Origin of the sequence: Streptomyces griseoflavus, from assembly GCF_014649995.1 — a bacterium.
Classification (GTDB): domain Bacteria; phylum Actinomycetota; class Actinomycetes; order Streptomycetales; family Streptomycetaceae; genus Streptomyces; species Streptomyces griseoflavus.
Genome location: NZ_BMUC01000021.1, coordinates 71,382 through 121,269, shown reverse-complemented (window position 1 = coordinate 121,269; position 49,888 = coordinate 71,382). Strand labels below are relative to the sequence as shown.

Sequence of the window (49,888 nt, the reverse complement as noted above, 5' to 3'; positions counted from 1 at the left end):
CCTTGCCACGCCCGCGCGGAGTGCGGATCGCGTCGTACACATACGCTTCGGTGCTCACGAGGAGGCCTTTCGCTGAGAGGGTGGGAAGCGCGGGGGACGATCAGCCGAGGACCGAGCGGCCGATGATCTCCTTCATGATCTCCGTGGTGCCGCCGTAGATCGTCTGGATGCGGCCGTCGAGGAAGGCCCGGGCGACCCGGTACTCCGTCATGTAGCCGTACCCGCCGTGCAGTTGCAGGCAGCGGTCGACGACCCGCTTCTGGAGTTCGGTGGCCCACCACTTGGCCATCGAGGCGTGCGCGGCGTCCAGCCGTCCGGCACTGTGCTCGGTGATGCAGCGGTCGACGAAGCTGCGGGTGACGGCGCACTCGGTGGCCATCTCGGCGATCTCGAACCGGATGTGCTGGAGCCGGGCGAGTGGGCGGCCGAAGGCCTCGCGCTCCTTCACGTACGCCACGGTGAGTTCGAGGATGTGCTCGGCGGCCGCGGCGGCGCCCACCGCGATGGCCAGCCGCTCCTGCGCGAGATTGGCCATCAGCGCGGCGAATGCCTGGTTCTCCCCGCCGAGCAGGTTCTCCTTGGGCACCCGCACGTCGTCGAAGAACAACTCGGCGGTGTCCTGCGCCTTCTGGCCGATCTTGTCGAGGTTGCGGCCCCGCTCGAAGCCGTCCATGCCGCGTTCGACGACGAGCAGGCTCTGCCCGGAGCTGCCGCCCTCGGGGGTGGTGCGGGCCACGACGACGACCAGGTCCGCCAGGATGCCGTTGGAGATGAACGTCTTGGCGCCGTTGAGCAGGTAGTGGTCGCCCCGGTCGGTCGCGGTGGTCCGGATGCCCTGGAGGTCGGAGCCGGCCCCGGGTTCGGTCATGGCGATGGCCGTGACGGTCTCCCCGGAGGTGAAGCCGGGCAGCCAGCGCCGCTTCTGCTCGTCCGTGGCCAGCCGGGTCAGGTAGGGGCCGACGATGTCGTTGTGCAGGCTGAGCGCCAGGCCGGACGCGCCGGCCCGGGCGAACTCCTCGATGAGGACGGCGCTGTGACGGAAGTCGTCAGTGCCTCCGCCGCCGTACTCCGGGTCGACCGCGAGCCCCAGCAGGCCCTGCCGGCCGGCCGCGCGCCACACGTCGCGGCTCACCACGCCTTCCCGTTCCCAGCGTTCGTGATGGGGCAGCACCTCCTTGTCCAGGAAGGTGCGCACGGTGTCGCGGAACGCCTCGTGGTCCGCGGTGTAGATGTCTCGCTGCATGTTCGTCTCCGCGTCGGTGGATGTGCTGGGCAACGGGCCGGCGGTCAGAGCCAGTCGCGGACCCGTCCGACGAGCCGGGCCGGGTCCGGGCCGACGGGCGTGACGTTGAGCATGGTCACGCCCGCCTCGCGGAACACCTCGACGCGGTCGCGTACGTAGCCCTCCGGGCCCGCCAGGCAGAGGAGTTCGCAGAGTTCGGCCGGGACGGCGGCCTCGGCCTCCCGTTTGCGGCCGGCCAGGTAGTGCTCCTGGACGGCGGCGGCCTCGGCCCCGTAGCCGTACTGGCAGACCAGGTCGTAATAGAAGTTGCGGCCGGGGGCTCCCATGCCGCCCACGTACAGCGCGACCGTCGGCCGCATCAGGTCGCGGACCGCCTCCGCGCCGTCCCCGATGGCGAGCAGCCCGCCCGCCACGACGGACAGCGGGCCGAGCGACGCGTCGCGGCGGGCGGTGCCCTCGGCGAGCGGGCCGCCCCAGACCTTGGCCGCGTGTTCGGGGGCGTACAGGAACGGCAGCCAGCCATCGGCGAGTTCGGCGGTCATCCGCACGTTCGCCGGGCCGAGGGCCGCGACGTACACGGGGATGGTGTCGCGGACGGGGCGGGTGAGCAGCTTGAGCGGTTTGCTGAGCGTGCCGCCCTTGTCCGCGGGGAGCGGCATGTCGGTGATGCCGTGGTGCTCGACGACCTCGCGGCGCCAGATGCGCCGGGCGATGCCGATGGTCTCGCGGGTGCGGCCGAGGGGTTTGTCGTAGCGGCGGCCGTGCCATCCCTCGACGACCTGCGGGCCGGAGGCGCCGATGCCGAGGAGGGCACGTCCGCCGGTGAGGGCGTCGAGGCCGGCGGCGGTCTGCGCGATCAGGGCCGGCGTGCGGGAGTAGACGTTGAGGATGGCGGAGCCGATGCGCAGCCGTTCGGTGCGGGCCGCGAGATATCCCATGACCGTGGGCGAGTCGAAGCCGTAGGCCTCGGCGACCCAGATCGCGTCGAGTCCCGCGGACTCCAGTGCGGCGGCCTCGTCGGCGGCCCTGCGCGGATCACCCGCGTACTGCAGGGGCGTGGACAGTTCCATCAGTGTCCGTCCTCGGGGTGGTTTCCGGTGGGCTGCCAGCCGTCGGCGACCAGGGTGGGGATCCGCCAGTCCTCGGCCACCTCCCGCTGGTGGGCGCCGGGCCGGGCGGGCGGCAGGCGCAGGGCGCCGGGGGTCTCGGAGAAGCGGGGGGCGACGCCGGGCTGGACGATGCCGTGGTCCTCGGTGAAGGTGCGGCGGTGGCCGAGGTGGGGGTGGCGGGCGGCCTCCCGCAGGGAGAGGACGGGGGCGACACAGGCGTCGGTGCCTTCGAAGACGGCGGTCCAGGCGTCGCGGTCCTCCGATTTGAAGCGCGCGGCGAGCCGGGCGCGCAGCTCCGGCCAGCCGCGCGGGTCGGATCGGTCGGGCAGCTCGTCGGCGTCGAGGCCGAGCAGCTTCACGAACTCGGTGTAGAACTGCGGTTCCAGTGCGCCGACCGCCATCCAGCCGCCGTCCCGTGTCTCGTAGACGGCGTAGTAGGGGCATCCGCCGTCGAGGAGGTTGCGGCCGCGGCCGTCCTGCCAGGCACCGGCGGCGCGCATGCCCTGGATCATCGCGGTGAGGTGGGCCGTGCCGTCGACGATCGCCGCGTCGACCACCTGCCCCCGGCCGGTGGCGCGCGCGGTGAGCAGGGCGGAGAGCACGCCGACGACGAGGTAGAGGGAGCCGCCCGCGTAGTCGCCGAGCAGGTTGGCCGGGATCGCGGGCGGTCCGTCCGGGGCACCGATCATGCCGAGGGCGCCCGCGGTGGCGATGTATCCGATGTCGTGTCCGGCGCGGGGGGCGAGCGGGCCGTCCTGGCCCCAGCCCGTCATCCGCCCGTACACCAGGGCCGGGTTGGCCTCCAGGCACTCCGCGGGGCCGATCCCGAGCCGCTCGGCGACGCCCGGCCGGTAGCCCTCGATGAGGATGTCGGCGCGGGCGGCGAGGTCGCGCACGGCCGCGGGTCCGTCCGCCGACTTGAGGTCGACGAGGACGGACCGCTTGTTGCGGTTGGTGACGTCGCGGGCGGGCTCGATGCCGAGGACCGGCACCCCGGGGCGGTCGACGCGTACGACGTCCGCCCCCAGGTCGCCCAGGAGCATCGCGGCGAAGGGGGCCGGGCCGATGCCGGCGAGCTCCACCACCCGCACCCCGGTCAACGGTCCCGCGCGCCGGGGCGGCGGGGTGGTCCGGTGGCCGGTCGCCGCGTCGTGGTGGCCGGCGGTGTCGCTGGTCGAGCTCATGGGTCCCTCTCTCACGGCAGAGGCGGACAGCCGCTCTCCGAACGGGGCTCTACTTAGCGCTCGCTAAGAAGGTAGAGGGGGGCGGGAGAGCGGTCAATGACCTCGGCGCAACATCTCGCACCGGACGGGGAAAGCGCCTCTGATCACGCCCTTCAGCACCGCATGGCCGTCAGCGCTCGAGGAACGCACCCCACAGCCGCCCGAAACCACTGATCGGTCGCTAAGCAGGATTGCGGGGGATACATCGGCGGTCGGGGGACGTACCATGGCGCTCGCCGCCATCGCATCGGAGGAGCACCGTTGAGCGCGCAGTCACGCCAGGAGACCACGGCCCCGCCCCACTGGAGCACCTACGGCCCGCTCGATCTGCACCCCATCCTCGTGCACGCCATGGAAGCCTTCAACGAGCACGGCTACCACGGCACTTCGGTGCGCGACATCGCCGGCCGGGTGGGCGTCACCGTCCCCGCCCTCTACTACCACTACGAGAACAAGCAGGCCCTGCTCGCCACCCTGCTGGAGACGTCCATGAAGGACGTCCTCGACCGCTGCCGGGCCGCCGCGGCCGAAGCGGGCGACGAACCCCTCCCCCGCTTCTGCGCCATGATCGAGTCCATCGTGCTCTACATGGCCAACCGCAAGGGCCTGGCGTTCCTGGACACCGAGATCCGCAGCCTGGAACCGGACAACCGTGCCCGGTACGTGGCCCTGCGGGACTACCTCGAGCACATGCTGCTCGACACGGTCGAGGCCGGCATCGAACGGGGCGTCTTCACCACTCCCATCCCGGCCGACGCGGTCCGCGGCGTGCTCATCATGTGCCAGGGCGTCGCCAACTGGTACCGGGCCGACGGTCCGCTCGGCGCGGCGGAGATCGCCGAGCGGCACGTGCTGCTCAGCCTTGGCACGGTGGGGCATCCGGGTGCGGTGGACGGCCTCGCGGGGCTCTCCCCGGGCCGGAGGACGCCGGCGCCGCCCAGATCACGGACCGATCCGAAGGGCCGCCGCTGAACAGGGCGGGCGGGGCGGCCCGGCGGAGGACGCAGCGGATCGGACGTGTCCCCCGGTCCGCCCGTGCCCCCGGGCCCCGTGCTCCTTCGCCTCGTGACCTCGTGACCCGAACGGCCCAGCCGACCGGTCTCCCAGGGCGCTGAGCCCCGCGGCAGGCGCAACGATCGGACGAGGGAGACCACCGGGAAAGGACACACCCTCATGCACCGCACACCGCGCCGTCCGCCGAGACTCCCGGTCATCGGGCACCGTCCCCGGCACTGACGTCCCTCCGGGCACCCCTCCCGGGCCGGTGCGCCCGCGAACGCGCCGCGCCCCACCGGAAGGACCCGTGCCCCACCGAGGCAACGCCGGCGGGCCAGCGAGGGGACCCTGTGACGCGTACGAACAACGACCGGACCCCGCAGACACGGGCGGGGAGGCAATCGCTGGCCGCCCAGCTCTCCGACCGGGTGCGCACCTACCTGTCCACGGAAGCGGGCAGCGCGGGACTGCTCCTGGCCGCTGTCGTGGTGGCCCTGGCGTGGGCCAACTCGCCGTGGTCCGCGGGGTACGAGTCGCTCTGGTCGACCGAGGCGTCCCTGTCGCTCGGCACCGCGGAACTCTCCATGGACCTGGGGCACTGGGTCAGCGACGGCCTGATGGCCCTGTTCTTCTTCGTCATCGGCCTGGAGGTCCGCTACGAGATCTCCGTCGGGGCGCTCGCCGGCCGCCGGCGCATCATGATCCCGGCCATCGCGGGGATCGGCGGGATGGTCGTTCCCACGGGGATCTATCTGGCCATGGCTCCCGGCGCCGCGCGAGGCGGCTGGGGGACGGTCATCGGCACCGACACGGCCTTCATGCTGGGGGCGCTCGCCGTGGTGGGACCCCGGTTCGTCACCCAGCTGCGTGTCTTCCTGCTGGCCATCACCGTCATCGACGACATCGTGGCGGTCAGCGTGATCGGCCTGGTCTACTCGGACACCGTCCACCTGCCGCCCCTGCTGGCGGCGTTCGCCCTCGGGGTGGTCCTGACCGCGCTGACCCGGCTGGGCGCCTGGCGGACGGCACCGTACCTGCTGGTCGCCCTCGCGCTGTGGCTCGCCACCCTCGGAGCCGGACTGCACGCCTCCATCGCCGGCATGCTCGGCGGGCTGCTCATTCCCGCCCATCCCCCCGCACCCGAGGCCGTGGACCGCGCGACCCGCCTCGCCCGTGCCTTCCGCCAGTCGCCCCGCGCCGACGTGGGCGCGTCGGCGCGCATGGGGCTGCAACGCGCGGTCTCGGTCAACGAGCGGCTGCAACTGATGCTGCACCCCTGGGCGAGCTACGTGGTCGTCCCGCTGTTCGCCCTGGCCAGTGCCGGTATCGATCTGCGCGGCGGGGTCCTGGAGCGGGCCCTGACCTCACGGCTGACCTGGGCCGTCGTCGTCGGCCTCGTGGTCGGCAAGCTGCTGGGCGTCTGGGGCGGAGCCCTCCTCGGCACCCGGCTCGGCCTCGGACGGCTCCCCCAGGGGGTGGGTCCCGGGCACGTGATGGGCGGGGCCGTACTCTCCGGGATCGGCTTCACCGTCTCCCTGCTGATCATCGGTCTCGCCTTCGAGGACCCGGTCATGCACGCCCAGGCGACCGTCGGTGTCCTGCTGGCGGCCGTGCTGGCGACCGCGCTGGGCTGGCTCGCGTTCCATCTCGCCGCGGTCCTGCGCGGCGAGACGTCGGCCGACCTGCCCCGCCGCCTCGACCGGCCGGTCGACCCGGAGAGGGACCACGTCCTCGGCCCCGCGGACGCGCCCCTGACCCTGGTGGAGTACGGGGACTTCGAATGCCCGTACTGCGCCCGGGCCACCGGCGTCACCGAGGAACTGCGGCAGCGCTTCGGCGACCGGCTGAGGTACGTCTTCCGGCACCTGCCGCTGCCCGACGTCCACCCCCACGCCGTACTCGCCGCCCGCGCGGCCGTCGCCGCCGGGGCCCAGGGCCGCTTCTGGGACATGCACGAGCTGCTCTTCGCCCACCAGGACCGGCTGGAGTTCGAGGACATCGCGGGGTACGCCATCGAGATCGGACTGGACATGGTGCGGTTCCTGGAGGACATCGACGCCGAGGAGACCGCGGAACGGGTACGGGCCGACGCGGCCGGCGCCGAGGCCGGCGGGGCCCGCGGCACACCGACGTTCTTCGTCGGCGACCGACGGCACACCGGACCGTACGATGCCCAGACGCTCGCCGTCGAGCTCGAACGGCTCGCCTCCCCCGGCCCGGCCTGAACCGTCCGTCGCCGCCCCGGCCGGCGCTCGTCCGCCGTGCCCGCTCACGCGCGGGGCGGACGCGCGCCGGGGCTCGGCGGGGTATGCACAGGAGTGTGAGCTCCCAGCCCGCGGCGCTGTTCGCCCTCGATCTGACCGGCACGTTCGCCTTCGGGCTGAACGGTGCGCTGACCGCGGTGCGTGCCGCACGCCTGGACGTGGTGGGGGTGGTCGTCCTCGGCATGATCACCGCGTTGGGGGGCGGTTTCCTCCGTGACGTCCTCATCGGCTCGCTGCCGCCCGCGACGCTCCTCGACTGGCGTTACTACACGCTCGCCGCCGTCGGCGGCCTGATCGCCTTCGCCCTCAGCAGGCACCTGCGCCGGATCGAAACACCGATCGACGTGCTCGACGCGGTCGGGTTGAGCACGTTCGCGGTCATCGGCGCGACCACGGCCCTGGACGCCGGGCTCGACGTCGCGCCCTCGGTCCTGCTGGGCGTGATCACCGCGGTGGGCGGGGGCACGATCCGCGACACGCTCGTCGGCCGGATCCCGTCCGTGCTGAGCACCGGCCTGTACGCCGTCCCCGCCCTGGTGGGCGCGGCGCTGACCGTGGCCACCGTGGAGGCGGGGGTGTACGGCCTGCCGGCCGCGCTCGGAGCGGCGGCGGCCTGCTTCCTGATCCGCGTGCTCGGTCTGCGCTACGGCCTCAACGCACCCGAGCCGCCCGAGACCAGGACCCGCGGCGGCTCACGCGACGCCGGTGCGTAGGCCGCCCCGGCAACGGTGCCGCGACCCGGGGGCCGGCCGGTGCCGGCTCACCCGTCCGGCCGCAGGCCGCGCCCCGGCCTCGTCCCGGCTGCCGTGGCCGCGGGCCGGGGATAGGCTCGATCACGGTCATGGACCCCGCCCGTGGTTCCCCCGTGACGGGCGACGGAAGGCAGCGCCACCCCGCTGAGGAGCCCCGATGACCCACTCCGCCCGGACCGTACTGGCCGGCCTCGCCACCATCCGCCCCGAGGTGGAACACCTGTACCGGGACCTGCACCGGCACCCCGAACTCGGCCTGCGCGAGCACCGTACGGCCAAGAAGGCGGCGGACGCCCTGCGGGACTGCGGCTACGACGTCACGGAAGGCGTCGGCGGCACGGGCGTGATCGGTGTCCTCGGCAACGGGGACGGCCCGGTCGTCATGGCCCGGGCCGACATGGACGCCCTCCCGGTACGTGAGGAGACCGGTCTCCCGTACGCCTCCACCGTGACGGTGAGCGGTGAGGAGGGCGTCGAGCAGCCGGTGATGCACGCCTGCGGTCACGACGTGCACGTGACCAGCCTGATCGGCTGCGCCCGGCTGATGGCCGGGGAGCTGGACGCGTGGCGGGGGACCTTCGTGGCCCTCTTCCAGCCCTCGGAGGAAGGCGGGAACGGCGCCCGGGCCATGATCGACGACGGTCTCACCTCGAAGTCGCCCCGGCCCGACGTCGTGCTCGCCCAGCACGTCCTGCCCTATCCCGCCGGCTATGTCGGCACCCGTACGGGCTCCTTCCTGTCGGCCGCGGACAGTCTGCGCATCACCGTCCACGGTCGCGGAGCACACGGCTCGATGCCCCAGGCCGCGGTTGATCCGGTGGTGGCGGCCGCCATGATCGTCGTACGGCTGCAGACGGTGGTCAGCCGGGAAGTGGCCGCCGCCACTCCCGCCGTCCTCACGGTGGGCAGCATCCACGCCGGCAGCGGCCCCAACGTCATCCCGGACCGGGCCGTCATCGAACTCAACATCCGTACCTACGACGACGCCACGCGCACGCACGTGCTGGAGGCGATCGAGCGGATCGTCAGGGCCGAGTGCGAGGCGTCCCGCTGCCCCAGGCCGCCCGAGATCGAGCGGATCTCCTCCTTCCCGCCCACCGTCAACGACGAGGAGCCCACCCGGCGGGTCGCGGACGCCTTCGGCGCGTACTTCGGCGACGACGCGCACACCGTCGAACGGCAGGCCGCCAGCGAGGACATGAGCGAGATCCCGCGGGCCTTCGGCGCGCCGTTCACCTACTGGGCGATCGGCGGCACCGACCCCCGGCGCTACGCCGAGGCCGCCCGGAACGGCACCGTCTCCCAGGACATCCCGGTCAACCACAGTGCCGCCTTCGCCCCCGTCGTCCAGCCCACCCTGAACACCGGCATCTCCGCCCTCACGGTGGCGGCCCTGGCCTGGCTCGGCCGCTGAAGCACGGCCGCCCGACGACGCGGGGCGGGGATCGGGCCCGCGGGGCTCAGACCGCGGACTCCGCCAGCTTCTGGAACTCGCCCAGGTCGTAGTTGGCGAGCGCGGAGTCCAGGTTCGTCAGCGCGCCCAGGTGCTCCACGAACCCCTTGGGGTCGTACTCGATCTGCAGCGTCACCCGGCTCGACGTGTCGCTGAGGCGGTGGAAAGTGACGACGCCCGCGTGCTGGACCCCCTCCGTCGTCCGCCAGGCGATCCGGTTCTCGGGCACCACCTCGGTCAGTTCGGCGACGAAGTTCTTGTCCGCGCCCGGCAGCGACAGCTGCCAGGCGAAGCGGCGTTCGTCGAGCGGCTCCACGATGCGTACGTGACTGAGGAAGGACGGCCACTTGGTGACGTCACTCCACAGCGCCCACGTCACGGACACGGGGGCCTCGATGTCCACGGTTTCGACCAGGGAGGCTGACACGCCGTACCTCTTTCGCTCGGGTCGGTTGGGTCTGCGGCCACCCGCGGCCCGCCTGGGCGTACGGGTGGGGGGCGGCGCGTCCGCGCCGCGGGGCGCGCCGCCGTCGGCTCACGCGGCCAGGGTCTCGTCCTCCACGGAGACGGCGGAGCGTCCGGCGTACCGGTCGAGCAGGGCGTCCGCCGTGCGCAGCGCCTGCTCGGCGGTGCGGGCCCCGGTCATCACGCACAGCGTGTACGTAGTGTCCTCGAGGAGCCTGCTCGTGTAGCCGGTGGGACGCACGTCGTGGTCCAGGCGCGCCTGGGCGAACCGGGCCAGCACCGCGCGCAGTTCCTTCTCCGCCGGAAGGATCATCGAACTTCCCTCTCCCCTCACGAGCCCTCCCCCGCCGGCGCGCCTGATCGCTCCGCGAGGACGTGGCTGTCTCCCTGACGCCTGACGACCACGGCCCGCGGGCGGGCCGCGTCAGGCAGAACACCGTGTGCCCCGCATCCGCGCCTCCACGCCACCCACCTCACGGGCACCGTCCGCTCCACGGAGCCGACGGGCCCTTGCAAGGCGTTGCAGCAAGCTTCCCGACGCGTGACACTCCCGCGGCCGCCGCAGCCCCGCCCGACCGCGGTCCACCACGAACCGACCCGTCCGTCACCTGACCGACGGCCCGTCAGCCCGACCTGGCGCGGAGACACGTACGCCCCTCAATCGGCGAGAAGTTGAAGCGAGACCCCTTTACGGCACGGTCACACGCGGGTAACTTCCGGCTGCCGTAAGAGTTTTCTGCAAGTTTCCGTTCGGACTTTCACCATCCGGTCCCGGCACCCCCGGCGCCCTGCCCGGCCCTGCCCCCTGCCCGCCCGCCTCGCCTGGAGACACGCATGAGACGCAGCCGCACGCGACCGCCCGGACGGCCGTTGGCCGCCGCCGTGGCCGTCAGTGCCGTTCTGGGGCTGGTAGCCGCCCCCTCGGCCACCCCCTCCCCCGCCATCGAGCCCGTCGCCGCCACCGCCGAGAACACGGCGACCGTCTTCTACTACACGAAGACGAAGAACTGGGACCGCTACCACCTGCACTACGCACCCGACGGCGGCTCCTGGAGCACGGTCCCCGGCGTGGCGATGGAGAGCGCCTGCACCGACTGGGTGAAGAAGACCGTCGCCCTGGGGACCGCCGACGGCCTGCTGGCCACCTTCAACAACGGCTCGGGCACCTGGGACAACAACTCCGGCAAGAACTACGCCCTCGGCACGGGTGCCCTCACGGTCAAGGACGGCGTGGTCGCCCACTCCGACCCCTGCGCCGGCGCCGAGGACCCGGACCCGGTGCCGGGCGACGGCAACCGGGCCACCGTCTACTACTCCACCCGGACCCTCGGCTGGTCCACGGCCAACCTCCACTACCAGCCCGCGGGCGGCTCCTGGACCACCGTGCCGGGCGTCGGTATGCGGGCCGCCTGCGCGGGCTGGTGGAAGAAGGACGTCGACCTCGGCACGTCCACCTCGATGAGGGCCGCGTTCAACAACGGCAACGGCGTGTGGGACAACAACGGCGGCGCCGACTACACCCTGCCCGCCGGCGTCACCACGGTCACCGACCGCACGGTCACCGAGGACGCCGACGACCCCTGCGCGGACGAGGTGCCCGACACGCAGGCACCGACCGTTCCCACCCGGGTGACCGCACAGGCCGACGGGGTGTCCGTCGTCCTCACCTGGGAGCCGTCCACCGACGACACGGGCGTCACCAGGTACCAGGTCACCCGCACCGGCGGCACCAGGGGCGAGGCCGTGACCGACGTCGGCTCCACCGTCCTCTCCGACGCGAACCTCGAGGAGCGGACCGCCTACACCTACACCGTCCGGGCCGTGGACGCGGCCGGCAACATCTCCCCCGCCTCGGCCGCCGCCCGGGCGACCACCGGCACCAGGCCGCCGACTCCCGCCGCCGGCACACCCCTTGGCACCGACCCCCGCAAGGACCCGATCTACTTCGTCCTCACCGCCCGCTTCAACGACGGAGACAGCTCCAACAACCGCGGCGGCAGCCAGCACGAGAAGTCCGGCAACGCGGCCCACGACGACCCCATGTTCCGCGGTGACTTCAAGGGACTGGTCGACAAGCTCGACTACATCAAGGGCCTCGGCTTCTCCGCCGTCTGGATCACCCCGGTGGTCCTCAACCGCTCGGACTACGACCATCACGGCTACCACGGTTGGGACTTCTACCAGGTCGACCCGCGCCTGGAGTCCGCCGGCGCCTCCTACCAGGACCTCATCAACGCGGCCCACGCCAAGGGCATGAAGATCTACCAGGACGTCGTCTACAACCACTCCTCCCGCTGGGGCGCCAAGGGCCTCTTCACGCCGACCGTCTACGGCGTGCGGGACGCGCAGTGGAGCTGGTACTACGACGAGAAGCAGCCGGGTTTTGCATACGACGGCCTGACCGTCGACCCGAAGAGCGGCAAGTCCTATTACAACGGTGACCTCTGGTCCACCGCCGAACCCACCGGCAACACCTGCGTCAACTGGGGCAGGCCGACCGGCGGCAGGAGCCCCGAGGGCTACACCCTCTACAACTGCCAGTGGCCCAGCCCCACGTCCGGCATGTTCCCCAAGGCGCTCTACCACGACTGCTGGATCGGCAACTGGGAGGGCGAGGACTCCCGTTCCTGCTGGCTGCACGAGGACCTCGCCGACTTCGACACCGAGAACGCCCAGGTGCAGAACTACCTGATCGGCGCCTACAACAAGTACATCGACATGGGCGTCGACGGTTTCCGCGTCGACACGGCCGTCCACATCCCCCGGACCACCTGGAACCGCCGCTTCCTCCCCGCCATCCAGGAGCGCGTCGCCCAGCAGCACGGCGCGGAGGCGGCGAGGAACTTCTTCGTCTTCGGCGAGGTCGCCGCCTTCGTCAATGACAAGTGGAACCGCGGCTCGGTCAACCACTCCGCCCAGTTCTACACCTGGAAGGAACGCAAGGAGTACAGCGCCGACGACGAGAAGGCGGCCCTGGAGATGTACGACTACGAGCAGCGGCAGGGGACGGGGAACCAGCCGACCTCCGCCAACGCCTTCCTCGACGGCAACACGTACCGCGCCCCGGACCACAGCCGCTTCTCCGGCATGAACGTCATCGACATGCGCATGCACATGAACTTCGGTGACGCGAGCAACGCCTTCCACAACGGCAAGGACTCCGACGACAGTTACAACGACGCCACCTACAACGTCGTCTACGTCGACAGCCACGACTACGGCCCCAACAAGAGCAGCGAACGCTACACGGGCGGCACCGACGCCTGGGCCGAGAACATGTCGCTGATGTGGACGTTCCGCGGCATCCCCACCCTCTACTACGGCTCGGAGATCGAGTTCCAGAAGGGCAAGAAGATCGACTGCGGCCCGAGTTGCCCCCTGGCCACGACCGGCAGGGCCTACTACGGCGACCATGTCGCCGGCACGGTGACGACGTCCGACTTCTCCCGGGTCGACTCCGCCACCGGCGCCGTGGCCACCACGCTGCAACAGCCCCTGGTCAAGCACGTACAGCGCCTGAACCAGATCCGCCGGGCCGTCCCGGCCCTCCAGATGGGCCAGTACTCCACCAGCGGCATCTCCGGCGACATGGCTTTCAAGCGCCGCTACACCGCGGGCGGCACCGACAGCTTCGCCCTCGTCACCGTCTCCGGCGGCGCCACCTTCACCGGCGTCCCCAACGGCACCTACCGGGACGCCGTCACCGGCGACGTCCGCACGGTGTCCAACGGCACCCTCACCGTCGCGGCACCGGGCAAGGGCAACCTGAGAGTGTACGTCCTCAACGGCACCGGGAAGATCGGAACGGACGGCCCCTACCTGAAGTGAGGCACCTCGTCCGCCGCGGCCACCGGTGGCCCGGCCGACACCGCGGTCCCGGGCGGCCACCCCGCCCGGGACCGCCGCATCACCCGCGGACCCGCCCGGCGCCGGGGAGCGCGGTCCGGGCCGTACCGGTGGTGGCGAAGCGCTGGCGGTAGGCGGTGGGGATGATGCCGAGGTGGCGGACGAAGACACGGCGCAGGGTCTCGTCGCTGCCGAAGCCGCTGTGCCGGGCCGCCGAGGTGACGCCGTGCCCGTCCAGGAGGAGTTGCTGAGCGCGGTCGAGACGGACCCGCTCGACCCAGCGGGCGGGGGTGGTGCCCAGTTCGGTGTGGAACAGCCGGGTCAGGTGCCGGGGGCTGACGGCCGCGGCGCGGGCCATGGCGGGCAGACCGTGATCGGCGGCCGGGTCGGCCAGCACGGAATCGATCAGAGCACGCAGGGGGTCGTGGCGCGCCGGCGGGGTGACGGCCGTGGTGAATTGTGACTGTCCGCCCGGACGCCGCAGGAAGACGACCAGTTCGCGTGCGATGCGGCGGGCCGCGTCGGCTCCGTGGTCGTCCTCGACGAGGGCCAGTGTCAGGTCGATGCCCGCGCTGATGCCCGCGGAGGTGATGAACCGCCCGTCCCGGACATGGATCGCGTCCGGCTCGACGCGGACCCGGGGGTGACGGCGGGCGAGTGTGCCGGCGTGCCGCCAGTGCGTGGTCGCCCGGCGCCCGTCGAGCAGGCCCAGTTCGGCCAGGACGAAGGCGCCCGTGCACACCGAGGCGACCCGCGTCGCCCGCGCGGCCACGGTGCGGGCCGTCGCCAGCAGCTCCGTGTCCACCGGCTGCTCGGCCAGGAGGTCACCCCCGGCCACGAGCGCCGTGTCGACCCGGCCGGCCTCCGCCGCCGTCACGGTGCCGCTCAGCGGCATCCCGGTCGAGGTCCTGACCTGTCCACCGCGCGCGGAGACCAGGACCAGGTCGTAGGGCCGGCCGAGCCGGCCCGCCTGGTGCAGGACCTCCGCGGGGCCGCTGACGTCCAGCATGGTCACACCGTCGAACACCACGAAGCCCACGCGATGCGTCATGTCCGGATCTGTGGTTTCTCTGTCAGGAAGGACATGGCGCCATGGTACGTGCCCGGCGACCCTGGAAGGGAAGGAAGCCGGACCGTCGGGACCAGGAAGAGGACCGTCGGGACCAGGAAAGGGAGAGAGAACATGAGTGAGACGATCGCGGGCGTGCGGATCCCGGACAGCGCCCTGGCCCGGGAGGCGACCGAACTGGTCCGTGACGCGGCCTCGCCGCTGCTGTTCGACCACTCCCGGCGCGTGTTCCTCTGGGGAGCGCTGCGCGGGCGGGAACAGGGGCTACGGTTCGATCCGGAGCTGCTGTACGTCGGGGCGATGTTCCACGACCTGGGGCTGACCGAGCGGTTCCGCCGCACCGACCAGCGCTTCGAGATCGACGGTGCCGACGAGGCGCGGCGGTTCCTGCACGCCCACGGCATCACCGGGGAGGAGGCCGACCGGGTCTGGACGGCGATCGCCCTGCACACCACGCCGGAGATCCCGCTGCACATGGCCCCCGAGGTCGCCCTGGTCACCCGCGGAGTGGAACTGGACGTGCTGGGCATCGGCTATCGCGCGGTCTCCGACGAGGAGCGCGCGGCCGTGGTGGCGGCACACCCGCGCCCGGACTTCAAGAACGGGATCCTGGCCGCGTTCACCGAGGGCATCAAGGACCGCCCCGGGACGACGTTCGGCAACGTCAAGGCCGACGTACTCGCCCACTACGTGCCCGGGTTCGAGCGCGGCGACTTCGTCGAGGTCATCAAGGACTCCGCCTGGCCCGAATAGGGCCCGGGGACGTCGTCGTCCCACCCGGCTCCGGCCGGTTCACCCCCTGTGCGTACGGTGGTACGCACCCGCCGCCCGCTCACGCAGAGGTCGTCCATGCCTGCCCAGCAGCCGAGTTCCGCCGTCGCCGACCCACCGGTTCCGGCGGGGTTCGACCCGTCGGTCTGGCGCGTGGCCGGTGATCCGCTGGTCGCCGCGCCGAGGCGGGGTGCGCTGTCCGGCTCCCGGGTCGCGGTGAAGGACCTCTTCGCCGTCGCCGGCCATGCGATCGGGGCGGGGAATCCGGCGTGGCTGCGCGAGGCACCGGTCGAGTCGGCCCACGCCGCGGCCGTCCACATCCTGCTGCGGGCGGGGGCGGACGTCACCGGCATCGCACGGACCGACGAGTTGGCCTACGGTCTGTCCGGCCTCAACGCGCACTACGGGATGCCACCGAATCCGGCGGCTCCCGGGCGGGTTCCCGGAGGCTCCTCCAGCGGCCCGGCCAGCGCCGTCGCCCTGGGGCAGGCCGACATCGGTCTGGGCACGGACACGGCGGGCTCGGTGCGGGTACCCACCTCCTACTGCGGGCTGTACAGCCTGCGGCCGACACACGGTCTGGTCCCGGACACCGGCCGGATCGGCCTCGCACCCTCTTTCGACACCGTGAGCTGGATCACCCGGACACCGCGCCTGCTCCACCGGGTGACCGAGGTGCTCCTTCCGCGGCGGCCCGCTCAGCCCGTCGAGCGGCTGCTCCTGGCCACGGACCTGTTCGACCTGGTGGACCCGGAACTGCGTCTCCCGCTGCACGACGCGGCCCACGCGTGGGCGGAGCGGCTGGCCCTCCCCCTGCAGCCGAGGAGCAGCACCTGCGGGGCGCATCTCGAGGAGTGGGCGGAGGCGCTGGGTGTCCTCCAGGCCGCGGAGATGTGGCAGCTGCACGGCAGCTGGCTGCGGAGGCACCACGAGGCCGTCTCGCCCCTCGTCGCGGACGCCATCGCCGCGGGCGAGGACATGCCGGCCGAATACCTCGCGTGGGCCCGGGACACGGTGAGCCGGGCGAGGAGCGTGCTCGCCGCACTGATCCCGCCCGGCACCGCGCTCGTACAGCCCGCGGCCCCGACGGCGGCTCCCCCGCCCGGCCCGGCCGTCACCGGCATGGCGCTGCGTTCCGCGACCGTGCGGCTGATCTGCGCCGCGAGCGTGGCGGGCCTGCCGGTCCTGACCCTGCCCGGAGCGCGGGGCCCGGCCGGCCCCGTCGGACTCGGTCTCGTCGCGACCGCCGGAAGCGACCAGGCCCTGACCGCCGCACTCGCCCGTCGCACCACCGACCCCGCGCCCCCCGCACCGCACTGACGCCCCTGCATCGTTCCGCTGGGCCCGGGCGGGCCGTCACGGCGGAAGGCGGCCGGCGCGGCGGACGGGCCCGGCGGTGGACGTGACGCACGGCCGGCCCGGACCGCGTGTGCGGTGCGGGCCGGCCGTGCTCAAGGGTCCGGCTCACCCCTCCAGGGCCGGATCCTGGGTGAACGCCGCGTGGAAGCGACGGGTGTGGTCCACCCGGCGTGCCGGGCCGGTCAGGGTGACCGTCGCCGTCAGACGGGCGTCGGTGCTCGACGCGGCCAGGCGGAGTTCCAGGTCCCCGGGTTCGACGACCCGGTGGCCGTCGCGGCCGGTGAAGGAGGCCACGTCGGCCGGGACCGTGACGCGGACCCGGCGTGCCTCGCCCGGTTCCAGGTCCACCCGGGTGTAGCCGACGAGGCGCTGCACCGGCTGGACGACGGAGGCGACCGGGTCGTGCAGGTAGAGCTGGACGACCTCGGTGCCGGAGCGGTCACCGGTGTTGCGGACGGTGAGGGCGAGGGTGAACTCGCCTTCCGTGGTGGCCTCCTCGGCGTCCACGGCGAGGTCGCTCCAGGCGAACGCCGTGTACGTCAGGCCGTGGCCGAAGCCGAAGGCCGGGGTGGGGTCGATGTTGGACACCTCGCTGGCCTGGGCGAGCCGGGCTCCGAGGTACGTGGTCGGCTGGGAGCCCGGGCCGCGCGGCACGCTGACCGGGAGCCGGCCGGAGGGGTTGGTGCGGCCGCTGATCACCCGGGCGATCGCCCGGGTGCCGGCGACACCGGGGAAGAAGGACTGCACGATCGCCGCCGACTCGCCGGTGGCCCGGCCGAGCGCGTACGGGCGCCCCGCGAGGAGGACGGTCACCACGGGTGTGCCGGAGTCCAGCAGTGCGTCGAGCAGCTGCTGCTGGGCGCCGGGCAGGGCGAGGGACTCCGCGTCGCAGCCCTCACCGCTGGTGCCGCGGCCGAAGAGGCCGGCGCGGTCGCCGAGGACGGCGACGACGACGTCCGCGTCCCGGGCCGCGTCCACCGCCGCGCCGATGCCGGCCGGGTCCCCGTCGTCGACGCCGGTGCCGCGGGCGACGGTGATGTCCGCGTCGGGGAACTCGGCGGCCAGGGTGTCCCGCAGCGTGGGCAGGTCGATGCCGACCGGGACGTCCGGGTGCTGCACACCCACGTGCTGGGGGAAGGAGTAGCAGCCCAGTACGGCGGTGCCCTCGGTGGCGTTGGGGCCGACCAGGGCGATGCGGCGGGGCCGGGCCAGCGGCAGGGTGCCGTCGTTGCTGAGCAGGACGACGGCCTTCTCGGCGATCTCGTGGGCCAGTTCGCGGTTCTCGGGCCGGTCCAGGTCGACCGTGCCGCGCAGGGCGTCCGGGTCGTCCGGGTCGGCGCCGTCGAGCGCGGGCGGTACCGGGCTCCAGTCGGGGTCGAGCAGGCCCAGCATCGCCTTCTGGCCGAGGACGCGGCGCAGTGCGCGGTCGATGAGCGCCTCCGGGACCCGGCCGTCGGCGACGGCCTCGGCGAGCGGTGCGCCGAAGGTCTTGACGGTGGGCAGTTCGATGTCGACGCCGGCCTGGAGAGCCGCGCCCGCGGCCTCCGCCCAGTCGCCCGCGACGCCGTGCAGGATCTTGAGGAAGGCGATGCCGAAGTAGTCGGCGACGACGGTGCCCTCGAAACCCCAGGTGTCGCGCAGGAGTTCGGTGAGCAGGCTCTCGTCGGCCGCGGCGGGGACGCCGTCGGTGTCCGTGTAGGAGTGCATGACCGAGCGGGCGCCGCCCTCGCGGATCGCCATCTCGAAGGGCGGCAGCAGGACATCGGCCCGTTCGCGGGCGCCCATGGGCGAGGGGGCGAGGTTGCGTCCGGCGCGGGAGGCCGAGTAGCCCACGAAGTGCTTGAGGGTGGCGACGATCCCGGCGGACTCCAGCCCTCGGACGTAGGCCGTGCCGATGGTGCCGACGAGGTACGGGTCCTCTCCGATGGTCTCCTCCACGCGGCCCCAGCGGGCGTCGCGGACCACGTCGAGGACGGGCGCGAGTCCCTGGTGGACGCCGACGGAGCGCATGTCGCGGCCGATGGCGGCGGCCATCCGGCGCACCACGTCCGGGTCGAAGGTGGCACCCCAGGACAGCGGGACGGGGTAGGCGGTGGCGCCCCAGGCGGCGAAGCCCGCCAGGCACTCCTCGTGCGCGACGGCGGGAATGCCGAAGCGGTTGGCGGAGGTGATGCGGGACTGGGTGCGCATCAGGGAGAGCGCGCCGAGCGCCGGGTCGACGGGTGCGGTGCCGAAGGGACGGGTCAACTGGCCCAGACCGTGCGGAAGAAGCGCGTCGAGGTCGACGGCCTCCTCCATGTCGTGCTGGTGCGGGGCGACTTCGCCGCCGTTGGCGGACGCGCCCACCCACACGCCGTACAGCTGGGCGATCTTCTCCTCCAGGGTCATCGCGCCGATGAGCGCGTCGACCCGGGCGGGGACGGGGAGGTCGGGGTCGTTCCAGAGGGGGGCTTCGGGGGTGGTCTCTACGGCCACGTTGGCGGTCACTTTCCTCCGACACCCATCAGGCCCTGGACCAGGGCGCGACGGGCGAACAGGTAGACGAGCAGGATGGGCACCATGGACAGCACCACGGCTCCCAGCAGACCGGGGATGTCGATGCCGTGTTCGGTCTGGAAGTTGTACAGGCCCAGGGTGACGACCTTGCTGGAGTCGGACTGGGTCAGGACGAGGGGGAACAGGAAGCCGTTCCATGCCTGGAGCGCGGAGAACACCACGATCGTGGACAGTCCGCCCCGCGACAGCGGCAGCACGAGCTGGAAGAACATGCGTCGCGGGGAGGCGCCGTCCATGGCCATGGCCTCGTACAGCTCGGGTGAGATGTCGCGCATCGCGCCGCTGAGGATCAGCGCCGACATCGGCAGGCAGAACGCCGCCGTGGGCAGGATGACGCCCAGCAGGTTGTCGTACAGCCCTGCCTCGCTGATCAGGTAGAACATCGGCACGATGACGGCCTGGGCGGGGATGGCGAGGCCGAGGAGGAACAGCCGGAAGATCGCCGACGTGGTCCTGCCGCGGCTGCGGACGATCGCGTAGGCGAGCGGCGGGACCAGCAGCAGCACGATGCCGATCACGCAGGCGGTGACGACGAGCGTGTTGAAGAAGTACTGGCCGAAGCCGGAGTCGAAGGCGCCGGTGTAGTTGTCCAGGGTGAAGCTGTCCGGGATCGAGACCGGGCCGTTCTCGGCGTAGTCCTGGCGGGTGCGCAGGGTGGCGGCGAGCAGCACGTACAGCGGCAGGCCGACCAGGAGGAGCCAGAAGAGCGATCCGACGCCGGCCACGTAGTTCGGTCGGCGCCTCATGACACACCCTCCATGGAGCTGCGCATCTTGTCGTATCCGGAGGCCCGGACGACGATCAGCGAGATGATCGTGGCCGCGACGACCAGGACCAGGGCGATGGCGGATCCGGTGCCGTAGTCGAAGCTCTTGAAGGCCTTGTCGTACATGTAGTAGGCGCTGATGGTGGTGTCGGTGCCGGGGCCGCCCTGGGTCAGGATGAGGACCGTCTCGAACGTGGTCAGGCCGCCGACGATCATCAGGATCATCGAGGTGATCATGGCGTTGCGCAGCTGCGGCAGGGTGATGTGGAAGAACTGCCGGTAGCGGCCCGCCCCGTCGATCTCCGCGGCCTGGTAGAGCACGTTCGGGATCGCGCGGGCGGCGCCCTGGTAGATCAGGGTGTGGAACGGGGTGAACTGCCAGGTGCTGACGAACGCCAGCACGCCGATGGCGGTGGCCTGTTCGCCGAACAGGTTGCCGTCGCCGAAGAGCCAGGTGGCGTCGGCCGGGATGCCGAAGTTCGGGTCGAGCAGCGCGCGCCACAGCACGGAGACGGCCGTCGCGGACAGCAGCAGCGGAATGAAGTAGATGACGGACAGCACGGCCCGGTTGCGCTGGTAGCCGGCGGCCCAGACACCCAGCACGATGCTCAGCGGTGTCTGGATGACCACGCCGAGCACGGTCAGCAGCAGGGTCAGCCAGATGCTGTTGACCATCACCGGGTCGTCCATCAGGCGCGACCAGTTGTCCATGCCGACGAACCGGGGCGAGCTGAGCCCGTCCCAGGTCATGAAGGACAGCACCGCGACCATGATCAGCGGGGTGATGGCGAAGAGGGCGAAGAACACCGCGGCGGGCAGGGCCCAGACGAAGCCGGGGCGGCCCACCTTCGTCGAGGAGGGGGCGGGCGGCCGCCGCCGGGACCCCTTCCGGGGTCCGGCGGCGGGCGGCGCGCTCGTGGTCTTTGTGGTCATGAGCCGTTCGTCACTCGGTGGGGAGGGCCTGCATGGCCTTGATGAAGCCGTCCGTGTCGAGCTGTCCGTTGAAGAACTGCTGGATGGCCTTGTGCAAGTCCGAGCTCGACTTCTGCGGGTACGCCTGGTCCCAGGAGAGCTGGAACGACGGGGCGTCGGCGACCAGGTCGTACTGGAAGCGCGCGTAGTCGGGGTTCGCGGCGGTGTCGATGAACTTGTCGGTGTTGGTGGTGGTCGGCAGGTTGCCGATCTCCAGCTGCGCCTTGACGAAGTCGTCGGAGTACATGAGCTTCAGGAACTCGGCGACCGCCTCGGGGTGCTTGGTCTTCTTCATCACCGAGTAGTAGTTGTTGGTGTTGCCGGCGATGTTGGCCGGGTCGCCCTTGCCGCCCTCGACGGCCGGGAAGGTGGTGTAGCCGAGGCCCTTCTCGGCGAAGTCCTTGTGGTCCGTGAGCTGCTGGGAGTAGTACCAGGAGCCCATCAGCTCGAAGCCGGCCTTGCCGGACGCCAGGAGCTGGACCGAGCCGCCGTTGGTGTACTTGACGGAGTCGTAGTTCTTGCCGAAGGCTCCGGCGTCGACGAGCTCCCTGATCATGCTCAGGGCCTTCTTGGCGTCCGGGCTCTCCCAGGCGCTCTTGTCGCCCTTGAGGGCCTTCGCGAGCAGGTCCGGTCCGGCGATGCGGTCGAAGAGGTACTGGAACCACATCTGCGTGGGCCAGATGTCGCCGCCGCCGAGCGCGATCGGCGTGACGCCGGCGTCCTTGAGCTCCTTGACGGCGTCGAGCAGTTCGTCCCAGGTCTTCGGCGGCTCGACGCCCGCGTCGGCGAGGACGGTCTTGTTGTGGAAGAGCAGGACCGGCTGGGTACCGCGCATCGGTATGCCGTACGGCTTGCCGTCGACGACGGCGTTGTTGAAGACGGACGGCAGGAACTTGTTCTCCAGGTCCGGGTTCTTCTTGATGAAGTCGTCCAGCGGCATCAGCAGGTCGGCCTTGACGAAGGGCTTGATGCTGCCGCCGCCCCAGTTGAAGAAGACGTCCGGCGCCTGCGGGGTGCTGATGATCGTCTGCAGCTTCTTCTGGTAGTCCGCACCGGGGATGGTGTCGAGGACGACCTTGACGTCGGACGTCTTGTTGAACGTGTCGACGAGCCGCTTCTCGACCTTGTTGGTGGCGTCCCCGTAGACCAGGACATGGATCTTGCCGTCGTCCGCCGACCCCCCGCCGCCGTCGCCACCGCAGGCCGAGAGGGTCAGTGCCAGGGCGAGCGTCGCACCGCAGGCGACCAGTCTGGGCAAGCGCGCACGTGTCTTCATCGTTCGCCTTTCGAAAGTTTCGGCGTCATCGCCGAAAGTCCATGCCGTGGGACAGTAGGTCAGACGGGACTTTCGGTCAACGGTCGGATCAGCACTCGCCCAAACCGTTATCCGGGCACGGTGCCGTATCCTGCGCCTATGCACGATGACCACGAGGCGAGCGGCAGAGTCACCCTGGCCACGGTGGCGAAAGAGGCCGGCGTTTCGATGCCGACAGTTTCGAAGGTCCTCAACGGCCGATCGGATGTCTCCCGCGCCACCCGGGCCAAGGTGGAACGGCTGCTCGACGTCCACGGCTACCGCCGTCGCGCCCAGCCGTCGTCGCGCTCACCGCTCATCGAGATCGTCTTCCACGAGTTGGAGAGCGTCTGGGCGATGGAGCTGATCCGGGGCGTGGAGAACGTCGCCAAGGAGAACCGCGCGACGGTGGTCCTCACCGAGAGCGGCACCCGGCACACCCCCGCCCCGGAATGGCTCCCGGGCGTGCTGCAACGCCGGCCCCTGGGTGTCGTCCTGGTCTTCTCCACCCTCCCGGAGGACATCAAGGCGCAGCTCAGGGCGGCGGCCATCCCCTTCGTCGTGATCGACCCGGCGGGCGATCCGGACCCCGACGTCCCCTCGGTCGGCTCCGCGAACTGGGCCGGCGGCCTGGCCGCGACCCGTCACCTCACCGACCTCGGCCACGAGCGGGTCGCCATCATCACCGGCCCCGAGGACATGCTCTGCTCCCTGGCGCGCCTCGACGGCTACCGCTCCGCCATGGCGATGGCGGGCCTGGAGTCCGACCCGCGCCTGACGCGCTTCGGCGACTTCCACGTCCAGAGCGGCTTCGAGCACGCCATGGACCTCCTCGACGGCCCCGACCGTCCGACCGCGGTCTTCGCGGGCAGCGACCTCCAGGCCCTCGGCGTCCTGGAGGCGGCCCGCGTCAAGGGCCTGCGCGTCCCGCAGGACCTGTCGGTGGTGGGGTACGACGACGTCCCCCTGGCCCAGTGGTCGAGCCCGCCCCTCACCACCGTCCACCAGCCCTTGCGCCACATGGCCGAGGAGGCCTCCCGCATGCTCCTGCGCCCCGACGCCTCCGACACCCCGGGCACGGCGGCCCAGCGCATCGAACTGGCCACGCACCTGGTGGTGCGGCAGAGCACCGCCCCGTTCGAGAGGGCGTGAAGCGGCCGACGGCGTCCCGGCGCGACCGGCGGGCCCCCTGGAGCGGCCCGGCGGCGCGCGAGGCCACCGGGGCCCCGCGGTGTGCGGTCAGGCGGGTACCGGGGTCATCCCGCGGCGGGGACGAGCCGCCCGGCCAGGTGGTCCACGGCGGCGTGCAGGTGCAGCCGGACTCCGGTGACCAGGGTGTCGTCGTCGAGGTAGAAGCGCGGGTTGTGGTTGGCGACGACCCCCCGTCCGCCCGGGGCGGGCAGCGGCGTGCCGTCCGCGGCGAGTTCCGCGTCCTGGGCGCCGAGGAGGACGTACAGGCCGCCGTACCTGCGGACGAACTCGGAGACGTCGTCGTAACCGAGGCCGCCCGGGGTCTCGACCACACGGGCGTCGCCGACGACACGGCGGAAGGCCGGCAGGGCGGCCTCGACCCACTCCTCGCGGTTGTGGACGGGCGGCACGTCCTGCAGGAACTCCGTCGTGGCCGTGCAGCCGTAGGCGCGGGCGGTGTGCTCGGCGAGGGCGGCGAACTGCCGCCGCACCTCTTCCATGGTGTCCTCGACGGCGCAGCGGACGGTGCCCCACAGGGTGACGCTCTCACCGATGATGTTGAACCGGCCGACGTCCTCGACGTGCCCCATGGTCACGGCGATCGGGTCGAAGGCGTTCGTCCGGCGGTAGAGCTGACCGATGCCGGTGAGGACGGCGCCGGCCGCGGGCATGGGGTCGACGCCCATCCAGGGTGTGGAGGCGTGGACCTGCCGGCCGCTGATGACGGTCCTGACCACGCAGGAGGCGCCGTACTGGTTGCCGACGCGGTACCCCACCCAGCCCTTGGGGTAGGGGGCCACATGCATGCCGAACACCATCGTGGGGGCGGGGTCGTCGAGGGCGTTCTCGGCCAGCATCAGCCGCGCGCCGCCCTCCTCGGTGACGGGCGGGCCCTCCTCGGCCGGCTGGAACACGAACAGCACCGTCCCGGGCAGTTCCCCGCGCATCCCGGCGAGCACGGTCGCGGCGCCCAGCAGCATGGCCGTGTGGCCGTCGTGGCCGCAGGCGTGCGAGACGGGGAAGGGCCCTCCCGGGTAGTCCTCGTCGACCACGTCCGACGCGAACTCCTCCCCACAGCGGTCCGGGACCGGCAGCGCGTCGGTGTCGGCCCGCAGGGCGATGACCCGCCCTCCCGGGCGGCCTCCCCGCAGCACCCCCACCACTCCGTGACCGGCGATACCGGTGCGCACCTCGTCGAGACCCAGCGACGTCAGGTGGTCCGCGATCAGTTGCGCGGTGTTCACCTCGCGGTTGGACAGCTCCGGATGCCGGTGCAGGTGGTGACGCCATCGAACCACCTGGGCCGCGATCTGCTCCGCTCCCCGGTCCAGCTCCGTGTGAACGGTCTCCGTCGTCATCGGTCAGCGCCTTCCCGCGCCCCCGCCGCATCAGGACGTACCAGCACATCGCCTTCCAGCATGAGGGACCCGAACGCCTCGGACCAGCGGGCCGGTACCCGGCTGGACACCGGTCCCGCCGGCGCGGCGCGCGGACACCTCGCCGGCGGGGTCGACCGGGGTCAGGGGGGCCGCCGTCCCGGGACACCCGTCACGGCACCTCCGGGCGTACGAGCGCCCGGGCGAAGGGCTCGCCGGTACGGCGGGCGTGCGCCATCCGCTCGCGTACCTCCCTCGGCGTGCGCGGCCGGTACCCGGGCCCGCCGCAGCAGCTCTTGTGGAAACGGACTCCCGCGTGCAGCAGGACGGACAGCACCCGCCATGCCCGGGCGTCCCGGCGCGGCGGCGCGGCGAAGGCCGACCCCACGTGGACCAGCGGCTGCGAGCAGCGCGGACAGGGTCGCCGCCCGGCATCGGCCCGCGGCTCGCGCGACGGGTGGGGCAGCTTGTACGCGGCCCGGCAGGGGAGGCAGACGTAGGAGGTCTTCGAGGGAGGCATGCCGCCAGGGTAGGAAGCCGTCCCTGCCCGGTGCGACGGGTTTTCACCGTCGGGCCTCCCCGCGTCGCGCGCCTGCGCGTCCCGCGCCGAGTCGAACCCGGCACGACCGGAGTCCGACGCCGCGGCCACGCTGACAGGGCGTCAGCAGTGCCTGTTCCGGGGGAAGATGACTTCCCCCGGCGCGCGGGGTCCCTACACTCGCGATCATGCATACTCCAGACACCCTGTCCGAGCCCTCCGTCGGCGGTGCCGCCGAACCGGCGCTCTTCAGCACCATGTCCACCATGCGGGCCATGCGGCGCCTGCTGCCCGACCCGGTCTCCGACGAGCTGCTGGACCGGCTGATACAGGCGGCCGTGTGGGGGCCCAGCGGCGGCAACATGCAGCGGTACGAGTACGTCGTCGTCACCGACCGGGCGGTCATGGCGGAGCTCGCGCCGCTGTGGAAGCGGTGTGTGGACGCGTATCTGGCCACGACCGGCAAGTACGCGCCCGCCGGCATGGACGAGGCCGCGTACGCACGCATGGTCGCCGCCATCGAGTACCAGCGTGACCACTTCGCCGAGACGCCGGCGCTGATCATCCCCTGCTACCGGTTCCCGGAGCCGAGGATCGAGGAGGAAGGGCTGCGTGTCCATGCCGAAGCCCTCGGGCCGGACGCGACGGCACGCATGGGACGGACACAGGAACGGTTCGCCGCCCTCGCGGAAGGCTCGTGCGTCTATCCGGGGGTGCAGAACCTGCTGCTCGCCGCGCGAGGTCTGGGTCTGGCCGCCAACATCACCATCTGGCACCTGTTCCTGGAGGAGGAGTGGAAGGCGGCGCTCGGTATCCCCGAGGAGATGAACACGTTCGCGGCCATCCCGGTGGGGTGGCCGCGCGGTAGGTTCGGGCCGGTGAGCCGGCGCCCGGTGGCGGAGGTCGTGCACCGCGACCGCTGGTAGGCCGCGACCGGGCGGATACGGGACCGTGACCGCCCGGCGGCGGGTCAGCGGCCGGTGCCGCGTTCGCGGCGCAGGCGGCGCAGGACCACGACGAGGTCCAGGAGGGCCGTCAGGGCGAGGAATCCGCAGACCGCCGCGATGAAGATCAGGGGGCCCCGGCCGGGGCTGTCGCCCGGGCCGGCGTCCGCAGCCCATACGGCGAAGAGGGCGCAGCCCGCGACGAACAGCGGGAGGAAGACGCCGGCGAGCACCGCCCGCAGCCGCAGCGGGCTGCGGGCGGTGACCGGTTCGGTGCCGGAGCGAGGGAATCGGCGGCCGATCGTTCCGGAGTGGGCGCGGGAGACGGGCTTCCCGGCCCGGTCGGTCTCTTCGTCGCGCATCGCGGCGCACCTCCTCGGTCGCGTGCGGAGGGCGGCCGGGTAGCCGTTCGTCACCGGGGCAAACCGGTATCCAAGAGCCGTACCGGGTACTCGTGGGCGACCACCGCACCATGAGGAAGGACGTCACCTCATGCAGCACGACGAGATCATCGGAAAAGTACAGGCCCTCACGCGGCTGCCGGACCGGGGTTCAGCCGAAATGGCCACCCGTGCCGTGCTGACCACGCTGGCCGAACGGCTGCCGTCCGGGCTCACGGGCCACGTCGCCGCCCAGCTGCCGCCGACCCTGGCGGCACCCATGCGGCAGGCCAGGGAGGCCGTCGCGGAGGACGAGCGTTTCGGTCTGACGACGTTCGCCGGCCGGATCGCCGGCCGTGCGGAGACGGACGAGGACGCCGCGCTCCTGGAGGCCGCCGCCGTACTGGAGGTGCTGGACGCCGCCCTCGCTCCCGAGCTGACCGAGAAGGTGGTCGCGGCGCTGCCCAGGGACATCGGTGGCCTGCTGCCCTCGGGCCGGGCCGACGAGTCCCCGTGAGGAGGGGGCGGGCATGCTGTCGGCGACCGTGACGATTCCCTCGGGCGGGACGGCTCTCGCCGGTGATCTCGAGATTCCCGCCGAGGTGCGCGGGATGGTGCTGTTCGCGCACGGCAGCGGCAGTTCGCGGCACAGCCCCCGCAACCGGGCCGTCGCCGCCGCACTGCGGTCGGCGGGATTCGGCACACTGCTCCTCGACCTGCTGACGGAGGAGGAGGAACGCGAGGACGCCGGGACGGGAGAGCACCGGTTCGACATCGGGTTGCTGTCCCGGCGGCTGGCGCACGCGATCGACTGGCTGGGGCAGCGTCCGGACACCGTGGACCTTCCGGTGGGACTGTTCGGGGCCAGCACGGGTGCGGCGGCCGCGCTGGTGGCGGCGGCGGAGCGGCCCGCGCGGGTGTCGGCCGTCGTGTCACGGGGCGGACGTCCGGATCTGGCGGGCGACGCGCTGGCGCTGGTCGCCTCCCCGGTGCTGCTCGTCGTCGGGGGTGACGACGAGACGGTCCTCGGTCTGAACCGCCGGGCCGCGGAGCGGCTGCCCGGTGAACACCGGGTGCACGTGGTGCCCGGTGCGACCCATCTCTTCCCCGAACCGGGGGCGTTGGAGGAGGTCGCCCGGCTCGCCGCCGAGTGGTTCGGTGAGCGTCTGTGACCGGGCGTGCGGCGAGCCGCAGCGGGGTGCTCGCTGCGGCTCGCCCTCGTCCAGCGGGTTCCGCTGTGACGGTTCAGTTCGTGGCGCAGGAGACCGTCGGCCAGGTCCAGTTGCCGTTGGTCTGGATCGTCACCCCCCAGGTGTTGCCGCTGCCGTTGGATTTCGCGACGAGTGTCTGGCTGTCGGGGTAGGACGTGCTGACGTTCCAGGTCGCCGACACCTTCGCCGGTGACGGCACCTTCATGGTCACGGTCCAGTTGTTCGCGCCGGAGACCGAGACGTCGAGGTTGTAGCGGTCGCCCCAGCGGCTGCCCGCCGACAGGGTCGCGGTGCACGCGGTCCCCCCGCCGCCACCGCCGTCCCCTCCCCCGCCGCCGGAGCCGTCCGGGGCGACCGCACGGCCGGTCTGCGGGGAGATCATGCCGGTGCACAGGCCCCGGGAGGCGAGGTTCTGCGCGATGCGCGGGATCGCGGCGACGGTGTTGGCCGGCCAGTCGTGCATCAGGATCACCTGGCCGTTGGTGAGCCGGGACGCCGCCTGCACGATGGCGTCGGTGCTCGCGTTGTTCCAGTCCTGCGAGTCGACGTCCCAGATGACCTCGGTCAGACCGTACTTGGCCTGCACCGAGCGCAGGGTCGAATTGGTCTCGCCGTACGGCGGCCGGAACAGCTTCGGTGTGCCGCCGCCGGCGTTCGCGATCGCCTGCTGGGTGCGGGCGATCTCCGAGTCCATCTGGGCCTGGCTCAGCTGGGTCATGTGGGGGTGGGTGTAACTGTGGTTGGCGACCCACATACCCGCGTCGACCTGGGCCTTGACCAGGGCGGGGTTGGCGGCGGCGTACTGGCCCTGGTTGAACATCGTGGCCCGCAGCCCGTTCTGCCTGAGCGCGTTGAGCAGGTTGGTGGTGGTGCCTGCCTGGGGGCCGTCGTCGAAGGTGAGTGCCACGTAGCCGTTGCAGGCGGCCGCGTGCGACTCGGGCGCGTTGACGGTCGACGTCACGGTTCCCGCCACGGTCAGTGCGGCGACGGCCAGACCCGGGAGCAGGTAGCGGGTGACCGGCTGTCGTTGTCCGGTGCTCATGTGAGGGGTCCTCCTCGGACGGGGTCAGCCGGCGCTGCAGGAGACCGTCGGCCAGGTCCAGTTGCCGTTGGTCTGGATGGTGGTGCCCCAGGTGTTGCCGCTGCCGTTGGGCCTGGCGACGAGCGTCTGGCTGTCGGGGTAGGACGCGCTGACGTTCCAGGTCGAGGAGACCTTCGCCGGTGACGGCACCTTCATGGTGACGGTCCAGTTGCTGGAGCCGCTCACCGAGACGTTGAGGTTGTACCGGTCGCCGAACCGCTCGCCTGCCGACAGGGTCGCGGTGCAGCCGCCGTTGTTGCCGCCTCCGCCACCACCGCCGCCGTTGCCGCCGCCACCGCCGGAGCCTTCGCTCACCGTGATGTTGGAGCTGCCGCTGCTCTGGTAGCCCTCGGTGGCCATGATCATGTAGTTGTGGCTGCCCAGGTTCATGCCCTTGCTCGCCCAGGCGTCGAAGTGGTTGCCGCTGGTGATGGTGCCGCCCGTGCGCTTGGACTGCCGGACGCTCCAGTACTGGTCGAAGGTCCTGGTGCCCTCGATCGAGGGGGCGTTGTACCGGGTCGTCTTGTAGATGTCGTACGTGCCGCCGTCGGTGGTGACGGTGCCCTTGTACTCGCCGGTGGGCCGGTAGGTGCCCCAGTTGTCGACGATGTAGTACTCGATGAGCGGGCCGGTGGTCCAGCCGTAGAGCGTCAGGTACGCGTTGCCGGACGGGTTGAAGCTGCCGGAGTAGTTGACGGTCTTGCGGCCGCCGGTGCTCCAGCCCTTGCCGGCGACGAAGTTGCCGGTGTTGCGCCACTGGGTGCTGTAGTTGCCGCCGGAGCCCAGGTCCATGGAGACGGTTCCCTGGGCGTCGGTCCAGAACGAGTACCACCAGCCGTTGTTGGTGCCGGTCTGATTCGTGGTGACGGCGGCGGTGGCGGTGGTGGCGGTCAGGAGCAGCGCGGTGACGGCGGCCAGCGCGATCGTCCAGACACTTCTGACGCTGAGCAGCAGGCGGCCGCGGCGGCGGCCCTCGGGGCGGACGGACACGTTCATGTGGTGCGCCTCCTGTGACGGCTCGATGGGGAGGTCGATGCCGGACAGTGTTGGCCTGTGCGCGTCAAGCGTCAACAGTTTCGGTCGATGTTTCGAAATCTTCGCTGCACCCGGAGCGTGCTCCTTCTGGGGTATCCGCAGTTCAGACGTCGCTTTGACCAAGTCAAGTTCAAGCAGGACTCGGTCACGTCGACGAGCGACCCGAAGCCTGACGACACATCAGCGAATGTTTCGAACCGGGCCAGGTCTCGCGGACCGGACAGGCGAGATGCCCGCGCTGCGCCGGGACGACCGTGCGCCCCTCACCGAGCCGCGGGCGGTGGCCGGGCTGTCCGGTACGGCTGTGAAGCGGCGGCTGGAGCGACTGCGCGCCACCGGCACGCTGTACCCGGCCGGGAATACGACACCGGGCCGGCCGGGCAGGGCGTCGGGGCGCTGCTCCGGCTGACCGTCGCGCCGCGGGCGCTCGCCCGGGCGCACCGGGTCAGGTGGGTGTCGTCCAGCGGGGTGCGGTCTCCGCCCAGGCCGTGTCCCAGTCGGCCAGGTTGCGGCGGCGCAGCACGAGGGCGGTCAGGGCGTGGGCGGCGGCGCCGGTGAGGGCGACGCCCATGGCGGCGAGGAGGGCCCAGCCCGTGGTGCGGCTGCGGACCTCCTTCGACGTCAGCGGCGGCTCCGTCGCCTCACCGTCCTCGGTGATCCAGATGCGTACCGTGTTGTCGGCGCTCAGCCCGGGCCGGACCTCGGCGCGGGTGGTGCGGGTGCGGCCCTCGCGGGTGACGACACGGACCTCGACCGGGTAGCGGGTGTGCTTCTCCTCGTCCGAGCCCGGCTCCGGGTGACGGGGCGCGTCCCGGGTGAGCGTCGCGTCCGTCTCGTACCTGGTCTGCGTCTGGTGACGGGCGAGGTCCTCGTAGTGGCCGCGGGCGACGTCGCCGACGACGACGGCGGTCACGGGCGCCACGGCCAGGACGGCGACCAGCACGCCGAGGCCGATCCAGGTCTGCAGCCGGTCGGTGCGACGGCGCAGGGGGTTGCGCCGCCGGCGCCACGGCAGGGGACGCGAGGGCGCGCCGGGGGGCGGCTGTGCCGGAGTTGTCTCGCCCGCCACGTCGTATCTCCCTTCGCGCGGGGCCGCAGGCATTCGGGGTGGGTCAGAGGGTTCCGGTGGCGGAGGGGTGGTGGTGGGCCGCGGCGAGGAGGCCGGCGGCGCCCCGGACGGCGGCGGTGTGCGGGGACGGCACCGGCTGGACCGGGCAGCCGAGGCTGTCGGGCAGGTCGCGGGTGATGTCGGGGCGCAGCGCCCCGCCGCCGGCCAGCAGGACGCCGCGGCGCAGGGCGGTGCGGGTGAGGGAGGTGCGGTCCTGCCGCAGCATCGCCGTCACCATGCCGGTCACCGCCTCGGTGATCAGTTCGGGTTCCGTGCCGTCGGAGAGGTCTCCGGTGCCCAGCGCGGTGCGGCGGGCGTCGGTCACCGCGCCGTCCGCGAGCAGCACCACCTCGGTGAGGTGGGCGCCGATGTCCACGACCAGCAGCGGACGGACGTGGTCGGCGCCCGCGGCCAGCGCCACCGCCCGCGCGCCGGGCACCGTCAGCACGGAGCGCGGCCGCAGGATCTCCACGGCCGCGCGGGCCGCGGTCCGGAAGGCGAGCCCGTCCAGGACGGGGGCGGTGAGGACGACGAGGGGGCGGCCGATCCTGGGCATCCGGTGGCCGAGCAGCCGGTCCAGCATGCGGGCCGTGCCGGCGGTGTCGACGATGGTGCCGCGCTGGATGGGGTGGACGGCACCGGTGCCGGGGAAGGTCACGGTGGGCACGTCGAGGACCATCCCCCGCCCCGCGATCCACGCGCGAGTGCGGGCGCTGCCCAGGTCGAGAGCGATCCCTGAGCAGCGCCTGCACAGCGGCCAGTGCCGGTGACGTACCGGAGCCGGCCGGGGGTGCCGGATCACGGTCACCGGCCGGCCTCCCTCACCTGCTGGCAGCGCCCGCAGTAGCGGGCCTGGGGGACGATCAGCAGGCGGTGGCGTTCGACCGGGCGGCGGCACAGATGACAGGTGCCGTAGTTCCCGGACTCCATCCGGGCGAGTGCCGCCTCGACGTCGGCGAGCACCATGCGCGCGGAGGCGGCGAGTTTGACGCCGACCTCGAGCTGGGCGGCGTCCGCCTGCCGGCGGCGGTCGTCGGCACGGGTCGTGGAGGCGAACTGCCGCAGCTGCTCCTGTCGGAACAGCAGCTGCTCGTGCAGGTTCTCGCGCAGCGCGGCGAGGTCCTCGGGTGTGAGGACCGTGTCGGGCTCGTCGATGGTCTGATGGGTCACCACTGCACCCCTTGGGCAGAGCGGGCGAGAAGGACGGAACGAAGGGGGATCAGGCGGCTCGGCTCTGGCAGGCGACGCAGTACCGGGTGTGCGGGAGGATCTCCAGTCGCTCCGGCGGCACGGACTTGGAGCACCCCAGGCAGGTGCCGTAGGTGCCGTCCTCGACCCGGGCGAAGGCCTCGTCGATCTCCGTGAGGACGCGCTTGATGGCGTCCTTCTGGTTGGACATCAGGTGGTCACCGGGGTTCTGCCCGGTGTCGTCGAGGGCCTTGAGCTGTGCGAGGCGGGTCGTTCGGGCGTGTTCGAGCCGCTGACGGACCTCGTCCGCGGCCGGGTTGACGGAGCGCGGTTCGGTGCGGGGCAGGTCGAGCGACACGGAGGGGCCTCCTCAAGACGTACGGATGATGCCCCCACCATCGCCCGCTTTCCGCTTGGGGCCCATTGGGCGCGGTACCCATCTGTGACGGGTCCGAGGACCCACCCCGCTCGGCATGGGTCGGGCGGGCCGTGGGAAATGGGGCGCGGGGCCCATCGACCCGGGCGGTGCGCGGCGGGCACGCTGTGCGCTGTCCGCCGGGACCATGGGGGCCGCCGCCGCGAAAGAATGAGCGGTGACCGACAGTAGAGGCAGACGAGAAAGAGGAAGGCGTGACCTCCGTGTCCCTGTACTGGCGGATCTTCGGGCTCAATGCCGTGGTGCTGGGCAGTGCCACGGCGCTGCTGCTGTGGGCTCCGGTGACCGTGTCCGTGCCGGTGCTGCTCACCGAGGCGGTCATCCTGGTGGGCGGACTCGGTGTGATGCTCGTGGCCAACGCCGCCCTGCTGCGCATCGGGCTGACGCCGCTGGACCGGGTGACCCGGCTGATGTCCACCGTCGACCTGCTGCGTCCGGGGCAGCGGCTGCCCGTGCGCGGTGGCGGGGAGGTGGCCGAGCTGGTCAGCTCCTTCAACGCGATGCTGGAGCGGCTGGAGGGGGAACGCGCCGCGAGCAGCGCCCGTGCCATCCTCGCCCAGGAGGGCGAGCGGCGCCGGATCGCCCAGGAGCTGCACGACGAGGTCGGGCAGAGCATGACCGCCGTGCTGCTGGCGCTGAAGCGGGCCGCGGACGAGGCGTCCGAGCCGCTGCGCGGTGAGCTCCAGCAGGCGCAGGAGATCACCCGGGAGAGCCTGGACGAGGTCCGCCGGCTGGTGCGCCGGCTCCGTCCGGGCGTCCTGGACGACCTGGGTCTGGTCAGTGCGGTGACGTCGCTGGCGACGGAGTTCGCCACGCACACCGGGCTGCGCGTGCGACGCCGTTTCGACGCCGATCTTCCCGTGCTGGACCACGAGACCGAGTTGGTGATCTACCGTGTGGCGCAGGAGAGTCTGACCAACGCCGCCCGGCACGCGGAGGCCCGGAACGTGGAGGTGAGCCTGCGCGGCAGGGACGGTCGTGTCGTCCTGGAGGTCACCGACGACGGGCGCGGCATCGGTGCCGCGCAGGAGGGTGCCGGTCTTCGCGGGATGCGGGAACGGGCGCTGCTGATCGGGGCCATGCTGGACATCTCGAGCCCGGCCGGGGCCGTCCCGGCCCGCACAGCCCTCACCACAGGAATCGGGACACGTGTCCGGCTCACCGTGCCCGCCGTCAGGAAGCAGTCATGAACCGTCAGGAAACGCCCGCCGACCACCGGACGCAGCCGAAGATCCGGATCCTGCTCGCCGACGACCACGCTCTGGTGCGGCGCGGGGTCCGGCTCATCCTCGACCGGGAGCCGGACCTGGAGGTGGTGGCCGAGGCCGGTGACGGCGCGGAGGCCATCGCCATGGCCCGCACGCACGACGTCGACCTGGCGGTCCTGGACATCGCCATGCCGCGGCTGACCGGTCTGCAGGCCGCGCGTGAGCTGACCGCGCTGAAGCCGGGGCTGCGCATCCTGATGCTGACGATGCACGACAACGAGCAGTACCTGTTCCAGGCACTGAAGGCGGGCGCGGGCGGTTATGTGCTGAAGTCCGTCGCCGACCGTGATCTGGTGGCCGCCTGCCGGGCCGCGATGCGGGACGAGCCGTTCCTGTACCCGGGCGCGGTGACCGCGCTGATCCGCAACTACCTGGACCGGGTGCGGCACGGGGAGGAGGCGCCCGAGCAGCTGCTGACGCCCCGCGAGGAGGAGGTGCTGAAGCTCGTCGCCGAGGGGCACTCGTCGAAGGAGATCGCCGAGCTGCTGTTCATCAGCGTCAAGACGGTGCAGCGGCACCGCGAGAACCTGCTGCACAAACTGGGGCTGCGGGACCGTCTCGAGCTGACCCGTTACGCCATTCGCGCCGGACTCGTCGAGCCTTGACCACCGCCCCGCGGGGGCGTGTCCCCCGCCGTCCGTTCCGTGCGGCCGCGGCGGCCGTCGCCGCCTTCGCGGCCGTGCTGCTGGCGCTGGGCGTCACCGGCGGTACCGAGTGCGTTCCCGGTGCCGCGTCCCGCGCGTCCCTGACCGGTGAGTCGCCCGCCCCGACGTCGTACTCCTCCGACACCCGCCCGTACAGCGACGACGCCTACGTCGGTGTCCGCGCGCTGCTCACCCGGCTGGAACGGGACGCCGGTGAGCGGACCATGTTCGACGGGCATCTGCTCTTCACCCCGGCGTACGCGCCGCTGATGCCGCCCCGGCCCGCGCGGCCGGCACCGGCGGCGGGGCACGCGCCGCCGGCGGCCGCGTACGTACCGTCGGATCTGGGGCGGGCTCCGCCCGTCGCCTCCAGCACGTGAGACCCCTTTTTCCTCATATTCGTGTGCCTGCTGGAGGCATCTGTGAAACGTCCCGCCCGCTTCAGGGCGTTGTTCGCGCTCGCCGTGATCGCCGCATCCGTGTTCATCGCCGTCACCGTCCCGGTCCGTCTGGGCCTGGATCTGCGGGGCGGCACCCAGATCGTGCTGGAGACCCGTGACTCCGAGACCGTGAAGGCAAACGGGGAGGCCACCGACCGCACCCTGGAGGTGCTGCGCGGGCGCGTCGACGCGCTCGGCGTGGCCGAACCGAGCATCGTCCGCTCCGGTGAGAACCGGATCATCGTCGAGCTGCCCGGCCTGCAGGATCCGCGCCAGGCCGCCGACGTGCTGGGCCGTACCGCCCAGCTCTCCGTCCACCCGGTGCTCGGCGCGGCCGCCGAGGGGGACAAGCCGCAGGAGAAGGGCGAGGAGGTGCTGCCCGACGAGTCGGGTGAGCGGCTCCGGCTGGGCCCGGCGGCGCTGCGCGGCCAGGACGTCGAGGACGCCGAGGCCCTCATCGACCAGCAGACCGGCGCGGGCTGGCACGTCACCGTGGACTTCGAGGACGACAAGGGCTGGGCCAAGCTCACCGGCGAGGCCGCCTGCCACCCGGCGGGTGACCCGCAGCGCCGGGTCGCGATCGTCCTCGACAAGAAGATCATCTCCTCGCCGCAGGTCGACCCGTCCGTGTCCTGCGGTGCGGGCATCACCGGCGGGTCCACGCAGATCACCGGTTCCTTCACCAGTGACGAGGCCAAGGAGCTCGCGCTGCTCGTCAAGGGCGGTGCCCTGCCGGTGCCGGTGGAGACGGTCGAGCAGCGGACCGTCGGCCCGACGCTGGGCGCCGAGGCCATCGAGGCGAGCGCCTGGGCGGCGGTCGTCGGCACCGCCCTCACCGCGATCTTCATCATCGTCGTGTACCGCCTGATGGGTCTCCTGGCCACGCTGGCCCTGGTCTGCTACGGCCTGATCTCCTACGCCGGTCTCGCGGCGCTCGGCGCGACGCTGACCCTGCCCGGTCTGGCCGGTTTCGTGCTGGCCATCGGTATGGCGGTGGACGCCAACGTGCTGGTCTTCGAACGGGCCCGGGAGGAGTACGGCAAACGCAACCGGCCCAGCAGCCGTTCCGCCCTGACCGCCGGCTTCAAGGGCGCCTTCAGCGCCATCGCGGACTCCAACATCACCACGCTGATCGCGGCGGTGCTGCTGTTCCTGCTCGCGTCCGGTCCGGTCAAGGGCTTCGGCGTCACCCTGGGCATCGGTGTCGTCGCGTCCATGGTCAGTGCCCTGGTGATCACCCGGGTGCTGGCCGAGTTCGCCGTGTCCCGCAACTGGGTGCACCGCCGGCCGAAGATCACCGGCCTGGCCTCCATCGGCCGGGTCCGTACCTACCTCACCCGCCGCAACCCCCAGCTGATGCGGCGCCCGCGCCGCTGGCTGGCGGTGTCCGCCGTCGTGCTGGCCGTCGCCGCGGCGGGCATCGTGGTGCGCGGCCTGAACTACGGCGTGGAGTTCACCGGCGGCCGGCTGATCGAGTACTCCACCAGCACCACCGTCGACCCGGACCGGGCCCGCGAGGCACTGGCCGACGCCGGTTTCCCGCAGGCTGTCGTGCAGTCCTCCGGTGACGACAAGCTGACGGTGCGCACCGAGGAGCTGACCAACGCGGAGGCGGTCAAGGTCGCCGACGCCATCGCCGAGGTCGGCGGCGGGGCGGAGAAGGTCCGTGACGAGCTGATCGGTCCGAGCCTCGGTGACGAGCTGCGCCGCAACGCGCTGATCGCGCTCGGTCTGGCGCTCGGTGCCCAGCTGCTGTACCTGGCGTTCCGGTTCCGCTGGATGTTCGGTACCGGCGCGGTCGCGGCGCTGGCGCACGACGTGGTCATCCTCACGGGCATCTTCGCCTGGCTCGGCAAGCCGATCGACGGGGTGTTCCTGGCCGCGCTGCTCACCGTGATCGGCTATTCCGTGAACGACTCCGTGGTGGTCTTCGACCGGATCCGCGAGCTGTGGCGGAAGGACAGCAAGGAACCGTTGGCCCAGGTCACCAACCAGGCGATCCTGCAGACGGTGCCGCGTACGGTCAACACCGGTATCGGTGTGATCTTCATCCTGGCCGCGCTGGCCGTGCTGGGCGGTGACTCGCTCACCGACTTCGCGCTCGCCCTGCTGATCGGCATGCTGGTCGGCACGTACTCGTCGGTTCTGACCGCCTCGCCGCTCGCCATCGAGCTCGAGGCGTTCTCCCATGACGGCAAGGACGGCAAGGGCGGCAAGGGGCGGGGCCGCGGCCGTGGTCACGGTCGTGCCCGCGGCGGTTCCGGCCGGGCCGCGGCCGGCGCCGCGAAGGAGACGGGCCGGGCGGAGGCCGTCGGCAAGGTGAAGTGACCCGTACGGCAGGCCGCCGCCGGTCCCGGTTCCGGGGCCGGCGGCGGCCTGCCGCGCGCTGAGCGCCCGGTGCCGTGCGCGGGGTGCTACGCCGCCGCCGGTGCGCCGCGCCCGTCGCCCGGGCCGTCCGTCGTCGGCCGGTGGGCGAACTGGGTGCGGTACAGCTCGGCGTAGCGGCCGCCGGCGGCCAGCAGGTTCCGGTGGGTGCCGCGTTCCACGATCCGGCCGGCCTCGACGACCAGGATGAGGTCGGCCGTGCGGACGGTGGACAGCCGGTGCGCGATCACCACCGCCGTCCTGCCCTCCAGCGCCTCGGTGAGCGCCTCCTGCACGGCCGCCTCGGAGGTGTTGTCCAGATGGGCGGTCGCCTCGTCGAGGATGACGACCCGCTGGCGGGCCAGCAGCAGCCGCGCGATGGTCATGCGCTGGCGTTCCCCGCCGGAGAGCCGGTAGCCGCGCTCGCCGACCACCGTGTCCAGGCCGTCGGGCAGGGCCCGTACGAGGGTGTCCAGGCGGGCCCTGCGCAGGGCGTCCCACAGGTCGGGTTCGCCCGCGTCCGGCCGGGCGAGCAGCAGGTTGGCGCGGACGCTCTCGTGGAAGAGGTGGCCGTCCTGGGTGACCATGCCGAGGGTGGCGCGCAGTGAGGCGGCGGTCAGGTCGCGGACGTCGACACCGCCCACGCGTACGGCGCCCGAGTCGACGTCGTACAGCCGCGGCAGCAGGGCCGCGACGGTCGACTTGCCGGCGCCGGAGGAGCCGACCAGGGCGACGGTCTGCCCCGGCTCGGCGCGGAAGGAGACGCCGTGCAGGACCTCCTCGCCGCCGCGCGGGTCGAGGGCGGCGACCTCCTCCAGGGAGGCGAGGGAGACCTTGTCGGCGGACGGGTAGCCGAAGCGCACGTCGTCGAACTCGACGGCGACCGGGCCCTCGGGCACCTCGCGCGCGTCGGGCTTCTCCCGGACGATCGGCTCCAGGTCGAGGATCTCGAAGACCCTCTCGAAGCTGACCAGCGCGCTCATCACCTCCACCCGCGCCCCGGCCAGGGAGGTGAGCGGTGCGTACAGCCGGGTCAGCAGCAGGGCCAGTGCCACCACCGCGCCCGGTTCGAGGACGCCGCTGAGCGCGAGCCGGCCGCCGAGGCCGTAGACCAGCGCGAGGGCCAGGGCCGAGACGAGGGTCAGCGCGGTGATGAACACCGTCTGTGCCGTGGCCGTACGGACGCCGATGTCGCGGACCCTGCGGGCGCGCGCCGCGAACTCCCGCGATTCCTCCTCCGGGCGGCCGAACAGTTTCACCAGGGTGGCGCCGGGGGCGGAGAACCGCTCGGTCATCCGGGTGCCCATGGCCGCGTTGAGGGCGGCGGCCTCGCGCTGCAGGGCGGCCATGCGGCGGCCCATCCGCCGGGCCGGGACGACGAACACCGGCAGCAGCACCAGCGCCAGCAGGGTGATCTGCCAGGACAGGGTGAGCATCACCGCGAGGGCGAGCACCAGGGTGACCACGTTGCCGACCACCGTCGACAGGGTGTTGCTGAAGGCCCGTTGGGCGCCGATGACGTCGTTGTTGAGACGGGAGACGAGCGCTCCGGTCCGGGTGCGGGTGAAGAACGCGACGGGCATGCGCTGCACATGGTCGAACACCGCTGTCCGCAGGTCGAGGATGAGTTCCTCGCCGAGCGCCGCCGACAGCCTCCGGCCCAGGACGCCGAGGGCGGCCTCCACGACCGCGATCAGCGCGATGAGCAGCGCCAGGCGGACGACGGCGTCCCCGTCGCCGCCGGACACGATCGTGTCCACCACCTGTCCGGCGAGCACGGGGGTGGCGACGGCGAGTGCCGCGGTCGCCGTGCCGAGCAGCACGAACAGGGTGATCCGGCGGCGGTGCGGGCGGGCGAAGGCGGCGATGCGGCGCAGCGTCTCCCGCGTCACGGGACGGTGTTCGTCCTCGGCGGTCATGACGCTGCGCAGTTGTGTCCACGCTGTGGTCTCCATGCTCATGCCTGCGAAGGTAGGACCTCGACCTTGATTGAGGTCAAGGATGCGCCGTCCTTCACGCCGCGCGGTGCCCGTGCGGCCGGGTGCTCGCGCACGGGCCCGAGCCGCCCTCCGTGGTACGAACGGCCCCGCGGGATACGGCAGGATGAGCGATCGCGCCGACCGCAGGCCGGGCGGCCGGCCCGCCCTACATCCCGTTGACCTCGAGCAGGTGACCACGTGACACGACTTCACATACCCCCGTCGGACCGGGAATTCGCCGGAGGTGAGCGGTGACCCGCTCGCTCACCATGGACGATCTGGTGCTCGCCGGCATCGCCCTCGCCGCCGGCCTGCTGGCGGCGTTCCTGCTCCGCATGCTGCTGCGCTGGCTCGGCCGGCACGCCGAGCGCACCACCTGGCGCGGGGACGACGTCCTGGTGGACTCCCTGCGCATGATCGTGCCGTGGGCGGCGGTCGCGGCCGGCATGGCCGCCGCGGCGGCGGCGCTGCCGCTGACCCGGACCGTCCAGCACAACGTCAACCAGGTGCTGACCCTGCTGGTCATCTTCGCCGCCACGGTGTCGGCCGCCCGGGTGGTGGCGGGCCTCGTGCGCTCGGTCACCCAGGCCCGCTCCGGTGTCGCCGGGTCGGCGACCATCTTCGTGAACATCACCAGGATCCTGGTCCTCGCGATCGGCTTCCTGGTCGGCCTGCAGACGCTGGGCATCTCCATCGCCCCGCTGCTCACCGCCCTGGGCGTCGGCGGTCTGGCGGTCGCGCTGGCGCTCCAGGACACGCTCGCCAACCTCTTCGCGGGCATCCACATCCTCGCCTCCAAGACCGTGCAGCCCGGTGACTACATCCAGCTGAGCAGCGGCGAGGAGGGCTACGTCGAGGACATCAACTGGCGTCAGACGACCGTCCGCAACCTGTCCAACAACCTGGTGGTCATCCCGAACGCGCAGCTCGCCAAGACGAACATGACCAACTTCATGCGTCCCGAGCAGCAGCTGACCATCCTGGTGCAGGCCGGGGTGTCGTACGACAGCGACCTGGAGCAGGTGGAGCGGGTGACGAAGGAGGTCGTCGCCGAGGTCATGACGGGGATCACCGGCGCGGTGCCGGAGCACGAGCCCGCGGTGCGCTTCCACACCTTCGGGGACTCACGCATCGGGTTCACGGTGATCCTGGGCGTGGGCGAGTTCAGCGACCAGTACCGGATCAAGCACGAGTTCATCAAGCGGCTGCACCGCCGCTACCGCGAGGAGGGCATCCGCATCCCCTCCCCCGCCCGTACGGTGGCGATCCAGCAGGGCGCGGTGATGTTCCCCCAGCAGCGCGCCCCGGAGTCCGCGCCGGACGACATGACCGTCACCCGGCCGGTCTGAGGACCTTCCGGGCCCGCTCCCGCCACGGCCGCACGACCGGGTGGCGGGAGATCGCCCGGAACTCGGCGTGGACCCCTGTCGAGCCGGACGCCGTCACAAGATATCTTGATGTCGAGCAATGTTGCAGACGTGGAGCGGAGCACCCGGTGACTGACTCGACCATCATCTATACGCACACTGACGAGGCCCCGGCCCTGGCGACGTATTCCTTCCTGCCGGTGGTCCAGGCGTACGCCTCGCAGGCGGGTGTCGCCGTGGAGACGCGGGACATCTCGCTGGCCGGGCGGATCATCGCCGTGTTCCCGGAGTACCTGACCGAGGACCAGCGCATTCCGGACGCCCTCGCCGAGCTCGGTGAGCTGGCGAAGACGCCCGCGGCCAACATCATCAAGCTGCCGAACATCTCGGCCTCGATCCCCCAGCTCAAGGCCGCGGTCGCCGAGCTGCAGGGCCAGGGCTACGCGCTTCCGGACTACCCGGACGACCCGAAGACCGACGAGGAGCGCGAGATCCGCGCCCGCTACGACAAGATCAAGGGTTCCGCCGTGAACCCGGTCCTGCGTGAGGGCAACTCCGACCGCCGCGCCCCCGCCTCGGTGAAGAACTACGCCAAGAACCACCCGCACCGCATGGGCGCCTGGACCGCCGAGTCCAGGACCAACGTCGCCACCATGGGCGCGGACGACTTCCGCTCCACCGAGAAGTCGGTCGTCATCGCCGAGGACGGCGCGCTGCGCATCGAGCTCAAGGGCGACGACGGCTCCACCACCGTGCTGCGCGAGTCCGTGCCCGTCCTCAAGGACGAGGTCGTCGACGCCTCCGTGATGCGCGTCGGCGCGCTGCGCGAGTTCCTGACCGCGCAGGTCGCCCGCGCCAAGCAGGAGGGCGTGCTCTTCTCGGTGCACCTGAAGGCCACGATGATGAAGGTCTCGGACCCGATCGTCTTCGGCCACGTGGTGCGCGCCTTCTTCCCGAAGACGTTCGCCCGGTACGGCGACAAGCTCGCCGCGGCCGGCCTCTCCCCGAACGACGGCCTGGGCGGCATCTACAAGGGCCTGGAGTCCCTGCCCGAGGGCGCGGAGATCAAGGCGTCCTTCGACGCGGAGCTCGCCGAGGGCCCGGAGCTGGCGATGGTCGACTCCGACAAGGGCATCACCAACCTGCACGTCCCCTCGGACGTCATCGTCGACGCGTCCATGCCGGCCATGATCCGCACCTCCGGTCACATGTGGGGCCCCGACGGCCAGGAGGCCGACACCCTCGCCGTCCTGCCGGACTCCAGCTACGCGGGTGTCTACCAGGCCGTGATCGAGGACTGCCGGGCCAACGGCGCCTACGACCCGTCGACCATGGGCTCGGTGCCCAACGTCGGTCTGATGGCGCAGAAGGCCGAGGAGTACGGCAGCCACGACAAGACCTTCGAGATCCCCGTCACGGGCACGGTCCGCCTGGTCGACGCGGACGGCAACGCCGTCATCGAGCAGGCCGTCTCCGCCGGTGACATCTTCCGCGCCTGCCAGACGAAGGACGCCCCGATCCGCGACTGGGTGAAGCTGGCCGTCACCCGTGCCCGCGCCACCGGCGACCCGGCGGTGTTCTGGCTGGACGCCACCCGCGCCCACGACGCCAACCTGATCGCCAAGGTCGAGCAGTACCTCCAGGAGCACGACACCGAGGGCCTGGACATCCGCGTCCTCGCGCCCGTCGAGGCGACCAAGCTGTCGGTGGAGCGCATCCGCCGCGGCGAGAACACCATCTCGGTGACCGGCAACGTGCTGCGTGACTACCTCACCGACCTGTTCCCGATCCTGGAGCTGGGCACCAGCGCCAAGATGCTGTCGGTCGTCCCGCTGATGGCGGGCGGCGGCCTGTTCGAGACGGGCGCGGGCGGCTCGGCGCCGAAGCACGTGCAGCAGCTCGTCAAGGAGAACTACCTGCGCTGGGACTCGCTCGGTGAGTTCTTCGCGCTGGTGCCGTCGCTGGAGCAGTACGCCGAGGCCACGGGCAACGCCCGCGCCAAGGTCCTGGCCGACACCCTGGACCGCGCCACGGCGACGTTCCTCAACGAGGACAAGTCCCCGACCCGCCGGGTCGGCGGCATCGACAACCGCGGCAGCCACTTCTACCTGTCCCTGTACTGGGCGCGTGAGCTCGCCGCGCAGACCGACGACGCGGACCTGGCGAAGGCCTTCGCCCCGCTCGCCGAGACGCTCGGCGCCAATGAGGCGGTCATCGTCGAGGAGCTGAACGCCGTCCAGGGCAAGCCGGCCGAGATCGGCGGCTACTACCAGCCCGACCCGGCCAAGGCCGCCGAGGTCATGCGCCCGTCCACCACGTGGAACGAGGCGCTGGCGTCCCTGAGCTGACGCTCGCAGCAGGGCGGATCCGCCCCGGCCGGCACCGCGCCCGGCCGGGGCGGATCCGCGTTCGCGGCCCGCGCGACGGGTCACCAGTCGCGCGGGGCGATCAGTTCCTCGACGTCGGCGTCGGCGAAGCCGTACGCCCGGGCGACGAAGCGGAATTCCCCGCCGATCCCGTCCCGGGCCACCGTGTCGATCTCGCTGCCGGCCGCCCCGAACTCGTCCTGGAGAGCGTTGAACTCCTCGGTGGCGGCGTGGGTGAGCGCGTACAGCCCGGCCAGGTCCGCGGGGCGGTCCGCCTCGATGCGTGCGCACAGGGCGAGCAGGATCGCCCGGCCCCGGTCCACCACGTGGTCGGGGTAGTAGTCGCTCCGGTACAGGGCCCGCAGGAACGGGCGGCCGGTCACGTACGCGTTGCTGATCGGCACGAGGGTCCTTCGCTGTCGGCGTTGTCAGTGGCATGTGGCACCTTGATCCTTCCGTGCACCACTGACAACGCTCCCGGAGCAGCCGCATGACCGATGTCACGCCGTTGACCGATGTCCCGCCGTCCTTCGCGTTCCTTCCCGGCGACGCCGACTCCCCCGTGATCCTCCACGTCCCGCACTCGGCGCGGCAGATACCCGCCGACGTCCGGCCCGGGATCGTGCTCGACGACGCCGCTCTGGAGCGGGAACTGGACCACATCACCGACTCGCACACCGCGTCGATCGCCGAGGCGGCGGCCCGGGCGGCCGGTGTCGTGCCGTGGCGGTTCGTGAACCGGCTGTCGCGGCTGGTCGTCGATCCGGAGCGGTTCCCGGACGAGCGCGAGGAGATGCTGTCCGCCGGCATGGGCGCGGTCTACACACGGACCACGCACAAGGACGTGCTGCGGCCCGACGGGTTCGACGCCAAGCCGCTGGTCGAGCGGTACTTCCGGCCGTACGCGCGGGCGATGACGGAGGCGGTCGCCGGGCGGCTCGCGGCGACCGGGCGGGCCGTGATCATCGACGTGCACTCGTACCCGAGCGCGCCGCTGCCCTACGAACTGCACGGCGACGGGCCGCGGCCGGAGATCTGCCTGGGCACCGACTCCTTCCACACCCCGCCCGCGCTCCTGGACGCGGCCCGGGAGGCGTTCGCCCCGTGCGGGGAGACGGGGCTGGACAGCCCGTTCGCCGGCACGTACGTGCCGCTGGAGTTCTTCGGGAAGCGTGCCGAGGTGTCCGCGCTGATGGTGGAGATCCGCCGGGACACCTACATGACCGAACCGGGCGGCGCCCCGCACGAGGGCCTGTCCCCCCTCGCCTCGGCACTCGCCGCCCTCGTCGACGCGGTTTCCGGCTGACGCCCGGCGCCGCGGCGGTCCGTGCGCCGCGGGGCCCGGTCACCGGGCCCCGCCCGGATGCCCCCGTAGGGGCGTCTCCGGCTGCGGCCCGTCCGGGCCGCGGCCCGTGGGAGGCCGGACGAGGCGGTCACACCTCCGCCACCGGAGGGGTCAGGCGCGGAGCCATTCCGTGGTGACCACCTCGTCGCCGGCGCGCAGGCGCAGCGCGAAAGGGCCGGCGGGGGTGGTGTCCGCGGCGAAGCGGCCCATGTCGTCGGCGGTGAGCGCCGCGGTCGTCCGCGGGCCGCCGAGTACCTCGATGCGGGCCGGCTGGGGCGGCAGCACCTGACCCATCAGGCCCTGCGCGCTCACCTCCACGTCCAGCGTCACCCCGCCCGCGCTGAACGTCAGCATGCGCGGCACGTCCGTCGCTCCCCTGACCGGGATGGCGTCGACCAGCGAGTCGAAGGTCAGCTCGGCGACGCGGGCGTCGAGGTCGTACAACGCGTAGGCGTCGACGGCGCTCTGCAGCAGGGCGGGAGGCAGCGGGTCCAGGACGGCCGCCGCCTGCCGGAGTTCCTCCTCCAGCAGCCCGGTGTCGAAGCCGTCGTCCCATCCCGCGCCGTCGTTCGCGCCGTTCGTGTCGTTCGTGTCGTTCTTGTCGCTCACGTCGCCCCCCGTGCCTCGAGCCGGGCCCGCAGCCGGCGCAGACAGCGCTGGCGCAGCGGCCCGATGCTGCCCACCGCGATGTCGAGCGCGGCGGACACCTCCTGATAACTGGGCGGCGGCGAGGCGATCAGCACGCGGAGCAACTGCCTGCACCGCTCGCCGAGTTCCTCGAACTCCTGCCACAACCGCCGCACGCTCTCGCTCCGCGCCTCCGCTTCCTCCGCCTCCAGCAGCGACTGCTCCGGCGAGCCGTCCTCGCTGACCCGGTCCAGCAGGTGCGGATCGTCCGTCAGCATCAGCCGTCGCGCGTTCCTGTGCACCTTCAGGCACTCGTGGCGCGCGGTGCTGGCCAGCCAGGAGCCCGCCTTCTCCGGTTCCCGGATCCGCCCCAGATGCTGGGCGAACCTGAACCACACGGTCTGGCACACCTCGTGCGCGTCGGCGTCGGAGAGCCGGTGCGCGCGCACCACGGACCACACCAGCGGGCCCAGCCCTTCCACGATCGCCTTCCAGGCCGCCGCGTCACCGTCGACAGCGGACCGGACCAACGCGCCGACTTCCCTGTGCTCCACGGTCCCACCCCTCGTGTACGGCACGTCATCGTACGCCGCGGAGGGGACGACTCCGGTCCTCACGCCCGGGCCACGGGCGGTGACACCCGCACCGGGCGCCAGGTGGGCGGAAGCAGGGCGGGCACGTGCGACCCGCGGACCTCGGCGAACTCCGTGGTGGCGTCCATGAGCCGCCGTCGCGCCGTGCGGGGGTCGGTCTCCGCCCGCGCGGTCATGTGGGCGGCGATCATGCCGACGGCGACGGGGGTGGCGAACGAGGTACCGCTCCACTGGGCGAGTCCCTCGAACATCACCTGGTCCGGCTTGGCGGGGCCGCCGTCCTCGCTCAGCACCCCGTTGTGGCGCGGGTGGAGGCAGGTGCAGGGGTAGGTGAAGCCGTAGCGGCAGGCGTCGTACGTGGAGTGCTGGTACACGTACGGGACGGGGGTGTCGAAGCCGGTGAGGGCGCTGGTGAGGCGCTCGCCGGGCGCGTACGCCTTCACCCAGCCGCCGTGGTTGCTGAAGCAGGCGCCGTACTCGCCGTCACCGCGCAGGGCGCCGACGGACAGCACGGCGTCCTCGTAGCCGGGCAGGTCCGCGTAGGCGGCGGGCCAGAAGGGCGTGGCGCTGCCGTTGTTCCCGGCGGCGGCGACCAGCAGGGTGCGCTGTGCGCGCAGTTCGCGCATGAAGGCGTCGACCCCGAGGAGGCCGTCGGTGCGGCCGTTGGAGGTCCCGGCGGAGAGGCTGATGACGTCGGGCCAGCCGCCCTCGTCGACCGCCTCGAAGAGCTTCTCGCCGAACTCGGACTCCAGGACGGCCCCCGCGTCGTTGAGCGTGCCGCGCACGGTGATGTCGGTGTTGGGGGCGACCGCGGCGACGAGTCCGGCGATGAACGTGCCGTGGCCGCAGTACTGCTGGAGGATGCCGTCGCCGTCGCACTCGGCGACCTGGGCGTCGCCGCGGGTGTGGGCGAGCAGCGGGTAGGAGCCGTGGTCGTGCATGAGGCCGGTGTCGATGACGAGGACGCCGACGGCGCTGTCCGGGTCGTGGTCGCCCTCGGCGGCGCCCGGATTGGGCGGTGTGCCGGGCGCCACGGGCACGGGTTCGTCGCCGGGGCAGGCGTTGACGGCGATCGACACCACGTGGTTGCGGCTGATCATCCGGTGTCCCGCGCGGCCCTCGGTCGCCGAGAGGGCGCGCAGCGCGCCCGCCACCGCGGGGTCGCCGCTGCCGTCGCCCCGGCCCGGGTCGGCGACCTGGATGCGGGTGATGCCGGAGCGGTTGGTCTCGGGGCCCGCGCGGCGCACGTGGTCCGGTGCGAGTCCGGCGAAGGTGGTGAAGTGCTGCCGCACCGTGTCCTCGACGACGCGGGCCTCCTCCCCGTCGCGGGCGAGGACGACGCCCTTCTCGTAGAGGAACTCGCCCGCGTCGTCCGGACCGATCGCGAGGGGGACGTCGGGCATGGAACGCTGGATCTGCGCGAACTGCTCACGGAATCGCTGTGGTGCCATGGCGGGTCCTCCACTCGGGTGGCGCGGCCGGGGCCGCGGAGCTCTCCTGAAGGAGAGCCGATGGACGTCCTTTTGATACAACATCACATCTGTGGGGCGTGGTCGCGGAGCACTACCATCGTGGGGTGACAGCCGGAAGCGACTCGGTGCTGGAACTGCTGCCGATGGTGTTCGCCGCACCGGGTGAGGCGCTGGCGGGGGCCGAAGAGGTCCTGCGCGGCCGTCCCGCGCCGCTGCACGCCTCCGTCGCCCATCAGGTGATCGGCATCTGGCAGCGGGACTTCGGCGACATGCGGCTCGCCCTGAGCCATCTGCGGCGGGCGCGGGCCTGGGCGGCACGCGCGGAGTCGGCGGAGCGGGAGGCGGACGTCCTCGCCACGCTCGGGGTGGCGCTGGTGCACGCGGGACGCACCCGGCAGGGCATGGACGCCCTGCGCCGGGGTGTCGAGCGCGGCAGCGGGCACACCCGCGCGCGGGTGCTGTTCCGGCTGGCGTACTCGTGGTGGGTGCTGGGCCACCACAGGGAGGCGCTGGAGGACGTACGGCGGGCGATTCCCGTACTGCGGCAGGCCGATGACGTCATCTGGACGGCGCGCGCGCTGACGCTGCGGGCGACGGTGCACCTCGCGCTCGGTTCGGTGGACCGGGCGGACTCCGACTTCGCCGCGGCGGAGGCCCTCTGGGAGACCACCGGCCAGGAGCACGACAAGGCGGACTCCGTGGAGAGCCGGGGCCTGGCTGCGTTCCGCGCGGGTGACGTCCCGGTCGCGCTGCGCCTGCTCGACGAGGCGGAGGAACGGTACGCCAAGCTGGGCACGCCCACGTTCATGCTGAGCATCCGGCGCTGCGAGGTGCTGATGGCGGCGGGGCTGGCGGCGGAGGCGCTGGCCGAGGCGGACACCGCGCTGGACGCGCTGGACGGGATCGGCGGGCAGTCGACGCGCAGGGCGGAGCTGCTGCTGGCCGCGGCGCGGGCGGCCCGGCTGGCGGACGAGCCGGGGACGGCGATCGCGCGGGCGGCGCTGGCGGTGCGGCTGTTCGCGGGGCAGCGGCGCACCTGGTGGGAGGCGCACGCCCGGCTGGTGCTGATCGGGGCCCGGCACGCGGCGGGGCGCGGTTCGGGCCGGCTGGTCGCGGACGCGGCGGCGGTGGCGGAGCAGTTGGTCGCGCTGGGCGCTCCGGCGGCGCCCGAGGCGTCGCTGCTGGCGGGCCGGATCGCGCTGGACCTCGGCTGGACGGCGGACGCGGAGCGGCATCTGGCGGCCGCCGCGCGCAGCCGGCGCGGCGGGCCGCCGCTCGCGCGGATGACGGGCTGGGCGGCCCAGGCGCTGCGCGCGCAGGCCGCCGGTTCCCCGCGCGGAGTGCTGGAGGCGTGCCGGCGCGGTCTGGACGTGCTCGACGACCACCGGATGACGCTGGGCGCCTCCGAGCTGCGGGCCCGGGCCACCGCGCAGGGCGCCGAGCTGGCCGCGCTCGCGCAGAAGGCCGGCATGGTCTCGGGCGGGCCGCGGCGGCTGCTGGTGTGGAGCGAGCGCTGGCGGGCCACCGCCCTGTCGGCGCCGCCCACCCGTCCCCCGGCCGACCCCGCGCTGCTCAGCGACATGACGGCCTACCGGGAGATCGCCGCCCGCGCGGAGGAATCCCGGATGGAGGGCAGGCCCGTGCCGGCCCTGGAGCGGGAACAGCGGCGCCTGGAACGGGAGATCCGGTCCCGGACCCTGCACATGCGGGGTGCGGCTCCGGACGGCGGGGACCGCTTCGACGCCGGCCGGCTGCTGGCGCGGCTGGGTGAGGACGTACGGCTGGTGGAGCTGGCCGTGCTCGACGGGCGGGTGCAGGTCCTGCTGTGCGGGCGGGGCAGGGTGCGCAGGTTCGAGGCGGGGCTGCTGGCGGCGGCCGAGACGGAGGCGGAGCACGTACAGGCGGGGTTGCGGCGGCTGGCCCATCCGGGGGCGCAGGCGCGGCTGCCGGTGGTGGAGGCGGCCGGCCGGCGGCTGGAGGAGTTGCTGCTGGGTCCGGCCGCGGCGCACCTCGGGGACGGGCCGGTGGTGATCGTGCCGCCCGGGCGGCTGCACCGGGTGCCGTGGGCGCTGCTTCCGTCGCTGCGGGAGCGGGTGCTGAGCGTGTCGCCGTCGGCGAGCAGCTGGCTGCGGGCGAAGGAGACGGCGCCGCCGCGCGGGGGCCGCCAGGTGCTGGTGCGTGGTCCGGGCCTGGCGACGGGCGGCGCGGAGGTGCCGGAACTGGCGGGCCGCTACGGCGGTGCGACGGTTTTGGAGCACGAGGACGCGACGGTTCCGCGGGTGCTGACGGAGCTGGACGGGGCGGTGCTGGCGCACATCGCCGCGCACGGTGCGTTCCGCGCGGACGGGCCGCTGTTCTCGTCCCTGCGGATGGCCGACGGTCCGCTGATCGTGCACGATTTCGAGCGGCTGGACCGCAGTCCGTACCGGATCATCCTGTCGTGCTGCGACACGGCCCGCTTCGCCTCGGTCGGCGCGGACGAACTCCTCGGCCTGGTCACGGCGTTGCTGCCGCTGGGCACGGCGGGGGTGGTGGCGTGCAGCGCGCCGGTCAACGACGCGGCGGTCGTGCCGCTGATGCTCGCCCTGCACGAGGGCCTGGACCGGGGGCTCTCCCTGGCGGAGGCGTTGCGCGACGCCCGCGGCGCGCTGCCGCGGGACGCGTTGCACCGGGCGACGGGGTGGGCGTTCACCGCGTTCGGGGCGGCGTGAACCCGGTGGTCGGCGGTGGCCACGCGCGACGGCGTGACGAAGGGAGCCGCACCGGATGATTCCGGTGCGGCTCCCTGTCGACTTCC

The 49,888-nt window shown here is 72.4% G+C and carries 44 protein-coding genes; 20 read left to right on the top strand and 24 right to left on the bottom strand.

Annotated elements, in window-relative coordinates; genetic code table 11:
* Nucleotides 1-100 precede the first annotated feature (100 nt).
* The 3 genes from IE172_RS31470 to IE172_RS31460 are packed head-to-tail and all read right to left on the bottom strand — an operon-like array spanning nucleotide 101 to nucleotide 3,536.
* Entirely contained in the window at nucleotides 101-1,243 is a 1,143-nt protein-coding gene (locus IE172_RS31470) for an acyl-CoA dehydrogenase family protein (RefSeq protein WP_190100742.1), read from the bottom strand.
* Between the two features lie 44 nt (nucleotides 1,244-1,287).
* Nucleotides 1,288-2,313, bottom strand: coding sequence for an LLM class F420-dependent oxidoreductase (locus tag IE172_RS31465; RefSeq protein WP_190100741.1), 1,026 nt, complete (start codon nucleotides 2,311-2,313; stop codon nucleotides 1,288-1,290).
* Nucleotides 2,313-3,536: a CaiB/BaiF CoA transferase family protein gene (locus IE172_RS31460; protein WP_190100740.1), complete on the bottom strand. Its 1,224-nt coding sequence runs from the start codon at nucleotides 3,534-3,536 to the stop codon at nucleotides 2,313-2,315. The genes IE172_RS31465 and IE172_RS31460 overlap by 1 nt, the downstream gene beginning before the upstream one ends.
* 300 nt (nucleotides 3,537-3,836) lie before the next feature.
* Between IE172_RS31460 and IE172_RS31455 the strand changes: the two genes are divergently transcribed.
* From IE172_RS31455 to IE172_RS31440, 4 genes are all read left to right on the top strand, one after another.
* Nucleotides 3,837-4,547 carry a TetR/AcrR family transcriptional regulator gene (locus tag IE172_RS31455; RefSeq protein ID WP_229886650.1) on the top strand — a complete coding sequence of 237 codons (711 nt, stop codon included), beginning with the start codon at nucleotides 3,837-3,839 and terminating at the stop codon, nucleotides 4,545-4,547.
* Nucleotides 4,548-4,921: 374 nt separating this feature from the next.
* On the top strand, nucleotides 4,922-6,796 hold the full coding sequence (nhaA, locus tag IE172_RS31450; protein ID WP_229886648.1) for a Na+/H+ antiporter NhaA: 1,875 nt from the start codon (nucleotides 4,922-4,924) through the stop codon (nucleotides 6,794-6,796).
* Nucleotides 6,797-6,891: 95 nt separating this feature from the next.
* Nucleotides 6,892-7,548, top strand: a complete 657-nt coding sequence (locus IE172_RS31445) for a trimeric intracellular cation channel family protein (RefSeq protein WP_190100739.1) — start codon at nucleotides 6,892-6,894, stop codon at nucleotides 7,546-7,548.
* A 196-nt stretch (nucleotides 7,549-7,744) separates the two neighbouring features.
* A complete protein-coding gene (locus IE172_RS31440) occupies nucleotides 7,745-9,001 on the top strand; it encodes an amidohydrolase (RefSeq protein WP_190100738.1) in 1,257 nt (418 codons plus the stop codon).
* Nucleotides 9,002-9,047: 46 nt separating this feature from the next.
* Here the strand turns inward: IE172_RS31440 and IE172_RS31435 are convergent, their stop codons facing one another.
* The gene (locus IE172_RS31435) at nucleotides 9,048-9,467 is read right to left on the bottom strand and encodes an SRPBCC family protein (RefSeq protein ID WP_190100737.1); all 420 of its coding nucleotides are present in this window, start codon (nucleotides 9,465-9,467) and stop codon (nucleotides 9,048-9,050) included.
* A gap of 108 nt (nucleotides 9,468-9,575) precedes the next feature.
* Nucleotides 9,576-9,818 carry a DUF5133 domain-containing protein gene (locus tag IE172_RS31430; RefSeq protein ID WP_190100736.1) on the bottom strand — a complete coding sequence of 81 codons (243 nt, stop codon included), beginning with the start codon at nucleotides 9,816-9,818 and terminating at the stop codon, nucleotides 9,576-9,578.
* A gap of 521 nt (nucleotides 9,819-10,339) precedes the next feature.
* On the opposite strand from IE172_RS31430, the gene IE172_RS31425 reads away from it, so the two are divergent.
* Entirely contained in the window at nucleotides 10,340-13,333 is a 2,994-nt protein-coding gene (locus tag IE172_RS31425; RefSeq protein ID WP_190100735.1) for a carbohydrate binding domain-containing protein, read from the top strand.
* Between the two features lie 79 nt (nucleotides 13,334-13,412).
* Here the strand turns inward: IE172_RS31425 and IE172_RS31420 are convergent, their stop codons facing one another.
* Nucleotides 13,413-14,402 carry a GlxA family transcriptional regulator gene (locus tag IE172_RS31420; protein ID WP_190100734.1) on the bottom strand — a complete coding sequence of 330 codons (990 nt, stop codon included), beginning with the start codon at nucleotides 14,400-14,402 and terminating at the stop codon, nucleotides 13,413-13,415.
* A 132-nt stretch (nucleotides 14,403-14,534) separates the two neighbouring features.
* Here IE172_RS31420 and IE172_RS31415 point away from each other — a divergent pair, with 132 nt between their 5' ends.
* Complete coding sequence (locus IE172_RS31415; RefSeq protein ID WP_190100733.1) at nucleotides 14,535-15,173, top strand: HD domain-containing protein; 639 nt, start codon at nucleotides 14,535-14,537, stop codon at nucleotides 15,171-15,173.
* A gap of 96 nt (nucleotides 15,174-15,269) precedes the next feature.
* A complete protein-coding gene (locus IE172_RS31410; RefSeq protein ID WP_229886646.1) occupies nucleotides 15,270-16,511 on the top strand; it encodes an amidase family protein in 1,242 nt (413 codons plus the stop codon).
* Between the two features lie 144 nt (nucleotides 16,512-16,655).
* Here IE172_RS31410 and IE172_RS31405 read toward each other — a convergent pair whose 3' ends face one another.
* From IE172_RS31405 to IE172_RS31390, 4 genes are read right to left on the bottom strand one after another with little or no spacing between them, the layout of a single operon-like run.
* Nucleotides 16,656-19,037, bottom strand: a complete 2,382-nt coding sequence (locus IE172_RS31405; RefSeq protein WP_190100732.1) for a beta-xylosidase/alpha-l-arabinosidase — start codon at nucleotides 19,035-19,037, stop codon at nucleotides 16,656-16,658.
* Complete coding sequence (locus IE172_RS31400; protein ID WP_190100731.1) at nucleotides 19,034-19,852, bottom strand: carbohydrate ABC transporter permease; 819 nt, start codon at nucleotides 19,850-19,852, stop codon at nucleotides 19,034-19,036. Before IE172_RS31400 ends, IE172_RS31405 begins: the two co-directional genes overlap by 4 nt.
* Nucleotides 19,849-20,805, bottom strand: a complete 957-nt coding sequence (locus IE172_RS31395) for a carbohydrate ABC transporter permease (protein ID WP_190100730.1) — start codon at nucleotides 20,803-20,805, stop codon at nucleotides 19,849-19,851. The genes IE172_RS31400 and IE172_RS31395 overlap by 4 nt, the downstream gene beginning before the upstream one ends.
* 10 nt (nucleotides 20,806-20,815) lie before the next feature.
* Nucleotides 20,816-22,120 (bottom strand): ABC transporter substrate-binding protein, encoded by a 1,305-nt coding sequence (locus IE172_RS31390; RefSeq protein WP_190100729.1) that lies wholly within the window; start codon nucleotides 22,118-22,120, stop codon nucleotides 20,816-20,818.
* Between the two features lie 138 nt (nucleotides 22,121-22,258).
* Between IE172_RS31390 and IE172_RS31385 the strand changes: the two genes are divergently transcribed.
* A complete protein-coding gene (locus IE172_RS31385; protein WP_190100728.1) occupies nucleotides 22,259-23,290 on the top strand; it encodes a LacI family DNA-binding transcriptional regulator in 1,032 nt (343 codons plus the stop codon).
* Nucleotides 23,291-23,394: 104 nt separating this feature from the next.
* Here the strand turns inward: IE172_RS31385 and IE172_RS31380 are convergent, their stop codons facing one another.
* Together IE172_RS31380 and IE172_RS31375 are read right to left on the bottom strand one after the other, a co-directional pair.
* Entirely contained in the window at nucleotides 23,395-24,687 is a 1,293-nt protein-coding gene (locus tag IE172_RS31380) for a M20 metallopeptidase family protein (RefSeq protein ID WP_190100727.1), read from the bottom strand.
* Between the two features lie 190 nt (nucleotides 24,688-24,877).
* On the bottom strand, nucleotides 24,878-25,225 hold the full coding sequence (locus IE172_RS31375) for a deoxyxylulose-5-phosphate synthase (protein ID WP_190100726.1): 348 nt from the start codon (nucleotides 25,223-25,225) through the stop codon (nucleotides 24,878-24,880).
* A 206-nt stretch (nucleotides 25,226-25,431) separates the two neighbouring features.
* Between IE172_RS31375 and IE172_RS31370 the strand changes: the two genes are divergently transcribed.
* A complete protein-coding gene (locus IE172_RS31370; protein WP_190100725.1) occupies nucleotides 25,432-26,169 on the top strand; it encodes a nitroreductase family protein in 738 nt (245 codons plus the stop codon).
* A gap of 44 nt (nucleotides 26,170-26,213) precedes the next feature.
* Here IE172_RS31370 and IE172_RS31365 read toward each other — a convergent pair whose 3' ends face one another.
* Nucleotides 26,214-26,549: a DUF6343 family protein gene (locus IE172_RS31365; protein ID WP_190100724.1), complete on the bottom strand. Its 336-nt coding sequence runs from the start codon at nucleotides 26,547-26,549 to the stop codon at nucleotides 26,214-26,216.
* A 130-nt stretch (nucleotides 26,550-26,679) separates the two neighbouring features.
* Between IE172_RS31365 and IE172_RS31360 the strand changes: the two genes are divergently transcribed.
* Both IE172_RS31360 and IE172_RS31355 read left to right on the top strand, forming a co-directional pair.
* Nucleotides 26,680-27,084 (top strand): DUF2267 domain-containing protein, encoded by a 405-nt coding sequence (locus IE172_RS31360; RefSeq protein ID WP_190100723.1) that lies wholly within the window; start codon nucleotides 26,680-26,682, stop codon nucleotides 27,082-27,084.
* Nucleotides 27,085-27,097: 13 nt separating this feature from the next.
* On the top strand, nucleotides 27,098-27,739 hold the full coding sequence (locus IE172_RS31355; RefSeq protein WP_190100722.1) for a dienelactone hydrolase family protein: 642 nt from the start codon (nucleotides 27,098-27,100) through the stop codon (nucleotides 27,737-27,739).
* Between the two features lie 73 nt (nucleotides 27,740-27,812).
* On the opposite strand, the gene IE172_RS31350 is transcribed toward IE172_RS31355, so the two are convergent.
* Entirely contained in the window at nucleotides 27,813-28,820 is a 1,008-nt protein-coding gene (locus IE172_RS31350; RefSeq protein WP_190100721.1) for a polysaccharide deacetylase family protein, read from the bottom strand.
* Between the two features lie 24 nt (nucleotides 28,821-28,844).
* Nucleotides 28,845-29,855, bottom strand: coding sequence for an endo-1,4-beta-xylanase XynA (gene xynA / locus IE172_RS31345; protein WP_190100720.1), 1,011 nt, complete (start codon nucleotides 29,853-29,855; stop codon nucleotides 28,845-28,847).
* 268 nt (nucleotides 29,856-30,123) lie between these two features.
* Between xynA and IE172_RS31340 the strand changes: the two genes are divergently transcribed.
* On the top strand, nucleotides 30,124-30,303 hold the full coding sequence (locus tag IE172_RS31340; RefSeq protein WP_190100719.1) for a hypothetical protein: 180 nt from the start codon (nucleotides 30,124-30,126) through the stop codon (nucleotides 30,301-30,303).
* A gap of 36 nt (nucleotides 30,304-30,339) precedes the next feature.
* On the opposite strand, the gene IE172_RS31335 is transcribed toward IE172_RS31340, so the two are convergent.
* The 4 genes from IE172_RS31335 to IE172_RS31320 are packed head-to-tail and all read right to left on the bottom strand — an operon-like array spanning nucleotide 30,340 to nucleotide 32,548.
* Complete coding sequence (locus IE172_RS31335; protein ID WP_190100718.1) at nucleotides 30,340-30,963, bottom strand: Rv1733c family protein; 624 nt, start codon at nucleotides 30,961-30,963, stop codon at nucleotides 30,340-30,342.
* Between the two features lie 43 nt (nucleotides 30,964-31,006).
* On the bottom strand, nucleotides 31,007-31,810 hold the full coding sequence (locus IE172_RS31330; RefSeq protein ID WP_190100717.1) for a rod shape-determining protein: 804 nt from the start codon (nucleotides 31,808-31,810) through the stop codon (nucleotides 31,007-31,009).
* Nucleotides 31,807-32,175 (bottom strand): TraR/DksA family transcriptional regulator, encoded by a 369-nt coding sequence (locus tag IE172_RS31325; RefSeq protein WP_190100716.1) that lies wholly within the window; start codon nucleotides 32,173-32,175, stop codon nucleotides 31,807-31,809. Before IE172_RS31325 ends, IE172_RS31330 begins: the two co-directional genes overlap by 4 nt.
* Before the next feature lie 46 nt (nucleotides 32,176-32,221).
* Nucleotides 32,222-32,548, bottom strand: coding sequence for a TraR/DksA family transcriptional regulator (locus IE172_RS31320; protein ID WP_190100715.1), 327 nt, complete (start codon nucleotides 32,546-32,548; stop codon nucleotides 32,222-32,224).
* Between the two features lie 272 nt (nucleotides 32,549-32,820).
* Between IE172_RS31320 and IE172_RS31315 the strand changes: the two genes are divergently transcribed.
* Genes IE172_RS31315 through secD form a run of 4 tightly spaced genes read left to right on the top strand, consistent with a single transcriptional unit; the run spans nucleotide 32,821 to nucleotide 37,306 of the window.
* Nucleotides 32,821-33,816, top strand: a complete 996-nt coding sequence (locus IE172_RS31315) for a HAMP domain-containing sensor histidine kinase (protein ID WP_190100714.1) — start codon at nucleotides 32,821-32,823, stop codon at nucleotides 33,814-33,816.
* Complete coding sequence (locus IE172_RS31310) at nucleotides 33,813-34,499, top strand: response regulator (protein ID WP_190100713.1); 687 nt, start codon at nucleotides 33,813-33,815, stop codon at nucleotides 34,497-34,499. The genes IE172_RS31315 and IE172_RS31310 overlap by 4 nt, the downstream gene beginning before the upstream one ends.
* Nucleotides 34,496-34,918 (top strand): hypothetical protein, encoded by a 423-nt coding sequence (locus tag IE172_RS31305; protein WP_190100712.1) that lies wholly within the window; start codon nucleotides 34,496-34,498, stop codon nucleotides 34,916-34,918. The genes IE172_RS31310 and IE172_RS31305 overlap by 4 nt, the downstream gene beginning before the upstream one ends.
* Nucleotides 34,919-34,960: 42 nt before the next feature.
* A complete protein-coding gene (gene secD, locus IE172_RS31300) occupies nucleotides 34,961-37,306 on the top strand; it encodes a protein translocase subunit SecD (RefSeq protein WP_190100711.1) in 2,346 nt (781 codons plus the stop codon).
* Between the two features lie 86 nt (nucleotides 37,307-37,392).
* On the opposite strand, the gene IE172_RS31295 is transcribed toward secD, so the two are convergent.
* A complete protein-coding gene (locus tag IE172_RS31295) occupies nucleotides 37,393-39,297 on the bottom strand; it encodes an ABC transporter ATP-binding protein (protein ID WP_190100750.1) in 1,905 nt (634 codons plus the stop codon).
* A gap of 275 nt (nucleotides 39,298-39,572) precedes the next feature.
* Here IE172_RS31295 and IE172_RS31290 point away from each other — a divergent pair, with 275 nt between their 5' ends.
* Nucleotides 39,573-40,670 carry a mechanosensitive ion channel family protein gene (locus IE172_RS31290; protein ID WP_190100710.1) on the top strand — a complete coding sequence of 366 codons (1,098 nt, stop codon included), beginning with the start codon at nucleotides 39,573-39,575 and terminating at the stop codon, nucleotides 40,668-40,670.
* Nucleotides 40,671-40,816: 146 nt separating this feature from the next.
* A complete protein-coding gene (locus tag IE172_RS31285) occupies nucleotides 40,817-43,036 on the top strand; it encodes an NADP-dependent isocitrate dehydrogenase (protein ID WP_190100709.1) in 2,220 nt (739 codons plus the stop codon).
* Between the two features lie 80 nt (nucleotides 43,037-43,116).
* On the opposite strand, the gene IE172_RS31280 is transcribed toward IE172_RS31285, so the two are convergent.
* On the bottom strand, nucleotides 43,117-43,458 hold the full coding sequence (locus tag IE172_RS31280) for a DUF5713 family protein (protein ID WP_190100708.1): 342 nt from the start codon (nucleotides 43,456-43,458) through the stop codon (nucleotides 43,117-43,119).
* A 104-nt stretch (nucleotides 43,459-43,562) separates the two neighbouring features.
* On the opposite strand from IE172_RS31280, the gene IE172_RS31275 reads away from it, so the two are divergent.
* Nucleotides 43,563-44,360, top strand: a complete 798-nt coding sequence (locus tag IE172_RS31275) for an N-formylglutamate amidohydrolase (RefSeq protein ID WP_190100749.1) — start codon at nucleotides 43,563-43,565, stop codon at nucleotides 44,358-44,360.
* Between the two features lie 150 nt (nucleotides 44,361-44,510).
* On the opposite strand, the gene IE172_RS31270 is transcribed toward IE172_RS31275, so the two are convergent.
* From IE172_RS31270 to IE172_RS31260, 3 genes are read right to left on the bottom strand one after another with little or no spacing between them, the layout of a single operon-like run.
* The gene (locus IE172_RS31270) at nucleotides 44,511-45,008 is read right to left on the bottom strand and encodes a hypothetical protein (RefSeq protein ID WP_190100707.1); all 498 of its coding nucleotides are present in this window, start codon (nucleotides 45,006-45,008) and stop codon (nucleotides 44,511-44,513) included.
* Nucleotides 45,005-45,580: an RNA polymerase sigma factor gene (locus IE172_RS31265; RefSeq protein WP_190100706.1), complete on the bottom strand. Its 576-nt coding sequence runs from the start codon at nucleotides 45,578-45,580 to the stop codon at nucleotides 45,005-45,007. The genes IE172_RS31270 and IE172_RS31265 overlap by 4 nt, the downstream gene beginning before the upstream one ends.
* 59 nt (nucleotides 45,581-45,639) lie before the next feature.
* Complete coding sequence (locus tag IE172_RS31260; protein WP_190100705.1) at nucleotides 45,640-47,070, bottom strand: S8/S53 family peptidase; 1,431 nt, start codon at nucleotides 47,068-47,070, stop codon at nucleotides 45,640-45,642.
* Between the two features lie 164 nt (nucleotides 47,071-47,234).
* Between IE172_RS31260 and IE172_RS31255 the strand changes: the two genes are divergently transcribed.
* Entirely contained in the window at nucleotides 47,235-49,802 is a 2,568-nt protein-coding gene (locus IE172_RS31255) for a CHAT domain-containing protein (protein ID WP_190100748.1), read from the top strand.
* The last annotated feature ends 86 nt before the right edge of the window (nucleotides 49,803-49,888 follow it).

What these genes read in the sequence shown, in the direction of transcription:
- IE172_RS31470 (WP_190100742.1), bottom strand. Translation starts at nt 1,243, where the DNA reads ATGCAGCGAGACATCTACACCGCGGACCACGAGGCGTTCCGCGACACC.
- IE172_RS31465 (WP_190100741.1), bottom strand. Translation starts at nt 2,313, where the DNA reads ATGGAACTGTCCACGCCCCTGCAGTACGCGGGTGATCCGCGCAGGGCC.
- IE172_RS31460 (WP_190100740.1), bottom strand. Translation starts at nt 3,536, where the DNA reads ATGAGCTCGACCAGCGACACCGCCGGCCACCACGACGCGGCGACCGGC.
- IE172_RS31440 (WP_190100738.1), top strand. Translation starts at nt 7,745, where the DNA reads ATGACCCACTCCGCCCGGACCGTACTGGCCGGCCTCGCCACCATCCGC.
- IE172_RS31430 (WP_190100736.1), bottom strand. Translation starts at nt 9,818, where the DNA reads ATGATCCTTCCGGCGGAGAAGGAACTGCGCGCGGTGCTGGCCCGGTTC.
- IE172_RS31425 (WP_190100735.1), top strand. Translation starts at nt 10,340, where the DNA reads ATGAGACGCAGCCGCACGCGACCGCCCGGACGGCCGTTGGCCGCCGCC.
- IE172_RS31420 (WP_190100734.1), bottom strand. Translation starts at nt 14,402, where the DNA reads ATGACGCATCGCGTGGGCTTCGTGGTGTTCGACGGTGTGACCATGCTG.
- IE172_RS31415 (WP_190100733.1), top strand. Translation starts at nt 14,535, where the DNA reads ATGAGTGAGACGATCGCGGGCGTGCGGATCCCGGACAGCGCCCTGGCC.
- IE172_RS31410 (WP_229886646.1), top strand. Translation starts at nt 15,270, where the DNA reads ATGCCTGCCCAGCAGCCGAGTTCCGCCGTCGCCGACCCACCGGTTCCG.
- IE172_RS31400 (WP_190100731.1), bottom strand. Translation starts at nt 19,852, where the DNA reads ATGAGGCGCCGACCGAACTACGTGGCCGGCGTCGGATCGCTCTTCTGG.
- IE172_RS31395 (WP_190100730.1), bottom strand. Translation starts at nt 20,805, where the DNA reads ATGACCACAAAGACCACGAGCGCGCCGCCCGCCGCCGGACCCCGGAAG.
- IE172_RS31390 (WP_190100729.1), bottom strand. Translation starts at nt 22,120, where the DNA reads ATGAAGACACGTGCGCGCTTGCCCAGACTGGTCGCCTGCGGTGCGACG.
- IE172_RS31385 (WP_190100728.1), top strand. Translation starts at nt 22,259, where the DNA reads ATGCACGATGACCACGAGGCGAGCGGCAGAGTCACCCTGGCCACGGTG.
- IE172_RS31380 (WP_190100727.1), bottom strand. Translation starts at nt 24,687, where the DNA reads ATGACGACGGAGACCGTTCACACGGAGCTGGACCGGGGAGCGGAGCAG.
- IE172_RS31375 (WP_190100726.1), bottom strand. Translation starts at nt 25,225, where the DNA reads ATGCCTCCCTCGAAGACCTCCTACGTCTGCCTCCCCTGCCGGGCCGCG.
- IE172_RS31370 (WP_190100725.1), top strand. Translation starts at nt 25,432, where the DNA reads ATGCATACTCCAGACACCCTGTCCGAGCCCTCCGTCGGCGGTGCCGCC.
- IE172_RS31365 (WP_190100724.1), bottom strand. Translation starts at nt 26,549, where the DNA reads ATGCGCGACGAAGAGACCGACCGGGCCGGGAAGCCCGTCTCCCGCGCC.
- IE172_RS31360 (WP_190100723.1), top strand. Translation starts at nt 26,680, where the DNA reads ATGCAGCACGACGAGATCATCGGAAAAGTACAGGCCCTCACGCGGCTG.
- IE172_RS31355 (WP_190100722.1), top strand. Translation starts at nt 27,098, where the DNA reads ATGCTGTCGGCGACCGTGACGATTCCCTCGGGCGGGACGGCTCTCGCC.
- IE172_RS31350 (WP_190100721.1), bottom strand. Translation starts at nt 28,820, where the DNA reads ATGAGCACCGGACAACGACAGCCGGTCACCCGCTACCTGCTCCCGGGT.
- xynA (WP_190100720.1), bottom strand. Translation starts at nt 29,855, where the DNA reads ATGAACGTGTCCGTCCGCCCCGAGGGCCGCCGCCGCGGCCGCCTGCTG.
- IE172_RS31340 (WP_190100719.1), top strand. Translation starts at nt 30,124, where the DNA reads ATGCCCGCGCTGCGCCGGGACGACCGTGCGCCCCTCACCGAGCCGCGG.
- IE172_RS31310 (WP_190100713.1), top strand. Translation starts at nt 33,813, where the DNA reads ATGAACCGTCAGGAAACGCCCGCCGACCACCGGACGCAGCCGAAGATC.
- IE172_RS31295 (WP_190100750.1), bottom strand. Translation starts at nt 39,297, where the DNA reads ATGGAGACCACAGCGTGGACACAACTGCGCAGCGTCATGACCGCCGAG.
- IE172_RS31260 (WP_190100705.1), bottom strand. Translation starts at nt 47,070, where the DNA reads ATGGCACCACAGCGATTCCGTGAGCAGTTCGCGCAGATCCAGCGTTCC.
- IE172_RS31255 (WP_190100748.1), top strand. Translation starts at nt 47,235, where the DNA reads ATGGTGTTCGCCGCACCGGGTGAGGCGCTGGCGGGGGCCGAAGAGGTC.